The 57,176-nt window shown below is 72.9% G+C and carries 48 protein-coding genes (2 of these 48 running past the window's edge); 18 read left to right on the top strand and 30 right to left on the bottom strand.

Annotated features, from left to right (window positions below; genetic code table 11):
• From IEZ20_RS16740 to IEZ20_RS16725, 4 genes are all read left to right on the top strand, one after another.
• Positions 1-1,340, top strand: the 3' portion of a protein-coding gene (locus tag IEZ20_RS16740) for a hypothetical protein (RefSeq protein ID WP_189299181.1). 202 nt of this gene lie to the left of the window's left edge; only the last 1,340 of its 1,542 coding nucleotides appear in the window; the start codon falls outside the window, past its left edge; it ends in the stop codon at positions 1,338-1,340.
• Positions 1,341-1,388: 48 nt separating this feature from the next.
• Positions 1,389-2,132, top strand: a complete 744-nt coding sequence (locus IEZ20_RS16735) for an NUDIX hydrolase (RefSeq protein ID WP_189299179.1) — start codon at positions 1,389-1,391, stop codon at positions 2,130-2,132.
• Between the two features lie 77 nt (positions 2,133-2,209).
• A complete protein-coding gene (locus IEZ20_RS16730; RefSeq protein WP_189299177.1) occupies positions 2,210-3,472 on the top strand; it encodes a VWA domain-containing protein in 1,263 nt (420 codons plus the stop codon).
• On the top strand, positions 3,472-4,272 hold the full coding sequence (locus IEZ20_RS16725) for a hypothetical protein (RefSeq protein WP_189299175.1): 801 nt from the start codon (positions 3,472-3,474) through the stop codon (positions 4,270-4,272). The genes IEZ20_RS16730 and IEZ20_RS16725 overlap by 1 nt, the downstream gene beginning before the upstream one ends.
• Before the next feature lie 161 nt (positions 4,273-4,433).
• Here IEZ20_RS16725 and IEZ20_RS16720 read toward each other — a convergent pair whose 3' ends face one another.
• The 5 genes from IEZ20_RS16720 to IEZ20_RS16700 form a co-directional block, all read right to left on the bottom strand.
• Positions 4,434-4,856 (bottom strand): acyl-CoA thioesterase, encoded by a 423-nt coding sequence (locus tag IEZ20_RS16720; RefSeq protein ID WP_189299173.1) that lies wholly within the window; start codon positions 4,854-4,856, stop codon positions 4,434-4,436.
• Positions 4,857-4,908: 52 nt separating this feature from the next.
• Entirely contained in the window at positions 4,909-5,529 is a 621-nt protein-coding gene (locus tag IEZ20_RS16715) for a hypothetical protein (protein WP_189299171.1), read from the bottom strand.
• Positions 5,530-5,687: 158 nt separating this feature from the next.
• Positions 5,688-6,290, bottom strand: coding sequence for a histidine phosphatase family protein (locus IEZ20_RS16710; RefSeq protein WP_189299169.1), 603 nt, complete (start codon positions 6,288-6,290; stop codon positions 5,688-5,690).
• Between the two features lie 159 nt (positions 6,291-6,449).
• On the bottom strand, positions 6,450-8,216 hold the full coding sequence (locus tag IEZ20_RS16705; RefSeq protein ID WP_229896100.1) for a trypsin-like serine peptidase: 1,767 nt from the start codon (positions 8,214-8,216) through the stop codon (positions 6,450-6,452).
• 255 nt (positions 8,217-8,471) lie between these two features.
• The gene (locus IEZ20_RS16700) at positions 8,472-9,680 is read right to left on the bottom strand and encodes a pyridoxal phosphate-dependent aminotransferase (protein ID WP_189299167.1); all 1,209 of its coding nucleotides are present in this window, start codon (positions 9,678-9,680) and stop codon (positions 8,472-8,474) included.
• Between the two features lie 81 nt (positions 9,681-9,761).
• Between IEZ20_RS16700 and IEZ20_RS16695 the strand changes: the two genes are divergently transcribed.
• Both IEZ20_RS16695 and IEZ20_RS16690 read left to right on the top strand, forming a co-directional pair.
• Positions 9,762-10,388 carry a winged helix-turn-helix transcriptional regulator gene (locus IEZ20_RS16695; RefSeq protein ID WP_189299165.1) on the top strand — a complete coding sequence of 209 codons (627 nt, stop codon included), beginning with the start codon at positions 9,762-9,764 and terminating at the stop codon, positions 10,386-10,388.
• 118 nt (positions 10,389-10,506) lie between these two features.
• On the top strand, positions 10,507-11,130 hold the full coding sequence (locus IEZ20_RS16690) for a 3'-5' exonuclease (protein ID WP_189299163.1): 624 nt from the start codon (positions 10,507-10,509) through the stop codon (positions 11,128-11,130).
• Between the two features lie 9 nt (positions 11,131-11,139).
• On the opposite strand, the gene IEZ20_RS16685 is transcribed toward IEZ20_RS16690, so the two are convergent.
• The 8 genes from IEZ20_RS16685 to IEZ20_RS16650 form a co-directional block, all read right to left on the bottom strand.
• A complete protein-coding gene (locus IEZ20_RS16685) occupies positions 11,140-12,507 on the bottom strand; it encodes a nucleobase:cation symporter-2 family protein (RefSeq protein ID WP_189299161.1) in 1,368 nt (455 codons plus the stop codon).
• 243 nt (positions 12,508-12,750) lie between these two features.
• Positions 12,751-14,136, bottom strand: a complete 1,386-nt coding sequence (locus IEZ20_RS16680; RefSeq protein WP_189299159.1) for an 8-oxoguanine deaminase — start codon at positions 14,134-14,136, stop codon at positions 12,751-12,753.
• 69 nt (positions 14,137-14,205) lie between these two features.
• Positions 14,206-15,618 (bottom strand): nucleobase:cation symporter-2 family protein, encoded by a 1,413-nt coding sequence (locus IEZ20_RS16675; protein WP_189299157.1) that lies wholly within the window; start codon positions 15,616-15,618, stop codon positions 14,206-14,208.
• A 64-nt stretch (positions 15,619-15,682) separates the two neighbouring features.
• On the bottom strand, positions 15,683-16,606 hold the full coding sequence (gene pucL, locus IEZ20_RS16670; RefSeq protein WP_189299155.1) for a factor-independent urate hydroxylase: 924 nt from the start codon (positions 16,604-16,606) through the stop codon (positions 15,683-15,685).
• A gap of 4 nt (positions 16,607-16,610) precedes the next feature.
• Positions 16,611-17,021 carry a hydroxyisourate hydrolase gene (gene uraH / locus IEZ20_RS16665; RefSeq protein WP_189299153.1) on the bottom strand — a complete coding sequence of 137 codons (411 nt, stop codon included), beginning with the start codon at positions 17,019-17,021 and terminating at the stop codon, positions 16,611-16,613.
• 4 nt (positions 17,022-17,025) lie between these two features.
• On the bottom strand, positions 17,026-17,538 hold the full coding sequence (gene uraD, locus IEZ20_RS16660) for a 2-oxo-4-hydroxy-4-carboxy-5-ureidoimidazoline decarboxylase (RefSeq protein WP_189299141.1): 513 nt from the start codon (positions 17,536-17,538) through the stop codon (positions 17,026-17,028).
• Positions 17,539-17,689: 151 nt separating this feature from the next.
• Complete coding sequence (locus IEZ20_RS16655; RefSeq protein WP_373303937.1) at positions 17,690-18,001, bottom strand: helix-turn-helix domain-containing protein; 312 nt, start codon at positions 17,999-18,001, stop codon at positions 17,690-17,692.
• Positions 18,002-18,048: 47 nt separating this feature from the next.
• Positions 18,049-18,312, bottom strand: coding sequence for a thiamine-binding protein (locus IEZ20_RS16650; protein WP_189299137.1), 264 nt, complete (start codon positions 18,310-18,312; stop codon positions 18,049-18,051).
• Positions 18,313-18,459: 147 nt separating this feature from the next.
• Here IEZ20_RS16650 and IEZ20_RS16645 point away from each other — a divergent pair, with 147 nt between their 5' ends.
• The 5 genes from IEZ20_RS16645 (at position 18,460) to IEZ20_RS16625 (ending at position 23,474) form a co-directional block, all read left to right on the top strand.
• Positions 18,460-19,299, top strand: coding sequence for a TIM barrel protein (locus IEZ20_RS16645; RefSeq protein WP_189299135.1), 840 nt, complete (start codon positions 18,460-18,462; stop codon positions 19,297-19,299).
• Positions 19,300-19,327: 28 nt separating this feature from the next.
• Positions 19,328-20,215, top strand: a complete 888-nt coding sequence (locus IEZ20_RS16640; RefSeq protein ID WP_189299133.1) for a 2-hydroxy-3-oxopropionate reductase — start codon at positions 19,328-19,330, stop codon at positions 20,213-20,215.
• A gap of 195 nt (positions 20,216-20,410) precedes the next feature.
• Positions 20,411-21,868, top strand: a complete 1,458-nt coding sequence (locus IEZ20_RS16635) for a catalase (protein WP_189299131.1) — start codon at positions 20,411-20,413, stop codon at positions 21,866-21,868.
• Positions 21,869-22,324: 456 nt separating this feature from the next.
• Positions 22,325-22,558 (top strand): hypothetical protein, encoded by a 234-nt coding sequence (locus tag IEZ20_RS16630; RefSeq protein ID WP_189299129.1) that lies wholly within the window; start codon positions 22,325-22,327, stop codon positions 22,556-22,558.
• 157 nt (positions 22,559-22,715) lie between these two features.
• Entirely contained in the window at positions 22,716-23,474 is a 759-nt protein-coding gene (locus IEZ20_RS16625) for a DUF2207 domain-containing protein (protein WP_189299127.1), read from the top strand.
• A 113-nt stretch (positions 23,475-23,587) separates the two neighbouring features.
• Here the strand turns inward: IEZ20_RS16625 and gcl are convergent, their stop codons facing one another.
• Positions 23,588-25,375 (bottom strand): glyoxylate carboligase, encoded by a 1,788-nt coding sequence (gene gcl / locus IEZ20_RS16620; RefSeq protein ID WP_189299125.1) that lies wholly within the window; start codon positions 25,373-25,375, stop codon positions 23,588-23,590.
• 222 nt (positions 25,376-25,597) lie between these two features.
• Between gcl and IEZ20_RS16615 the strand changes: the two genes are divergently transcribed.
• The gene (locus tag IEZ20_RS16615) at positions 25,598-26,362 is read left to right on the top strand and encodes a hypothetical protein (RefSeq protein ID WP_189299123.1); all 765 of its coding nucleotides are present in this window, start codon (positions 25,598-25,600) and stop codon (positions 26,360-26,362) included.
• A 180-nt stretch (positions 26,363-26,542) separates the two neighbouring features.
• Here IEZ20_RS16615 and IEZ20_RS16610 read toward each other — a convergent pair whose 3' ends face one another.
• Together IEZ20_RS16610 and IEZ20_RS16605 are read right to left on the bottom strand one after the other, a co-directional pair.
• On the bottom strand, positions 26,543-28,135 hold the full coding sequence (locus IEZ20_RS16610; RefSeq protein WP_189299121.1) for an AMP-binding protein: 1,593 nt from the start codon (positions 28,133-28,135) through the stop codon (positions 26,543-26,545).
• Positions 28,132-29,805, bottom strand: a complete 1,674-nt coding sequence (locus IEZ20_RS16605) for an AMP-binding protein (RefSeq protein WP_189299119.1) — start codon at positions 29,803-29,805, stop codon at positions 28,132-28,134. Before IEZ20_RS16605 ends, IEZ20_RS16610 begins: the two co-directional genes overlap by 4 nt.
• Before the next feature lie 236 nt (positions 29,806-30,041).
• Here IEZ20_RS16605 and IEZ20_RS16600 point away from each other — a divergent pair, with 236 nt between their 5' ends.
• The 3 genes from IEZ20_RS16600 (at position 30,042) to IEZ20_RS16590 (ending at position 34,886) form a co-directional block, all read left to right on the top strand.
• Positions 30,042-30,872 (top strand): response regulator transcription factor, encoded by an 831-nt coding sequence (locus tag IEZ20_RS16600; protein ID WP_189299117.1) that lies wholly within the window; start codon positions 30,042-30,044, stop codon positions 30,870-30,872.
• Between the two features lie 153 nt (positions 30,873-31,025).
• Positions 31,026-33,845 (top strand): ATP-binding protein, encoded by a 2,820-nt coding sequence (locus IEZ20_RS16595; RefSeq protein WP_189299115.1) that lies wholly within the window; start codon positions 31,026-31,028, stop codon positions 33,843-33,845.
• Between the two features lie 249 nt (positions 33,846-34,094).
• Complete coding sequence (locus tag IEZ20_RS16590) at positions 34,095-34,886, top strand: S1 family peptidase (protein WP_189299113.1); 792 nt, start codon at positions 34,095-34,097, stop codon at positions 34,884-34,886.
• Positions 34,887-34,966: 80 nt separating this feature from the next.
• On the opposite strand, the gene IEZ20_RS16585 is transcribed toward IEZ20_RS16590, so the two are convergent.
• The 7 genes from IEZ20_RS16585 to IEZ20_RS16555 all read right to left on the bottom strand — a co-directional run bounded on the left by IEZ20_RS16585 (position 34,967) and on the right by IEZ20_RS16555 (position 45,315).
• Positions 34,967-35,674, bottom strand: a complete 708-nt coding sequence (locus tag IEZ20_RS16585) for a DUF5701 family protein (protein ID WP_189299111.1) — start codon at positions 35,672-35,674, stop codon at positions 34,967-34,969.
• 137 nt (positions 35,675-35,811) lie between these two features.
• Positions 35,812-36,948, bottom strand: a complete 1,137-nt coding sequence (locus tag IEZ20_RS16580; protein ID WP_189299109.1) for a winged helix DNA-binding domain-containing protein — start codon at positions 36,946-36,948, stop codon at positions 35,812-35,814.
• 149 nt (positions 36,949-37,097) lie between these two features.
• Positions 37,098-38,420: an ABC transporter substrate-binding protein gene (locus tag IEZ20_RS16575; protein WP_189299107.1), complete on the bottom strand. Its 1,323-nt coding sequence runs from the start codon at positions 38,418-38,420 to the stop codon at positions 37,098-37,100.
• Positions 38,417-39,400, bottom strand: coding sequence for a GlnX family signal transduction membrane protein (locus tag IEZ20_RS16570; RefSeq protein WP_229896099.1), 984 nt, complete (start codon positions 39,398-39,400; stop codon positions 38,417-38,419). The genes IEZ20_RS16575 and IEZ20_RS16570 overlap by 4 nt, the downstream gene beginning before the upstream one ends.
• Positions 39,401-39,510: 110 nt before the next feature.
• Entirely contained in the window at positions 39,511-41,106 is a 1,596-nt protein-coding gene (locus IEZ20_RS16565; RefSeq protein WP_189299103.1) for a vWA domain-containing protein, read from the bottom strand.
• A gap of 80 nt (positions 41,107-41,186) precedes the next feature.
• Positions 41,187-43,448 carry a serine/threonine-protein kinase gene (locus IEZ20_RS16560; protein ID WP_189299101.1) on the bottom strand — a complete coding sequence of 754 codons (2,262 nt, stop codon included), beginning with the start codon at positions 43,446-43,448 and terminating at the stop codon, positions 41,187-41,189.
• Positions 43,449-43,650: 202 nt separating this feature from the next.
• Positions 43,651-45,315, bottom strand: a complete 1,665-nt coding sequence (locus IEZ20_RS16555; RefSeq protein WP_229896098.1) for a S1 family peptidase — start codon at positions 45,313-45,315, stop codon at positions 43,651-43,653.
• A gap of 160 nt (positions 45,316-45,475) precedes the next feature.
• On the opposite strand from IEZ20_RS16555, the gene IEZ20_RS16550 reads away from it, so the two are divergent.
• Positions 45,476-46,330, top strand: coding sequence for a polysaccharide deacetylase family protein (locus IEZ20_RS16550; RefSeq protein WP_373303934.1), 855 nt, complete (start codon positions 45,476-45,478; stop codon positions 46,328-46,330).
• A gap of 16 nt (positions 46,331-46,346) precedes the next feature.
• Here IEZ20_RS16550 and IEZ20_RS16545 read toward each other — a convergent pair whose 3' ends face one another.
• Positions 46,347-47,360: a DUF2278 family protein gene (locus tag IEZ20_RS16545; protein WP_189299097.1), complete on the bottom strand. Its 1,014-nt coding sequence runs from the start codon at positions 47,358-47,360 to the stop codon at positions 46,347-46,349.
• A gap of 194 nt (positions 47,361-47,554) precedes the next feature.
• On the opposite strand from IEZ20_RS16545, the gene IEZ20_RS16540 reads away from it, so the two are divergent.
• Positions 47,555-47,995 (top strand): SRPBCC family protein, encoded by a 441-nt coding sequence (locus IEZ20_RS16540; RefSeq protein WP_189299095.1) that lies wholly within the window; start codon positions 47,555-47,557, stop codon positions 47,993-47,995.
• 40 nt (positions 47,996-48,035) lie between these two features.
• Here IEZ20_RS16540 and IEZ20_RS16535 read toward each other — a convergent pair whose 3' ends face one another.
• The 6 genes from IEZ20_RS16535 to IEZ20_RS16510 all read right to left on the bottom strand — a co-directional run bounded on the left by IEZ20_RS16535 (position 48,036) and on the right by IEZ20_RS16510 (position 55,523).
• Positions 48,036-48,674 (bottom strand): LysE family translocator, encoded by a 639-nt coding sequence (locus IEZ20_RS16535; RefSeq protein ID WP_189299093.1) that lies wholly within the window; start codon positions 48,672-48,674, stop codon positions 48,036-48,038.
• A gap of 116 nt (positions 48,675-48,790) precedes the next feature.
• Positions 48,791-49,942, bottom strand: coding sequence for an XdhC family protein (locus IEZ20_RS16530; protein WP_189299091.1), 1,152 nt, complete (start codon positions 49,940-49,942; stop codon positions 48,791-48,793).
• A gap of 46 nt (positions 49,943-49,988) precedes the next feature.
• On the bottom strand, positions 49,989-51,446 hold the full coding sequence (locus IEZ20_RS16525; protein WP_189299089.1) for an NCS2 family permease: 1,458 nt from the start codon (positions 51,444-51,446) through the stop codon (positions 49,989-49,991).
• Positions 51,447-51,658: 212 nt separating this feature from the next.
• Positions 51,659-54,043, bottom strand: a complete 2,385-nt coding sequence (locus tag IEZ20_RS16520; protein ID WP_189299087.1) for a xanthine dehydrogenase family protein molybdopterin-binding subunit — start codon at positions 54,041-54,043, stop codon at positions 51,659-51,661.
• Positions 54,044-54,045: 2 nt separating this feature from the next.
• Positions 54,046-54,630 carry a (2Fe-2S)-binding protein gene (locus IEZ20_RS16515; RefSeq protein ID WP_189299084.1) on the bottom strand — a complete coding sequence of 195 codons (585 nt, stop codon included), beginning with the start codon at positions 54,628-54,630 and terminating at the stop codon, positions 54,046-54,048.
• Complete coding sequence (locus IEZ20_RS16510; protein ID WP_189299082.1) at positions 54,630-55,523, bottom strand: FAD binding domain-containing protein; 894 nt, start codon at positions 55,521-55,523, stop codon at positions 54,630-54,632. Before IEZ20_RS16510 ends, IEZ20_RS16515 begins: the two co-directional genes overlap by 1 nt.
• Before the next feature lie 346 nt (positions 55,524-55,869).
• On the opposite strand from IEZ20_RS16510, the gene IEZ20_RS16505 reads away from it, so the two are divergent.
• Positions 55,870-57,176 carry the 5' portion of a PucR family transcriptional regulator gene (locus IEZ20_RS16505; RefSeq protein WP_189299080.1) on the top strand. 367 nt of this gene lie beyond the right edge of the window, so 1,307 of the gene's 1,674 nt are visible here — the first part of the coding sequence; its start codon is at positions 55,870-55,872; its stop codon lies off the right edge, out of view.

Raw genomic sequence — 57,176 nt, 5'->3', positions numbered from 1 at the left:
TCATCAACGCCAGCCAAGTGGTGGTCAACCGCGCCTACTTCTACAACAACGACGCGATCAGCCGTGACCTCGCCGAGGAGGGGGAGGCCCGCGCGGCACACCGGAAGCTGCTCGCCTCGGGAGCGATCGTCCCCTTCCTGCTGCGCGAACGCCACCCGGCGGAGGAACCGCCCGGCCACCTCCACCTGCGGCGCGACGGGTTCACCGCCTGGCAGGAGACGCTGGCCGGGATGTCCGCGAGCGACCGGGTGCGCTGTGTGCGCATGTCCTGGGACGACTCCGCCGGCGACCAGGAGAACAGGGACCGCACCCGGGTACGCCTCTACCAGCCGTTCACCGAGAAGGTCCAGGGACTCACGGCCAAGGACATCGACATCCTCGCCGCGCAGGTCGGAGTGGCGCGCGAGGACACGGACCGGTTCGGCGAACGGCTCGGTGAGGTGGTCGCGTTCAGCAACGGCCTCAGCGTGCGCAGACAGCCGGTCGTGCGCAACACCCTCTACGAGGAGTTCGTGACCGTCCCGGGCACGAACGTGGCCGAGGGCAGATACGACCGCGGCAAGCCCTTCGCGGCGGAGATAAAGCAGCTCCTGGACCTCATATACAACGTCAACCTGGCCGACGCCCTGGGGCGTTACCCCCTGACCCCCGTCGGCAGCCTGCGCCGCGTGGTGCTGCAGGAGGCCCGCGAGGCCACGTCCGCCACCGTCGGTGTCGTGCAGGACCCGGAACAGCTGCTGACGTTCCTGCGGCAGCAGACCTTCGCCGTCGTGCAGGACCGTCTGACCCCCCAGGCGGTGAACGACCTGACGCTGCACGACATCTGGCGGCTGCGGCAGACCCCCGCCTGGAACGCCTACATCAAGGCCTTCGGGGCGCTGACCGCCGCACCGGAGACGTTCCACGACGGCGTCGGGCAGGTCTTCGACTCCTACGTCCGCCTCAACTCGGAGATCCTCCGGCTCGCGCGGGAGCGCCGGCAGGCCCGGCCGGCCCCCTGGCGCCCGGTGGTCGAGGTCGTCGTCACCGTGGGCGCGGCCGTGTTCACCGCCGTCAGCGGCAACGAGATCTGGCAGGTGGCCGGTACGGTCCTGCCGCTCACGGTGAGCGGCTCACTGACCGGCTCGGTGCAGTTGGTGCTGCGCAACCACATCGCCGGACGGCAGGAACAGAGGTTCGCCCGCGAGATCGCCTCCGTACGGCTGGCCAGTGAACGAGAATGGTCGCAGTTCCACGAGTTGGTGCGCCGTCTGCCCGGGTACCGGGACACGGCGGGCCGGGCTCCGACGGGCACGGCCTCGACGACCACCCAGGACAACGAGGACCTGCCCGACTACTGATCGACCGATGAGCCGGAGTGCACCTGTGCCCAGCCTGCCGAGGCCCCGATGAACCGTTACGAGGCACTGCGCCGGGAGGTCCCGGAGTGGTTCCGCGACGATCCGGAGGGCGTCCGGATCCTCACGGACCCGGCGCTGATCCGCGACGCGCGCCACCAGGCGGCCGCAGCCGGGCGACGCGGCCACGGCGGCCCGCTCGAAGCCCTGTGGGCACGGCTGCGGGCCGTGCTGCGGCCGGTCCCGACGGGTGTGGTGTCGGCCGGCCGCTACCTGTGGTACCTGCGCGACCCGGTGCGCTTCCCCGACGGCCGCCTGGGCCTGTACGACCGGATCCTGCCGCCCCCGGGCTCCTCCCCCGGCGTGGTCGTCCTGCCGTTGCTCGGTCCCGAGAGGAAGGTGGTGCTGATCGAGCACCACCGGCACGCCACCCGGAGCAGGCACTGGGAGGTGGTGCGCGGCTTCGGGGATCCGGGTGCCACGCCCACCGAGAACGTCACCCGGGAGCTGCGGGAGGAGATCGCGGCCACTCCGGAAACGGTGATCCCGCTGGGCGAGTTGCACCCCGACACCGGCCTGCTCGCCCACAAGGTCCTCCTCTACGCGGCGTGCGTGGACGGCATCGGCGCGGTGGAGCGGGGCGAGGCGATCGCCCGGGCGATCACGGTGACACCGGCCGAGGCGGAGGAGATGGTGGCCGACGGACGCATCACGGACGGCTTCACCGTCGCCGCGCTGTACCGGGCCCGCCTGGCAGGCGTGTTCGGGACCGCGGCGCCTGGCGACGGCACGTGAGGGACCGGTCCCGGCGCCCCGGCCGGCGGGAGGCGGTCGTTTTGGAGGACGGCCCGTCCGGTCAATAGGATCCGGCGATGATCAGAAGACAACGGCTGGCGGCGGGCGTGTGCGCTCTGCTCGCCGCCCTGACGGCCGGGATCGCGTTCCCCGCCGGAGCGGTCGCCGACGAGACGGAGCAGGCCGCTCCGAAGGTCGAACTGGTGCTGGACGTCAGCGGTTCCATGCGCACCCGCGACATAGACGGCGGCACCCGGATGGCCGCGGCGAAGCAGGCGTTCAACGAGGTGCTGGACGCGACTCCGGAGGAGGTCCAGCTCGGTATCCGCACACTGGGCGCCAACTACCGCGGCAACGACCGCAAGGAGGGCTGCAAGGACACCGAACAGCTCTACCCGGTCGGCCCGCTGAACCGGACCGACGCGAAGACGGCCGTGGCCACACTGGCGCCGACCGGCTGGACCCCGATCGGGCCCGCGCTGCTGAAGGCGGCGGACGACCTGAACGGCGGTGACGGCACCCGCCGCATCGTCCTGATCAGTGACGGCGAGGACACCTGCCAGCCGCTCGACCCGTGCGAGGTGGCCCGGGAGATAGCGGCCAAGGGCATAGGGCTGACCATCGACACCCTCGGCCTGGTGCCGGACGCCAAGACCCGCGACCAGCTCAGCTGCATCGCGGACGCGACCGGCGGCACCTACACCGACGTACGACACAAGGAAGAACTGTCCGACCGGGTCGGCCAGTTGGTCGAGCGGGCGGCCGATCCGGTGGTGACACCGGTGGCCACCGAGGGCGCGGACCGCTGCGAGAAGGCACCGGCGCTGAAGTCCGGGCTGTACACCGACCGCGCGGAGTTCGGGCAGCAGCGCTGGTACAAGGTGGACGTCGAGCCCGGCCAGGAGCTGCGCGCCTCGGTGAGCGTCGCGGACGACCGCGCCGTCCGGCCGGACTACGGTGTGCTGCTGCGGGCGGTGACCGTGCACGGCCGGGAGATCGTGCGCGGTGAGGCCGCCGGCACCGGCCGTACCGACGTCGTCTCCACCGGTCTGCGCTATCCCAGGCCGGACAGCGACGACGACTCGGCGCCCGCGGAGACGGTGTGCCTCCAGGTCACCAGCTCCTTCTCGGCCGCCGCCGGCGTCAAGACCAGCCCCGGCCTGCCGCTGGAGCTGACCGTCGACGTCGTGGACGGGCCGTCGGGCCACCACGACGTGGCCGCCTTCGGTCTCGGCCGCGGCTGGTGGCTGCTCGGTCTGCTGGTGCTGGTCGGCTTCCTCGCCGGTCTGCTGTGGGGCTGGCTGTCGCGCTGGCGGGTCGCCGTCTGGAGGACGAACTGATGCGGATCACACGAGCGCTGGGCGCCGCGCTGCTGACGCTGGGGCTGGCCGCCGGGCCGGCCGCCGCCGACTCCTCGCCCTCCCCGAGCGCCTCCGCCGACGGCGACGCGCCCACCCAGGCGGGCACCTCCTTCCGTACGGCGACCGAGATCGACCAGGGGCAGCAGGCCACCGCCTCCGGCTCCACCGGCGACTACCTGTACTGGTCGTTCCCCGCCGACACCGGGCAGCGGCCCACCGTCAAGGCGACGGTGAAGCTCCCCGGCACGCACGGCGCCGAGACCTGGCAGCTCGACGTGTACGACGGTCTGCGGCGACGCCAGGCCTGCCAGTACGGCGCCCAGACCCGCACCGCCGCGCAGGGCGCCGCCTCGGTCGAACTGGCCTGTGTGCTGCGCACGGTGCGCGGCTGGTCGGAGCCCTGGGCGAACGACCCGCTGCCGGGCACCTACTACGTCCGGCTGACGGTGGTGGACCTCGCCGCCGCCGACCTCGGGCAGCCGGTGAACGCCGAGGTGCGCGTCGACTCCAAGGACATCGGCGGCGCGGCGGCGGTCGACGGCTCCCTGGGCAAGCCGCTCGTCCCCGGCATCGCCGCGAAGCCGGAGACGTCCAAGGGCGGTTCCAAGGAGGCCGTGCTCTCCAGCTTCGGCCAGGACGACGGCTGGTCGTCCGGCTGGTGGTCCGACCGCTGGGTGTGGACCGGCATCGGCGGCATACTGGCCGCGCTCGCCGGCATCGGGGGGTACGCCCTGACGCGCGGCTCGGGACGGCCGTCGCGGGTGCCGCCGGGCGCCTGAGCGACGGCGAGGGCCCCTGAGCGGGCCGGCACCGGGCCGGAAGCACGACGGGGCCCGGCCGGGGAGGTTTCCCCGGCCGGGCCCCGCGCCGTACCGGCCTCTCCCGGCCGGGCACAGGCGCGGATGCGCCGAGCGTGCGCCGTGCTCCGGCTCCCGGCGGTCTACAGTCCGAACAGGCCGACGTCCGTCGCCAGTTCCTTGAACACCTCCCGCGGGTCGGCTATCAGCTTGCGCTGTTCGAGGTCGAGCAGGCCGCCCACCGCGGTGACCTCGGCGGCGAGCGTGCCGTCGGTCTTGCGGATCTCCTGCCGGATCCGGAAGGTCTTGCCGTCGCCCCACTCGAACGCGCAGGTCACATCGGTCTCGTCGCCGGCGAGCAGTTCCCGCAGGTAGCGGATGTTCGTCTCCAGCGCCACCGGGCCCACACCCCGGCCCACGAGCCGGGCCTGGCTGATCCCGGCCGCCTGGAGGAGGGACCAGCGGGCGTGCTCGGCGTAGTTGAGGTAGACCGCCTGGTTGAGATGGCCCTGGGTGTCGGTCTCGTAGCCGCGGACGGTCACCCGGACGGAAAACGGTTCGGCCACTGCTTGCCCTCCTCGTGTACGGATCTCCGGTCGTCCGATCTTGGCACGCCGTTCACACCCGGCGCGGGGAGGCGAGCAGATACCGGGCTCTCGTCCGCGGCTCGGTGTACTCGCCCGCCTGCCAGCCGGCCCGCTCCAGCGTGGCCGCGCAGGCCGCCAGGGTCCGCGCGTCCGGCGCGTACACCGCGACCGCCTCCGGCTGCGGGGTGGCCCTGACCCGGTAGCCGTCCGCGTCCGAGCCCGCCGGAGGGTGCCCGGCCGCCTCCAGCGCCAGCGCCGCGGCCCGCACGAGATGCGTCCGCTCCCATCCGCAGGGCCGGTCCACGGCGCCGTCGGGGTTCGTCATCCGGCGCAGCTCCAGCAGCCCCTGCCAGGCACTGTGCACCTCGCGCCGGCGGGCCGGACCGGACGCGGGCGGCTCCTCCTCACCGCCGACACGGGCCGCGAACACCCCCGTGTCCGGGGCGGTCCGCGCGGGCGCCTCGGGCACCGCCTCCCGTATCCGATGGCCCGCCGGAGTGAGGAAGTGGTCGTGCGGCGGCCGCGGGTGCCGGAAGGCCAACCCCCGCTTCACCAGTGCGGCGAGCTGGGCCTCCGTACCGCGCAGCCGGCCGGTGACCGGGTCGGCGTCCTCGATCACCCGCCGCTGCGCGGCGGTCGGCGGTCGGATCACGGGATGCTCCTTCCGGCACCGTTGCCCCACGGGGCCGCCGGGACAGCGGCCCATGCGCAGAGTACGGCCCGGGTCTGACAACGCCCGCGGCGCGCGGCGGTGGGCGTGACGGGGACGGGGCGCGTGACGGCGGGCGGCGGGGGTGGCGCCCGGGTGCGTCACCCCTGCGGGGGCCGGATGTTCCAGCCCGCCACCACCGGGCGTCCGTGCTCCGTGCCGAGGCGGCACAGCGCGCCCGTCGCCAGTTGGAAGAGGGCCCCGTGCTCGGGCGCGAGGCCCAGGCGGCGGGCGGTGAGGACGCGGAGGAAGTGGCCGTGGGCGATCAGCACGACGGCGCCCTCGGTGTTGGCGAGCGCGGCGTCGGCCCTGGCCAGCATCCGGTCGGCGCGCTCCCCGACCTGTTCCGGGGTCTCGCCCGGGTGGTCCGGCGGGCCGGGTGCGACGCCGTCCGTGAAGAGGAACCAGCCGGGCCGGGTCCGCTGGATCTCCGGGGTGGTCACGCCCTCGTACCCGCCGTAGTCCCACTCGCGCAGGTCGGCGTCGACCCGGGCGTCCGGGATCCCGATGAGCTGGGCGGTCTCCCGGGCCCGCTGGAGGGGGCTGACGAAGGCCGCGCCGATCCGGTGGGAGCGGACCAGCGGCACCAGCCGGCGCGCCTCCTCCCGGCCGTGCTCGGTGAGGGGCACGTCGGTGCAGCCGGTGTGCCGCCCGGACCGCGACCACTCGGTCTCACCGTGCCGGACGAGGAAGAGGTCACCCATGACGGCACGGTGGCACAGCCCCGCCCCCGCCCGCAGGACGGACTGCGCCATCCGGCCTCGCCGCGGCGGCCGTGGCCGGTCGGCCGGTGCGGAGGTGTGCGAGACCTCCTCGGCGGCGGGCCCGCCCCACCACCAGGAGCCCGGAGGGGGCAGCCGCGGTCAGGTGCCGGGGTGGACCAGGGTGTGTTCGGTGCCGAGGGACGTGGTGCCGGTGTCGGCGTAGAGCGTGGTCTCCCCGTCGGACCAGCGCACGACCAGGTCGTCGCCGGCGCGGCCGTGGCGGAAGTCGCCGGCGGTGAGCACCTGCGCGTGCGTCCACAGCCCGTTCGGGCCGCGCATCCGGGACCTGGTGCCGAGCCCGGCGGCCGAGGTGCCGGCGTACGTGTCGAGGGTGCCGTCCGCCCAGCGCACCAGCAGGTCCCCGCCGGCCGTGCCGTCGAAGTCGCCGCCGGTGAGCAGGGCGGCCTTGGTCCAGGTGCCGTTCGCCGCGAGGATCCGTGTGCCGGAGCCGAAGCCGCCGGTCCCGATCCCGGCGTAGAGGGTGAGCGAGCCGTCGGTCCGGCGCACCAGCAGGCCGGTGCGGCCGCCGTCTCCGAACGCTCCGGCGGTGAACTGGACGGCGTTCTTCCATGCGGAGCCGGGCGCCGCCATCCGGACCTCCCGGCCCAGGCCGGAGGGGCCGGGCTCCGGGTAGAGGGTGACCTCGCCGTCGGACCAGCGGACCAGCAGCCCGGACCGGTCGCCGGTGAAGGTGCCGCCGGCCACGGTCCGGGCGTGGGTCCAGGTGGAGTTGGCCTGCCGCAGCCGCTTCTCGGCGCCGAATCCGCCCTTGCCGTCGCCCGGGTGCAGGGTGACCCCGCCGTCGGACCAGACCACGAGCAGATCACCGTGCCGGTCGCCCGTGTAGTCGCCGGAGGCCATGAGCGCGGCCCCCCGCCAGCGTGCCGCGCCGCCGGGCAGGGTGCCCTTCAGGCCCGGGTACGGGGGCAGGTCGGCGGGCGGGGCCTGGTCGGCGACGGCGTCGGCGAGGAGGTTCGCGGCGTCGGCGCCGAACGCGGTGCCGTAGCTGATGTAGTCGACGTTGGCGTCGTTGCCGCCGCCGTTGTAGCCGCCGAGGTTGCCGATGACGTGTCCGGTGCGGGCGTCGTCCTTGTAGTCGGTGATCCAGGGGCTGCCGGAGACGCCGCCGTAGTAGCCGCCGCAGGTCATCGCCAGCTGCCGGTAGCCGCGCAGTTGCCTGGTCGGCACCGTGCACTTGACGGCGCGTCCGGCGCTGTTGTGCCGGTAGGAGGGGTAGCCGGTGACGGTGACGTTCCGGAGGTTGTAGCCGGCCGGGCGGGTGAAGGTGAGTCCTCCGCCGACCGCGTCCTGGAGGGACGTGCCCCACTGGTTGGCCGAGACCCGGGCGAAGGCGGTGTCCAGGTCGGACGCGGCCTTCTTGGTGGTGGTCGAGCCGCGGTCGGGCACGTAGCGGGGGTCGATGAAGACCCGCTGGATGTGGAAGATGCCGTACGGCTGCCGGTCCGGTGCGGCGCCCTTCACGAACTTGGGGACGAAGACGTAGTCGCCCTTCATGTTCAGCGCGCAGTGGGCCGCGGTGAGCACGATGTTGCGGGCCTTGGTGTCGATCACACTGCCGGTGCAGTGCCAGGTGGTGCCGCCCGGCCCGTCGGAGCCGAAGAACGTCCCCACCAGACGGGTTCCCCCGAACAGGGTGCCCTTCGGCCGGGCCGCCGCCGCGGCCGACGCGCCCGGCGCCGCCGGGGTCTGCCGTGCCGCGTCCAGCGGGCGTGCGCCGGCCATGCGCTGCGCGGTCCAGAACCGCGCGGCCTGGCGTGCCTCCTGCCCGGCGGCGGGCCCGGGCGGCGCGGGCTCCGCGGCCCCCGCGGCCGGGACGGAGACGCCGAACAGCGCCGCGCAGAGCACGGCGACGGCAGGACGGCGTCCCGCGGGCGCAGGACGTCTCGCGGGCGTGCCGCTGCTTCCGGGCGTACGGCGTGGTCCGTACGAGAACACTGCTGATCCCCCTGATCTGTATGGTCTGCCGGAACCGGACCAGGGGGCGGGCGGTGTGCGGCGCTGGTCGGGCGCGCAGACCACGGTGGCCGGGCCCGTTCCGCGCGCGGCCCCCGGTCGGCAACGGGGGTGATCTTCGCACGAATGCGCGAAACGGGCCAGGCGCTACTGCCGGTACCCGCTGAGGAACCTGCCGATCCGGCCGATCGCCGCCTCCAGGTCGTCCGCGTGCGGCAGGGTCAGGATGCGGAAGTGGTCGGGGGTGGGCCAGTTGAAGCCGGTGCCCTGGACCACCTGGATCTTCTCGCGCAGCAGCAGGTCCAGGACGAACTTCTCGTCGTCGTGGATCGGGTGCACCTTGGGGTCGATGCGCGGGAACGCGTACAGCGCGCCCTTGGGTTTGACGCAGGTCACGCCGGGGATCTCGTTGAGCTTCTCCCAGGCGACGTTCCGCTGCTCGTGCAGCCGGCCGCCGGGCAGGGTGAGGTCGCGGATGGACTGGCGCCCGCCGAGCGCGGCCTGGATGGCGTACTGGGCGGGCGCGTTGGCGCACAGCCGCATCGAGGCCAGCATGGTGAGGCCCTCCAGGTAGTCCCTGGCGTGCTGCTTCGGGCCGGTGACCACCAGCCAGCCGGAGCGGAAGCCCGCCACCCGGTAGGTCTTGGACAGGCCGCAGAAGGTGAGGACGACCAGGTCGGGGGCGAGCGCGGCAGCCGAGTGGTGGACGGCGTCGTCGTAGAGGATCTGGTCGTAGATCTCGTCGGCGAAGACCATCAGGCCGTGCCGGCGGGCCAGGTCGAGGATGCCCTCGACGACCTCCTTCGGATAGACCGCGCCGGTGGGGTTGTTGGGGTTGATGATGACCACGGCCTTGGTGCGGTCGGTGATCTTCGACGCCATGTCGGCGAGGTCCGGGGTCCAGTCGGCCTGCTCGTCGCACAGGTAGTGGACGGCCTTGCCGCCGGCCAGCGTGGTGACGGCCGTCCAGAGGGGGAAGTCCGGTGCCGGGATGAGGATCTCGTCGCCGTCCTCGACCAGCGCCTGTACGGCCATGGAGACCAGCTCCGAGACGCCGTTGCCCAGGAAGACGTCGTCCACGGTGACGTCGAGGCCGAGGTTCTGGTAGCGCTGGGCGACCGCACGGCGGGCGGAGAGGACGCCGCGGGAGTCCGTGTAGCCGTGCGCCTGCGGCAGCATCCGGATCATGTCCTGGAGGATCTCCTCCGGGGCCTCGAACCCGAAGGCCGCGGGATTGCCGGTGTTCAGGCGCAGCACGCTGTGCCCCGCCTCCTCCAGCGCGTTCGCGTGCTCGATCACCGGGCCGCGGATCTCGTAGCACACCTCGCTGAGCTTGTTGGACTGCCGGAACTCCATGCGCCCCTCCGGAAACTCGTGTTGCTTGGTTTTACCAAGTGTGAGCTTGGAAAGTCCAACAACGCGTCTACACTGCGTCGCATGCCACCTCGCCGAAGCTACGACCAGTACTGCTCCGCAGCCCGCGCGCTCGACCTCGTCGGCGACCGCTGGACCCTGCTGATCGTCCGTGAGCTGCTCGCCGGCCCGCGCCGCTACACGGACCTGCACGCGGACCTGCCCGGCGTCAGCACGGACGTACTCGCCTCACGGCTGAAGGACATGGAACGGGACGGCCTCACCACCAGGCGCCGGCTCCCCCCGCCGGGCGCGGCGTACGTCTACGAACTCACCGCGCGCGGCCGCGGGCTGCTCCCGGTCCTCCAGGCGCTGGGCACCTGGGGCGAGGGGGAGCTGGGCGAGCGCCGCCCCACGGACGCCGTCCGCGCCCACTGGTTCGCCCTGCCGCTGCTGCGGGCGCTGGACGGGGAGGGAGTCGTGGAAGTCGCCCTGGAGGAAGGCGTCTTCCACCTCCACGTGGGCACCGGGGACGGCCCGGTCTACGGCGACGGCCCGGCCCCCGGCGAGGCGGACGCCCGGCTGGTGATGGACGCGGCGACCTGCGAGGCCATCGCCCGCGGCGAGACCCGCCTGCCGGACGCGGTACGGGCCGGACGGGTGACGGTGACCGGCGACGGCACCCTGGCGAAGGCACTGCGCGAGGCGTGACCCCCGCCTGCGCGGCCTCCGCCTAGGGGGACTCCGCCGCGGCCGTCGCCGTGCCGGGCGGGCCGGCGACGCCGGAATGCGCGTGCGGGTGCGCAGTGACGGTGGGATGCTGCCCGTCATGTCCGCTCGTCGTGTCAAGCCCAGTCTGTACATCTCCGTCGACATCGAGGCCGACGGCCCGATTCCCGGACCGTACTCGATGCTCAGCCTCGGGGCCGCGGTCGCCGGGGTGCAGGACGGTGCCGGCTTCACGGCCGCCGACCCCGAGGAGCGGACCTTCTACCGTGAACTGCGGCCGATCAGCCAGGAGTTCGTAGCGGAGGCGCTGGCGGTGAGCGGGCTGGACCGGGACCGGCTGATCGCCGAGGGCGCCGAACCGGACGTCGCTCTCGCGGAGTTCGCCGCGTGGGTGCGGGAGGTGAGCGCGGGGGCGCAGCCGGTGATGTGCGGCTACCCGGCGTCGTACGACTGGACGTTCCTGTACTGGTACCTGATCCGCTTCACCGGCTCCAGCCCCTTCGGACACTCCGGCTGCCTGGACATGAAGACGCTGTACGCGACGAAGGCCCGGCTTCCGCTGCGGGCGGTGGCCAAGGGCACCATGCCGCGCGAACTGCTGTCCCGGCGCCGGCACACACACCACGCTCTGGACGACGCGATCGAGCAGGCCGAGCTGTTCGCCCGCCTCATGCGATGGCCGGGGGTGACGGTTCCCCGTCTCCCCCGGCCGGTCAAGTCCTGACCGTCGGCCTCAGTGCGCGGCGGCGATCTCCTCCCCCGCCTCCATCGGATGGGTGACGTCCTGCGCCTCGCGGCCCCTGCCGAGGTGGTTGAAGAGGAGGTTGAGCACCACGGCGGTGACGCAGCCCGTGGAGATGCCCGAGTCCAGGACGATCTTCGCGGTCTCGGGGAACGCGTGGTAGAACTCCGGCGCGGTGATCGGGATGATGCCGACCGCGAGGGACACGGCGACGATCAGGACGTTGTTGTCCTTGTCGAGGCCGGCCCGGACCAGCGTCTGGATGCCGCTCGCGGCGACCGAGCCGAACAGGACGACACCGGCGCCGCCGAGGACCGGACGGGGTACGACGGCGATGAGCGAGGCCGCCATCGGGCACAGGCCCATCAGGACCAGGAAGCCGCCTCCGGTCGCGACGACATAGCGGCTGCGGATCCTCGTCATCGCGACCAGGCCGATGTTCTGGGCGAAGGCGCTGCACATGAAGCCGTTGAACAGCGGGCTGATCGCCGAGCCCAGGGTGTCGGCGCGCAGGCCGGCCGCGATGGTCCTCTCGTCCGCGGGACGCTCCACGATCTCGCCGAGCGCCAGCATGTCGGCGGTCGACTCGGTCATCGACACCACCATCACCACGCACAGGGAGAGGATCGCGGCGAGCTGGAACTGGGGGGCGCCGAAGTGGAACGGGGCCGGGAAGCCCACGATGTCGGCCTCGCCGACGGGGCTGAAGTCCGTGACGCCGAACGGTATCGCGATGAGCGTGCCCGCGATCAGGCCGAACAGGACGGCGATCTGCTTGACGAAGCCGCGGGTGAAGCGGCGCAGCAGCAGGACGATCAGCAGGGTGATGCCGGCGAGGGTGAGGTAGGTGGTCGAACCGTAGTCGTCCGCCCGGGGGTCGGGGCCCTGCGCCCAGCCGAACGCGACCGGGAGGAGGGAGACGCCGATCAGGGTGATGACCGAGCCGGTGACGACGGGCGGGAAGAAGCGGACCGCCTTGCAGAAGACCGGGGCGGCGAGGAAGCCGAGGAGGCCGGCGACGATGACCGCGCCGAAGATGACCGGCAGGGCATCGGACTTGTCCTCGGTGGAGGCGACGATCGCGGTCATGGGGGCGACACCGGCGAAGGTGACGCCGTTGACGAAGGGCAGGCGTGCGCCGATCTTCCAGAAGCCGAGCGTCTGGAGGAAGGTGGCGAGGCCCGCGGTGAACAGGCAGGCACCGGTGAGGAAGGTCAGGTCGGTCGCGCTGAGGCCGATGGCCGCGCCGACGATCAGGGGTGGGGCGACGACTCCTGCGTACATGGCGGCCACGTGCTGCAGGCCGCTGGTCGCCATTTTCAGGGCGGGGAGTTTCTCGTCTACGGGATGGGCGGCCACGGCGGGTCCTCCGGACGGGTAACACGTCGTCATCGACGTGGGTTTCAGGGAGGTGGTGCGTGTGGTCGTGCGGGACCGTCGGGGGGTGGCGGCTGAGCGGTTGAGCGGACGGTGTGGGGGTGACCGGCTCCGGGGCGCGTGCGTCCACACGCGTCCCGGAGACGGCGTGCCGTGGATCCCGCTCGGATCCACGGTCCCGGCCGGGAGCCGTCCCTCCCGGCCGGAGTCTGTGGGGGCCCGGGGTCAGGCCTGCGCGGCGATCCTGGCCAGGCGCTGGGCCTCCGCGCGGGTGGAGACGGCGACGGCGTCCTCGTCGACGGTGAGCAGGCGGCCGTTCTCCACGATCTGCCGGCCGTTGACGAAGGACGCGGTGACCGGGGCCGCCGCGCCGAAGACCAGCGCGGTCACCGGGTCGGCGATGGAGGCGTGGGCGAGGGTGTCCATCCTCCACAGCACCAGGTCGGCGAGCTTGCCGGGCTCCAGCGAGCCGATCTGCTCCGCCCGGCCGAGGACCTGGGCGCCGCCGTGGGTGCCGAGCCGCAGCGCCTGACGGGCGTTGAGGGCGGCCTCTCGGTGCGCGCCGAGCCGGTTGATCAGCAGGGCGTTGCGCAGCTCGGTGTGGAGTTCACCGGACTCGTTGGAGGCGGTGCCGTCGACGCCGAGACCGACCGGGACGCCCGCCTTGAGCATGTCGGGGACCCGGGCGATACCGGCCGCGAGGCGGGCGTTGGACGACGGGCAGTGCGCGACGCCGGTCTTCGTGCGGCCGAACGCGGCGATGTCGGAGTCGGTCATGTGGACGCAGTGCGCCATCCACACGTCCTCACCGAGCCAGCCGGTGGACTCGAAGTAGTCGGTCGGGCCCATGCCGAACAGCTCGTGGCAGAACTTCTCCTCCTCCACCGTCTCCGAGCCGTGGGTGTGCAGCCGTACGCCGAGGCGGCGGGCCAGCTCGGCTCCCTGGCGCATGAGGTCGGTGGAGACGGAGAACGGCGAGCAGGGCGCGACGGCCACCTGGGTCATCGCGTCGAAGGAGGCGTCGTGGTGCTTGCGGACGGTCTCCTCGGTGGCGGTGAGGGCGCCCTCCAGCGTCTCGACGGCGAAGTCCGGGGGCAGGCCGCCGTCCTTCTCGCTGCGGTCCATCGAGCCGCGGGCCAGGGTGAAGCGCACGCCCGTCTCGGCGGCGGCCCGGATGATGGAGCCGGACAGGTCGCCGGAGCCGTGCGGGTAGACGTAGTGGTGGTCCATGGCGGTGGTGACGCCGCCGCGGGCCATCATCGCCAGGGACCCCTGCGCCGCGGCGTACGTCATCTGCTCGTCGATGCGCGCCCAGGTGGGGTAGAGCGCGACCAGCCAGTTGAACAGGTTGTGGTCGGTGGCCAGGCCCCGGGTGATCCACTGGTAGAAGTGGTGGTGGGTGTTGACCAGACCGGGCGTGGCCAGATGGCCGCTCGCGTCGATCCGGCGCACCACGTTCTCCAGGCCCTCGGGGGCCCTGCCCGCGCCGACCGACTCGATGCGGTTGCCGGCGAGGACGAGGTGTCCGGAGGCGTACTCCGTGTCGCCCGCGTCCACGGTGGCGATGGCACAGTTCTCGATGACGATGCGCTCGGCTGCCGATGGCGCCATGGTGCTTCCTTGTCTTTCAGTGGCGGCCCGTGAACGGGAGGGTGTCCACGGGGAGGGCACGGCAGGACCCTAGGAGGATTTGAGTGCCGGAGCCGGTTGACCGCTCCGGGTGCCGAGATGGTGGAAGAACAGGTTCAGCAGCACCGCGACGAGCGCGCCGGCGCTGATGCCGGAGCCGAGCACGGTCTGCGCCCAGGCCGGGAAGCCGGCGTAGAAGGTCGGCGCGGCCAGCGGGATGATGCCGGCACCGAGCGCCACGGCCACCAGGATGATGTTGGAGCTGTCGTCCAGGCCCGCCTCGGACAGCGTACGGATGCCGCTGACGGCGATGGAGCCGAAGAGGACGATGCCCGCGCCGCCGAGGACCGGCAGGGGGACCAGGGAGACGACCGCACCGAGGACCGGGAAGGCACCGAGGACGAGCAGGGTGCCGCCGGCGACGGCGACGACGTACCGGCTGCGCACCCGGGTGAGGGAGACGACGCCGACGTTCTGGGCGAAGGCGGAGGTGGGGAAGCCGCCGAAGACGGGGCCCAGCAGGGTGGCGATGCCGTCGGTGCGCAGCCCGCGGGTGATGGTCCCGGCGTCGGCGCGGCGGTCGCAGATCTCGCCGAGGGCGAGCATGCCGGCGCTGGACTCGGTCATCAGCACCAGCATCACGATGCACAGGGAGAGGATGGCCGCGGGCTGGAACTCGGGGGTGCCGAAGGCGAACGGGGTGGGCAGCGCGGCGACGGGCGCGGACTTCAGGCCGCTGAAGTCGGCCATGCCGAAGGGGATCGCGGCGAGGGTGCCGACGAGCAGTCCGAACAGCAGGGCGATCTGTTGGACGAAGCCCTTGCCGAAACGCTGGATCAGCAGGATGACGGCGAGGGTGAACCCGGCGAGCGCGAGGTGCCGCATGGCGCCGAAGTCGGCGGCGGTCTTGTCGCCGCCCTGTGCCCAGCCGACCGGGACGGGCATCAGGGTGACGCCGATCAGAGTGATGACGACGCCGGTGACCAGGGGCGGGAAGAAGCGCAGCAGGCGACCGAAGAACGGGCCGAGGGCCAGGCAGAAGGCGCCGGCGACCATCACCGCGCCGTAGATGGCGGGGAGTTGGTGGCCGTGGCCGTGGGTCTCGGCGATCGCGAGGATCGGGGCGATGCCGGCGGAGGAGGCGGCGTTGACGAAGGGCAGCCGGTTGCCGACGAGGCCGCGCACGCCGATGGTCTGGAGGAGGGTCGCGACGCCGGCGATGAGCAGGCTCGCGGCGATGAGCCGGGTGCGGGCCGCGATGTCGAGTCCGCAGGCCTGGCCGATGATGAGCGGAGGAGTGACGACGCCCGCGTACATCGCGGCGATGTGCTGGAGCGCGGCGGGGACGAGCCGCGAGAGGTGGAGCTTCTCGTCCACCGGGTGCACGGACGTGACGGCGTCCTCGGTGTGCTCCGGCGGGGTGGAACAGGGGGCTGTGTCGGGCCCCTTCGCAGGCTGTGCCATGTTGTTCCCTCCGGTGTCGCGGGCCCCCGGCCCGGGTGGCGGGGCCGGGGGCGCGCGTCCCGCGTCAGAGGTTGGTCATGTCGACCGGGATACGGGGCTCACAGCCGTCCCGCAGGATGGTGGCCTCGATGAGGCCGTAGGGACGGTCGGCGGCGAAGTAGACCTCGTTGTCGTTCTTGAGACCGAACGGCTCCAGGTCCACCAGGAAGTGGTGCTTGTTCGGCAGCGAGAAGCGGACCTCGTCGATCTCGCTGCGGTTGTTGATGATGCGCGAGCCCATCTGGTACAGCGTCTGCTGCAGGGAGAGGGAGTACGTCTCGGCGAAGGCCTGGAGCATGTGCTTCCTGACCTGCTCGTAGGACTTCTCCCAGTGGGGCATCCTCTGCTCGTCGTCGGTCCAGTTGAACCGCCAGCGGCCGGAGACCTGGGTGGCCAGGATGCGGTCGTACGCCTCCTGGAGGGTGGTGTACTTGTCCTTGACGTAGCCCCAGAACTCGGAGTTGGTCGAGTTCATCACGACCAGGTCCTTCAGGCCGGAGACGACCTCCCACTTCTCACCGTCGTAGGTGATCTGGGTGAGGCGGGTCTCCTGGCCCTTGCGGACGAAGGAGTGCTTGACCTCGTCGGCGCCGATGAACTTGCTGTTGGCGTCGGAGGTCTCGATCCGCTCCCAGGCGTACTCCTCGATCCGGATGCGCGCCTGGTGGATGGGCTCCTGGCTGGTGACGAAGTGCCGGGCGAGGTGGATGCCGAACTGCTCGGCGGACTCGATGCCGTACTCCTTGGCGAACGCGAACACCGTGTTCTTGGTGGTGTCGGTCGGCAGGACGTTGGCGTTGGAGCCGGAGTAGTGGACCTCGTCCATGTCGCCGCTCAGCGCGACGGAGACGTTGAGGTCCTTGATGTGGTGGGTGGCGCCGTCCCGCGTGATCTTGACGACTCGGTTCTCGGCCTTGCCGTACTGGTTCTGTCCCAGGATGGTCGGCATGTAGCTAGCTCCCTCGGTAAACGGAGTAGCCGAACGGGTTGAGCAGCAGCGGTACGTGGTAGTGCTCGCCCGGTACGACGGCGAACGTGATCGCCACCTCCGGGAAGAACACGGACGACGCACCGCTGTCCCGGTTCGCGGGGGCGTCCTGCTGCGCATCGGCTTGCTTCTTCGCAGTTTTTCCTTCGAAGTACGGCTCGACGGCGAAGTCCAGCCGTACGTGGGTGGTCCCCTCCGGCAGCGCCGGCAGGTCCTTGCACCGGCCGTCGGCGTCGGTCGCGGAGCCGCCGAGCGCCCGCCAGTCCGCTTCTGCGCCGCCGCGGGCGGAGAGGTGGACGGCGACGCCCTCGGCGGGGCGGCCGATCGAGGTGTCCAGGATGTGCGTGGACACGGAGGCGGTGGTGCTGGTGCTCATGGTGTCAGGCGTCCTCTTCGACGAGTCGGGCCAGTCGGATGCGGTTGATCTTGCCCAGCTCGGTGCGGACGATCTCCCGCTCCTGCTCCGGCGAGTTCCCGATCCGCTCCTTGACCGCGTCCCGCATCTGCTCGCCGGTCCGGCCGGTGGCGCAGATGAGGAAGACATGGCCGAACTTCTCCTGGTAGGCCAGGTTGAGTTCGAGCATCTCGGCCTTGAGGTCCTCGGAGGCGCCGGCCATGCCGCGCTGTTCGCGGGCGGAGGTCGGGTCGCCGGGCTTGGGGCGCCCGATCGGCGGGTGCCCGGCCATCGCCTCCTGGAGGTCCGCCGTGGTCAGCTCGGCCATGGCGGCGTCGCTGGCGGTGTACAGGTCCTCCGGGGTGGCGTAGGGGCGGCCGGCGAGCAGCCGCCGGGCCCACTCGGTGGAGGCGCAACGCTCGTGGAGGGCGGCGAGTGCCGCGCTCTCCCCGAGATCGTTGAACCGGGCCAGGCCCGGGGGCGTGGAAGTCGACGTCACGGGAGCCTCCGTGGCCACGATGGGCCGTCGTGCTGAACGGGCTGCCGATAGCTAACGCCCTCGGAAACATCACGTCAACACTTTGTTGAAAATTCCGCGTAACAAGCCGGGGCGGGCCCGGACGGTACGGCTACCCCTGCTTCGTGCCCGGTCAGGAACCCTTCTCCCGGTTGAGGTAGTTGTAGACCGTGAAGCGGCTGACGCCGAGCGCGCTCGCCACGGTCTCCACCCCGTGCCGCACGGCGAACGCGCCGCGCGCCTCCAGGCTCCGCACGAGTTCCTGCTTGGCCTTGCGGTCCAGGTCGGCCAGCGGCCGGCCCTGCCTGCGCTCCATGGCGGCGAGGATGTGGTCGAGGGAGTCGGCGAGCTGGGGCAGGCGCACGGCGACGACGTCGACGCCCTCCCAGGCGAGGACGACGTCCTCGGGCCCGGCCTCGTCGGGCGGCAGCAGCTCCGCGCCCATCGCGTCGATCAGCGGCTTCACGGCCGCGATGAAGGGCTCGTCCCCGGTCACCTATCGCCCTCCCCGATCCCGTCGTCGATCACGTTGACCTGGAGCGAGACCCGCGTGGCACCGGCCTGAAGGGTCCTGCGCAGCAGCGCGCCCACCGCGTCGAGCACACGGTCGGCACCGCCCTCGGCCGTGTTGCCGAAGGGGCCGACGTCGACGGCGTCCAGCTCGGCCGCCTCGATGACCTCCCGAGCCACCAGGGCGTGCGCGGGCGCCTCGTCCAGGTCGAAGGGTTCGGTCGTGAACTCCACTCTCAATCGCACGCGCTCAACCTAACGCCCGGCGGGGCTTTTGGGGCGGCCGGTGGCGGACCCCCCTTGACAAGCGGCGACACACGACGGCAATCTTCCATTACGCAGAAACGAACTTCCGTCATACGGAATAACGACACGGAAGGGAGCGCGGCCCGAATGGGATTTGCAGACCAGCGCTTCAACGTCAACCTGTCGATCCTCTTCACGGAACTCCCGCTCCTGGAGCGCCCCGCGGCCGCCGCCGCGGCGGGCTTCTCCGCGGTCGAGCTGTGGTGGCCCTGGATCGACTCGCCCACCCCCGCCCAGTCCGAGCTGGACGCCCTCAAGAAGGCCATCGAGGACGCCGGAGTCCAGCTCACGGGCCTGAACTTCTACGCCGGGCGGCTGCCCGGTCCCGACCGCGGCGCCCTCTCGGTCCCCGGTGAGGAGTCGGAGCGGTTCCGCGCCAACATCGACGTCGCCGCGGACTTCGCGGCCTCCCTCGGCTGCACGGCGCTCAACGCGCTCTACGGCAACCGCGTCGACGGCGTGGACCCGGCCGAGCAGGACGCGCTCGCCCTGGAGAACCTGGCCCTCGCGGCCCGGGCGGCCGACCGGATCGGCGCGATCCTGCTGATCGAGGCCCTCAACCGGCCCGAGTCGCCGCTGTACCCGCTGGTGTCGGCGCCGGCCGCGATCGGGGTCGTCGACAAGGTGAACGCGGCGACGGGACTCGGCAACGCCAGGTTCCTCATGGACCTGTACCACCTGTCCATGAACGGCGAGGACCTGCCCTCGGTCATCGAGCGGTACGCGGCGAAGACGGGCCACGTCCAGATCGCCGACAACCCCGGCCGCGGCGCCCCCGGCACGGGCTCGCTCCCGCTGGAGGAGCTGCTCGACCAGCTCCGCAAGGCCGGTTACGACGGCTGGGTCGGCCTGGAGTACAAGCCCGGCGACCGCCCGAGCACCGAGGCCTTCGACTGGCTGCCCGCCGGGGCCCGCGCGGCCCGCTGATCATCCTGTACTGAGAAAGGCACCCCCGATGAGTCTTCCCAAGATCGCCTGGATCGGTCTCGGCATCATGGGCTCCCCCATGTCCGAGAACCTGATCAAGGCGGGTTACCAGGTCACCGGCTTCACGCTGGAGCGGGAGAAGCTGGACCGGCTGGCCGCCGCCGGCGGTACGGCCGCCGCCTCGATCGCCGAGGCCGTGCGGGACGCCGACGTGGTGATCACCATGGTCCCCGCCTCCCCGCAGGTCGAGGCCATCGCCTACGGCCCGGACGGCATCCTGGAGAACGCCAGGCAGGGCGCCCTGCTGATCGACATGTCCTCGATCACCCCGCAGACCTCCGTCGACCTGGCCAAGGCCGCCGAGGACAAGGGCATCCGGGTGCTGGACGCCCCGGTGTCCGGCGGTGAGGCCGGCGCGATCGAGGCCGTACTGTCGATCATGGTCGGCGGTGAGCAGGCCGACTTCGAGCAGGCCGAGCCGATCTTCGAGGCGCTCGGCAAGACCATCGTGCTGTGCGGTCCGCACGGCTCCGGCCAGACCGTGAAGGCCGCCAACCAGCTGATCGTCGCCGTGAACATCCAGGCGTGCGCCGAGGCCGTGGTCTTCCTGGAGAAGTCGGGCGTGGACCTGGCGGCCGCCCTGGACGTCCTCAACGGCGGTCTCGCGGGCTCCACCGTGCTGACCCGCAAGAAGGACAACTTCCTGAACCGCGACTTCAAGCCGGGCTTCCGCATCGACCTGCACCACAAGGACATGGGCATCGTCACCGACGCCGCCCGCAACGTCGGCGCCGCCCTGCCGGTCGGCGCCGTGGTCGCCCAGCTGGTCGCCTCGCTGCGCGCCCAGGGCGACGGCGGCCTGGACCACTCGGCCCTGCTGCGGGCGGTGGAGCGCCTCTCCGGCGCCCAGGTCTGACCGCCCTTCCCAGACTTCCGGGCCGCGGCGCCGCTGACACCTGTCCTGTCGCGCCCAGGCGGTGCCGCGGCCCGGAATCTCCTTCACCACATCGTTGATTTCCATTCAACAAACTGTTGACGCTCAGATCGCCCCACTTCTAGGCTCCACAAAGCGGAAACAGGTTTCCGCTGACACCCGCACGGAAGGTCCACGATGTCGCAGCGCGTGCTCACGACAGAGTCCGGCGCCCCTGTCGCCGACAACCAGAATTCCGCCTCCGCCGGCGTCGGCGGCCCGCTCCTGCTCCAGGACCAGCACCTCCTGGAGAAGCTCGCGCGCTTCAACCGCGAGCGGATCCCGGAGCGCGTGGTGCACGCCCGTGGCTCCGGCGCGTACGGCCACTTCGAGGTGACGGACGACGTCACCGGTTACACCCACGCCGCCTTCCTCGGCGAGATCGGCAAGCGCACCGAGGTCTTCCTGCGCTTCTCCACGGTCGCCGACTCCCTCGGCGGCGCCGACGCGGTCCGTGACCCGCGCGGCTTCGCGGTGAAGTTCTACACCGAGGAGGGCAACTACGACCTCGTCGGCAACAACACCCCGGTGTTCTTCATCAAGGACCCGATCAAGTTCCCCGACTTCATCCACTCGCAGAAGCGGGACCCGTTCACCGGCAAGCAGGAGCCGGACAACGTCTGGGACTTCTGGGCGCACTCCCCGGAGGCCACGCACCAGATCACCTGGCTGATGGGCGACCGCGGCATCCCGGCGTCGTACCGGCACATGAACGGCTACGGCTCCCACACCTACCAGTGGACGAACGACCAGGGCGAGGCCTTCTTCGTCAAGTACCACTTCAAGACGAACCAGGGCATCCGCTGCCTGTCCACCGAGCAGGCGCAGGAGCTGGCGGGCAAGGACCCCAACTCCCACCAGACGGACCTGCTCCAGGCCATCGAGCGGGGCGTCCACCCGTCCTGGACCCTCTACGTCCAGATCATGCCGGCGGCCGAGGCGGCCGAGTACCGCTTCAACCCGTTCGACCTGACCAAGGTCTGGCCGCACCGGGACTACCCGCTGCAGCGCGTGGGCCGCCTGGTCCTCGACCGCAACCCGGACAACGTGTTCGCCGAGGTCGAGCAGGCCGCGTTCTCCCCGAACAACTTCGTTCCCGGCATCGGCCCGTCCCCGGACAAGATGCTCCAGGGCCGCCTGTTCGCCTACGCCGACGCCCACCGCTACCGCCTCGGCGTCAACCACACCCAGCTGGCGGTCAACGCGCCGAAGGCGACGACCGCGCAGAACTACGGCCGCGACGGCTTCATGGCCGCCAACGCCCAGGGCCGCCACGCCAAGAACTACGAGCCGAACTCCTACGACGGCCCGGTGGAGACCGGCCGCCCGCTGTCGGCCCCGCTCGCGGTGAACGGCCACACGGGCACCCACGAGGCCCCGCTCCACACCAAGGACGACGACTTCTTCCAGGCCGGCGAGCTGTACCGGCTGATGTCGCAGGAGGAGAAGTCCCGACTGGTCGCGAACATCGCCGGCGGCCTCTCTCAGGTCTCCCGCGACGACGTGATCGAGAAGAACCTGGCCCACTTCCACGCCGCCGACCCGGAGTACGGCAAGCGCGTGGAGGAGGCGGTCCGCACCCTGCGCGAGGACTGAGCACCGGGAACGCAAGCAGCGTGCGGGATCTGACGGGAGGTCATGTTCCCGCACGCGGCCCGCGCAGTACGCCCGGCGGCCCGGATGAGGGGTGGCCGCGGGGCGGAGGGCGCGGGCAGGGCGAGGACCGCGGTGGGGGTCCCCCCGTTCCAGCGAAGTCGAGAACAGGGGGCCTGCGAGCCAGTGCGGTGGTGAAGGACCGAGTCCCCTTCTCGACCAGAGGGAAGGGCACCCGGCTCCGTCGCAGCCGCCGCGGTCCCACCCAGCCCCTTCCCTGGGGCCCGCCCACCCCGTCCGGCGGCGCGAACGACCTGTCGCGCCCAGCCTCGCGCCGTCGGACGGCAACCACACGGTGCCGAGAGCGCCCCCTGCTCCAGGGGGCGCTCTCGCGTGTTCCGACCGGACACGGACCCTGCCCGGCGTGCGCTCGCACCGCTTCCGCAGCAGGCTGAAGGCATGGCGAATCCGACTCACTTTCCGCACATCGTGGTGCATGCCCCGGCCCTGGACGGCTCCCGGCGGGTGACCGAGGGGGACGTGACGCTGGGGATCGCCTCGCACCTGGACGACGTCGTGGAGATCCTGCGACTGGCCGACCTGGACCGGATCGAGGTGGAGGAGACCGACCTGATCGAATGGCAGGGCGGCGGCCCGGACGACTGGCCGGGGCTGTCGGAGCACGAGCTGTGACGGCGGCGCGTACGGCAGCGGTCGTAGGACGGGTGCGCAACCCTCAAATCAACCTCTGAAGAGAGCGGCGGAGGCTTCAACCACCCCTGCGCCAGGGCACATTACGGCACAGGGGCCCGTCGGCACGGGGGCGGCGGGCCCCGCTCGGGGGTGTCTCGTGGGCCGTACGACATCGATTCCGGCGGCTGGGCCGGATCCGTGCGCGGTCGCGCTGCTGCGCGGGGGCGACCGTGCCGCCATCACGGTCGCCGTCCTCGCACTGCACCTGCGCGGCGCGGTCGAGGCGGGCCGGCCGGGCACGCTGCGCAGGGCCGGGACGGGCGGCGCCGACGCCTGCCGGCACCCGCTGGAGAAGGCCGTCCGGACCGGCCTCTACCGCCCCGCCGGAGCGCGGGAGCTGCCCGGCCGCGCGGTGGTGCGACGGGCCCTGGCCCGGATGCGGGCCGGACTCGCGGCGGACGGACTGCTGCGGGTGCTGCCGCCGCGCCGCAGCCGCACCGCCCGCCGTCTGCTGGCGGAGCTGCGCGAGCGCCGTCCGCTGCCGGAAGGCCCTGACGGGCTGCCGGAGGAGCAGGTGCTGCTCGCGGTGGCGCTGTACGGCGAGCGGGCCCTGCGCGTGCTCGTACCGCGGTTCGCCCGCGAGGCCGGGCTGACGGGCCGGGGCGCGCTCGCGGACGAGGGCCGCTTCCCGTTCGGCCGGGGCACCGGCCCGCGCCACCTCGCCGGCGACGAGGATCTGTACGGCGACCTGGGCGGCTGGGACGGCGACGACCGGGGCGGCGGCACGCACGGCGGACATGGGCACGGCGGGCACGACCACGGCGGTTATGGGCACGGCGGCTACGGGCACGGCGGCTACGGTCATGGCGGGCACGACTACGGGGGCGGGGGCGGCGGAGGCGGCGGCTTCGACTGAGCGCCCCGCCGGGCGCCCCGCCGAGACCGCCCGCCGAGCGCGGCGAAGGGGCGGCCCGTCTCCCCTGGACGGGCCGCCCCTCGTGTGTGCCGGACGTGTCAGGCCTTCAGCGGTCAGACCTTCAGCGGCTTGATCGACGTCGGCGCGTGGCCGGGCTCGGTGGCCAGGTCCTCGAACTCGCTGATGTCGCTGATGTCCATGGTGCGGCTCATCGAGATGTTGGTGATCCGCTCCAGGATCGCCTCTACGACGACCGGCACCCGGTACTCCGCGGCCAGCTTCTTAGCCTGCTCGAAGGCCGCGCCCAGCTGGTCCGGCTCGGTGACCCGGATCGCCTTGCAGCCGAGGCCCTCGGCGACCTTGACGTGGTCCACGCCGTAGACGCCGATCTCGGGCGCGTTGACGTTCTCGAACTCCAGGTTCACCTGGAAGTTGATGTCCAGGCCGATCTGCGCCTGCCGGATGAGGCCCAGGTAGGCGTTGTTCACCAGCACGTGGACGTAGGGGATCCTGTGCTGGGCGGCGACCGCCAGCTCCTCGATCAGGAACTGGAAGTCGTAGTCACCGGAGAGCGCGACGACCGGGGCGTCCGGGTCGGCCTTGGCGACGCCGATCGCGGCCGGAATGGTCCAGCCGAGCGGGCCGGCCTGACCGCAGTTGATCCAGTGGCGCGGCTTGTAGACGTGCAGCATCTGCGCGCCGGCGATCTGGGAGAGGCCGATCGTGGTGACGTACCGGGTGTCCGGGCCGAAGGCCTTGTTCATCTCCTCGTACACGCGCTGCGGCTTCATGGGCACGTTGTCGAAGTGCGTACGGCGCAGGAGGGTCGCCTTGCGCTCCTGCGTCGACGCGACCCAGTCGGAGCGGTCGGGGAGCCTGCCGGCGGCCTTCAGCTCCTTGGCGACCTCGACGAACAGCTCCAGCGCGGCCTTGGCGTCGGAGACGACCCCGTAGTCCGGCGGGAAGATCTTGCCGATCTGGGTGGGCTCGATGTCGACGTGGACGAACTTGCGCTCGCCCCGGTAGACGTCGAGCTTGTAACCGGTGTGGCGGTTGGCCCAGCGGTTGCCGATGCCGAGGACGGCGTCCGACTCCAGGAAGTTGGCGTTGCCGTACCGGTGCGAGGTCTGGACGCCGACCATGCCGGCGTTCAGCTCGTGGTCGTCGGGGAGCGCGCCCCAGCCCATCAGGGTCGGGACGACCGGGGTCTGGGTCAGCTCGGCGAACTCCACCAGCAGGTCGCAGGTGTCGGCGCCGATGACGCCGCCGCCGGCGACGATGACCGGGCGCTCGGCGGCGAGCAGGAAGGAGATCGCCTTCTCGATCTGCGCGCGGGTCGCGGCCGGCTTGTAGACCGGGAGCGGCTCGTAGGTCTCCGGGTCGAACTCGATCTCGGTGAGCTGCACGTCGATCGGCAGGTCGATCAGGACCGGGCCGGGGCGGCCGGAGCGCATCAGGTGGAACGCCTGCTGGAAGACGCCGGGCACCTGCGCGGCCTCCAGGACGGTGACCGCCATCTTCGTGACCGGCGCCGCGATCGAGGCGATGTCGACGGCCTGGAAGTCCTCCTTGTGGATGACGTGCGTGGGCGCCTGGCCGGTGATGCACAGGATCGGGACGGAGTCGCCGATGGCGGAGTACAGGCCGGTGATCATGTCGGTGCCGGCCGGACCCGAGGTGCCGATGCAGACACCGATGTTGCCCGGCTTGGTCCGGGTGTAGCCCTCGGCCATGTGCGAGGCACCCTCGACGTGGCGGGCGAGGGTGTGGTTGACGCCGCCACCTTCTTTGAGTGCCTTGTAGAACGGGTTGATCGCCGCGCCCGGCACACCGAAGGCGTCGGTGACGCCCTCGCGCTTGAGGATCTCAACTGCCGCGCGGGCAGCGGTCATACGAGCCATCGAGTACTCCTGCTTCGGCTGTCGGATGCGTACTCCCGTCGCGCCCCGCGGTGAGCACCAACATCTTCCGCATAGCGGAAATTGACTTCTACTATCTGGAAGCAATGTAGGTGGGAGGGGCAAGGTCGTCAAGAGTGGTCCGGACAGCGGAAAGCGCCGGACAGGAGCGGCCGGAGAGGAGCACCATGGGCGCGACGCCTACGCGACGCCTGGGGGTGGGCCATGCCCGAGAGCGTTCCGGTGCGCTGTCCGGTCTGCCGGCGCACGCACCTCTACACCGCGCCGGTGTACCCGTGCGCGTGCGGGGCGCCGACCGCGCCGCGGCTGGATCCGGCGGCCGAGCCGGCCGTGGCGCCGCACCGCGCCTGGGACGACGAGTGGCTCACCGTGCCGTGCGCCGCCTGCGGGCGCGGCAACCACTGGCCCCGCCCCGAACTGGGCTGCCCGTGCGGCACGGTCCTGCGCGTCCCGGTGGCCGAGGACCCGACGGCACCGGAGCCGGGCCCGGCCGGCACCGACCGCACCGACCACTCCGACGGCACCGACGGCGCCCGTGAGCCCGAACGGCAGCACCCGCCCTTCCAGCCCCACGCCATCCGCACGGCCCGCGACGCCGTCACGACCGCCGCGCTCTACCTGCGCTGGCTCGGCTACGGGGACATCCGCCGCGCCGACCAGCGGCCCCCGAACGGCATCGGGCTCGCCGCCCGCGGACTGCTCGCCCAGGTGGACCCGACCGTGCGGCCGGCCGGGCCGAGGGACGTGGAGTGCCTGTGGCTGACGGCCATGACCGAGTCCGCGCAGTGCGTGTACTTCTCCCTCGCCGGCTACACCAGCGCCGCCCGCACCGGCGCGGACGCCCTCGGCATCCCGCTGTTCGTGCTCGACCTCGCGGGCGCCCCGCAGCCGGTGAACGACCCCGCCGACGCCCTGCACACCACGGGCGCGCCGAAGCCGGCACCCAGGACCCGGGACGGGCGCACCTGACCGGGGCGCGGGACGAGTACGCCTGACCGGGGCCCGGTACGCATACGCCTGACCGGGGCGCGGGACAGGCCGCCCGTGCCCTCGCGCCCGCCCGACGAGTCCCGGGCCGGGTACGCCGCCGACAGCGCGCTCGGCCCGGGACCGCCGTAAACATTCAGCGCATGCTCGCTCCCCGCCGTTTCACACCCCGTACTTCTCCCGCAGTTCCACCTTGCGGACCTTCCCGGACACCGTCATCGGGAAGGAGTCGAGAATGCGGAGCCGGCTCGGGACCTTGTAGTGGGCGAGCCGGCCCGCGCAGAACTCCCGCAGCTCCTCCAGGCTGAGCGGGTCCGCCGGGTCGCCCGGGATGACACAGGCCAGGACCTCCTCGCCGTACCGCTCGTCCGGCACCCCGACGACCTGGACGTCCCGGATCTTCGGGTGGGCGTGGAGGAACTCCTCGATCTCGCGCGGGTAGATGTTCTCGCCGCCCCGGATGATCATGTCCTTGATCCGGCCGACGATCTCGACGTACCCGTCCTCGCGCATCACCGCCAGGTCCCCGGTGTGCATCCAGCGGCCCGCGTCGATCGCCTCGGCCGTCCTGTCCGGCTCGTTCCAGTAGCCGAGCATCACGCTGTAGCCGCGGGTGCACAACTCGCCCGCCGTGCCGCGCGGCCGGGTGACCCCGGTCGCCGGGTCGACGACCTTGACCTCCAGGTGGGGCAGGACTCGGCCGACCGTGGCAGTGCGGTGCTCCAGGTCGTCGTCGATCCGGGTCTGCAGGGACACCGGCGACGTCTCCGTCATGCCGTAGCAGATGGCCACCTCCTCCATGTGCATCTCGGCCACCACCCGCTTCATCACCTCCACCGGGCACGGCGAGCCCGCCATGATGCCGGTGCGCAGGGAGGACAGGTCGTAGGCGGCGAAGTCCGGGAGGTTCAGCTCCGCGATGAACATGGTCGGGACGCCGTACAGGGACGTGCACCGCTCCCGCTGCACCGCCTCCAGCGTGGCCTTCGGGTCGAAGGAGGGTGCCGGGATGACCATGCAGGCGCCGTGCGAGGTGGCCGCCAGGTTTCCCATGACCATGCCGAAGCAGTGGTAGAAGGGCACCGGGATGCAGACCCGGTCCTGCTCGCTGTAGGCGACCAGCTCCCCCACGAAGTAACCGTTGTTGAGGATGTTGTGGTGGGAGAGCGTGGCACCCTTCGGGAAGCCGGTGGTGCCGGAGGTGTACTGGATGTTGACCGGGTCGTCGCAGGACAGCTCCGGGTACGGCACCCCGGGCCTCGCCCGGCCGAGCAGCGCCTCCCAGCTCGGGTCGCCGAAGTACACGATCTCGCGCAGCTCCGGGCAGCGGCCCCGCACCTCCTCGGCCATGGCCCGGTAGTCGCTCGTCCGGTGGCGCAGGGAGGCGAACAGCAGGCAGACACCGGCCTGGCCCAGGACGTACTCGACCTCGTGGGTGCGGTACGCCGGGTTGATGTTGACCATGATCGCGCCGATGCGGGCCGTGGCGTACTGGACCAGGACCCACTCCGGGCAGTTGACCGCCCAGATGCCCACCCGGTCGCCCTTGGCGACCCCGCTCGCAACCAGGGCCCGCGCCAGTTCGTCGACGGCCGCCCCGAACTCGGCGTACGTCCAGCGCCGTCCGGACGGTACGTCGACCAGGGCCTCCCGCTCCGGCCAGGCCGCCACCGCCCGGTCCAGGCTGGCGCCGATGGTGTCGCCGAGCAGGGCGGTCGCGCTCGTCCCGTGCGTGTACGACAGCGGTGCGGTCACCGGAAGTCCTCCTCGCGGTACTCGTTCTGCGAGCCGGCCGCCGTGGCCTCGCGCAGCTCGATCCGGCGGATCTTGCCGGAGACGGTCTTGGGCAGCGCGCCGAACTCCAGCCGGCGGATGCGCTTGTACGGGGCGAGCACCTCGCGGGAGTGCTCGAAGACGGCCTTCGCGGTGTCGGGTCCGGGCTGCCAGCCCTCGGCGAGGACGACGTACGCCTTGGGTACGGAGAGCCGCAGCTCGTCCGGGGCGGGCACGACGGCCGCCTCGGCCACTGCCTCGTGCTCCAGCAGCGCGCTCTCCAGCTCGAACGGACTCACCTTGTAGTCCGAGGACTTGAACACATCGTCACTTCGCCCGATATAGGTGAGATACCCCTCCTCGTCCCTGGTGGCGATGTCCCCGGTGCGGTAGTAACCGCCCGCCATGGCCTCCGCGGTGCGGTCGGGCTCGCCGTGGTAGCCGGCCATCAGGCCGACCGGGCGGTCGGCGAGATCGAGTGCGATCTCGCCCTCGGCGGCGCCGGGCGCGCCGGAGACCGGGTCGAGGAGTTCCACCCGGAAACCGGGGCTGGGGCGGCCCATGGAGCCGGTCTTCAGCGGCTGGCCGGGGCTGTTGGAGACCTGCACGGCGGTCTCGGTCTGTCCGAAGCCGTCCCGGACGGTCACCCCCCAGGCCCGCCGGACCTGTTCGATGACCTCCGGGTTGAGCGGCTCGCCGGCCGCCACGATCTCGCGGGGCGGGGTGCGCAGCTGACCCAGGTCGGCCTGGATGAGCATCCGCCACACGGTCGGCGGCGCGCAGAACGTGGTCACGCCCGCCCGGTCCATCTCGGCCATCAGCCGGACCGCGTCGAAGCGGGTGTAGTTGAAGACGAAGACGGTCGCCTCCGCGTTCCACGGCGCGAACAGGTTGGACCAGGCGTGCTTGGCCCAGCCGGGCGAGGAGATGTTCAGGTGGACGTCGCCGGGCTTGAGGCCGATCCAGTACATGGTGGCCAGGTGCCCGACCGGGTACGAGGTGTGGGTGTGCTCGACCAGCTTGGGGCGGGCGGTCGTACCGGAGGTGAAGTAGAGCATCAGGGGGTCGTCGGCCAGGGTCGGGCCGTCGGGAAGGAACTCGGCGGGGGCCGTGTACGCGTCCTCGTACGGCTCCCAGCCCTCCTCCGGCAGACCGCCGACCGAGATCCGGGTGTAGGCGCCGGGCACGTCGGCGAACTTCGCCGTGTCCTCGGCGCGCGCGATCACGTGCTTCACCCGGCCGCGCTCCACGCGGTCGCGCAGGTCGGCCGGGCCGAGCAGCACCGTGGCCGGGATGACCACCGCGCGCAGCTTCATCGCGGCCAGCGCGGTCTCCCACAGCTCGGCCTGGTTGCCGAGCATGACGAGGACGCGGTCCTCCGCCGCGACCCCGCGCTCGCGCAGCCACCGGGCGAGACGGTTCGACCGTTCGGCCAGCTCGGCGAAGGACAGCCGGGTCTCGGTGCCGTCCTCCTCGACGATGTGCAGCGCGGTGCGGTCGTTGCCGTCGGCGATCACGTCGAACCAGTCCAGCGCCCAGTTGAAGTGGCCGGGGCGGGGCCAGCGGAACCCCTCGTAGGCCGTGGCGTAGTCCTCGCGGTGCTCCAGCAGGAAGTCCCGGGCCCTGCGGAACGACTCGGTCGCCGTGGTCATCACACACTCCTCGCTCTGTGGGGCGTTCGCCTCCGGGCGCTCCCGGCCGGTGCCGGGCCCGCGACCGTGCTCGGCCCTTCCGGCCTCCGCGCGCTCACACTCCCGGCACCGGCGCGCCCCGCGGTTCACTCCCGCTCTTCCGGACCATTGCCGGGCGGCTCTCTGGCATCGTCTAATCCGTGATGCAGGTCTCACTACCCCCGAACGGGGGTGTGGGCGGCCGAAGGGGCGTGTTCGTGACGGCAGACGCGGTGGGGGCGGTGGAGATCGGTGGCGCGCTGGCCCGGCTGCGGCGGGCGACGGGGCTTCCCGTCGCCTTCGGCGGCCTGGTGGAGTCCGGCCGGCCGCAGATCCGGATCAGCGAGCTGAGCGGCACGACGACGGCCGCGCTGCGCTCGCTCGCGGTGACCTCCGGCAGCGGGCTCGGCGGCAAGGCGGTGGCGCTGGCCCGGCCGTGCGCGGTGACCGACTACTCCAGCTCCCGGCAGATCAGCCACGAGTACGACGTACCGGTGGCCGCCGAGGGCATCCGCGCGGTGCTCGCGGTGCCGGTGGTGGTACGGCGCCGGGTGCGCGGGGTGCTGTACGGCGCGCTGCGCTCGGCCCAGCCGCTCGGCGACCGCACGCTGGGCGCCGCGGTGGCGGCGGCACGGGACGTGGAACAGGCGCTGGTGGTGCGGGACGAGGCCCGGGGGCTGCTGGCCGCGGCCCGGCCGGAGCCGGCCGGCACCGAACAGGGCGGAGCGTGGGAACAGGTGCGCGAGGCGCACGCGGCGCTGCGGGCGCTGGCGCCGCGGATCGCCGACCCGCAGCTGCGGGCCGAACTGCTGGCCGCGTGCGGTCTGCTGACCGCGCCGCCACGAGCCGGGGGCGTGACCCTGGCGCCACGTGAGCTGGACGTGCTGTCCTGGGTTGCGGCGGGGGCCACCAACGCGACGGTGGCCGAGCGGCTGGGGCTGCGCCCGGAGACGGTGAAGGGCTATCTGCGTTCGGCGATGCGGAAGCTCGGCGCGCACACACGAGGGGAGGCGGTGACCGCGGCCCGCAGGGCGGGACTGCTGCCGTAGCGCGAAGGCGGTAAGGAAACCTGCCCATTCATCCGGTGTCGCTTTGAATTTCCCTCTGCTTGCCCGTTTGTTATTTCCCTCACCACGGCTTCCGTCCGAATTTCAAGGATCGTTGCCTAGAATTTGGCCCGGACACGACACACGAGGGGAGCGGTGACCGTGCGACGGGACTTCCAGGAGCCTGCCAGGTGCCGCCCCGACCTGGTCATCGGCCGCGAGGAGCTGTTCGCCGGCGCCCGCGGGCAACTCGCCTCGGGGGGCAGTGTGCTGCTCCACGGCCCCGCCGGAATAGGGAAATCCACGGCCCTGCGGGCATTGGCCGAGGAATACGGCGCCACCGCGCGCACGGTCTTGCGCTGCTCGGCCACCGAGTCCGAATCCCACCTTCCGTTCCTCGCCCTCGCCGACCTCCTCGGCCTGGTCCTCGACGAGGTCTCCCCCCGGCTGCCCGCCGCCCAGCGCACCGCCCTGGAGTCGGCGCTCACCGGCCGCGGCGAGTCCAGCCTCCAGCGCGACGGCCTCGCCCTGCGCCTCGCCGTGCTCTCCGCGCTGCGCGCCCTCGCCGCCCACGGCCCGGTCCTGGTCGTCGCCGACGACCTGCAGTGGCTGGACCCGGCCAGCGCCGAACTCCTCGGCTTCGCCGCCCGCCGCCTGGAGGGCACCCCGGTGCAACTGCTGTGCGCGGTGCGCACGGAGGGGCAGGAGAGCCAGGAGTACGACCGTCATCTGCGTGCCTGCCCGCCGGGCACCCTCGCGGTCCGGCTGGGCCCGCTCTCCCGCACCCAGGTCGCCCAGCTGCTCGACCACCGCGGCCACGGCGGCCTGCCCCGCTCCACGGTCCGCGAGATCCACCGCACCAGCGGCGGCAACCCGCTGTTCGCGCTGGAGCTGGGCCGCGCCCTCGCCGACAGCCCCACCCCGCCCCGCCCCGGCGAGCCGCTGCCCGTGCCGACCTCGCTGCGCGCCCTCGTCCTCAGCCGGCTCGACATGCTCTCGGTGGAGGCCCGCCGCACCCTGCTGGTGGCCAGCGCCGGCGCCCGCCCCACCCTCGCTCTGCTGCACGCGGCCGGCCGGGAGAACGCCGAGGCCGAGTGCGCCCAGGCCGCCGAACTCGGGCTGCTGGCCACCGAGCCCGACGCGCCCGCCGTACGGTTCGCGCACCCGCTGATCTCCGCCGCGCTGTACGCGGAGGCCCCCGCGCACGAACGGCGGGCCGCGCACGCGGCGCTGTCCACCGCCGCCTCCGACCCGATAGAGCGGGCCAGGCACCTGGCCCTGGCCACCACCGGCACCGACCCGGAGGTCGCCGCCCGGCTCGCCGAGGCCGCCGCCCTCGCCCGGGACCGCGGGGCGCCCTCGGTCGCCGCCCAGCTGGGCCTGCTCGCCGCCCGGCACACCCCCGCCGACGGCACCCCGAGCCCGGAGGAGCGCCGGCTGACGGCCGCCGAGGACGCCATCACCGCCGGCGAGGTCGACCTGGCCCGGGACATCGCCCGGGAGGTGCTCACCCGGGCGACCGTGCCCGCCGACCGGGTGCGGGCCTGGATCGTCGTCATCGACACCGCCGGCCACACCATGGCCGAGGTCGACGCCGTCTTCCCGCAGGCCCTCGCCGACGCCGGCGACGATCCCCGGCTGCTCGCCCTCGTCCACTACCAGCTGGCCTGGCGGGCGCTGATCGTGGAGGGCGACTTCACCGAGGCCCGGGAGGCCGCCGCGCACGCCGCCGAACTCGCCGCGCGCGGCCAGGACCGGCGCACCGAACTGCTCGCCCTCGCCTTCCAGGCGCAGACCGAGACCCTGATGGGCCATCCGGAGGCGCCCCGCACCATCAAACGGGCCCTCAGGGAACCCCAGGACCCCCGGGTCGCCTGGCACCACAACGGCGCGGGCAGCGCCCGGTTCCGCTGGCTGGTCATGGGCGACCAGCTGGCCGAGGCACGGGCCACCGTCACCGCGCTGCTGCGCGAGGTCCGGCGGCGCGGCTCGGTGGAGAGCGAGGTGCACTTCCTGCGCGGCCTCGCCGAGACCGAACTGCGCGCCGGGCACTGCGGGCGCGCCCTCGACCTGGCCCGCGACAGCCTGCGGCTGGCCCGGGACTCGGGCATAGGCGAGACGGCCTCGGCGATGCTCACCTCCCTCGCGGAGGCCTCCGGCGGCGATGTCGACCGGGCGCTGGCGCTCGCCCGGGAGGCGGTGGACCACGCCGAGGAGGACGGCGACCAGATGTACCTGTCCCGGGCGCTGGGCGCCCTCGGGTACGCCCAGCTGGTGGCCGGGGACCCGGCGGGCACCGTGCGCTCGCTGCGCCGGGTGCGCAGCCTGGAACTGGGGCTCGGCATCACCGACCCGGCCCGGGGTCGCTGGCAGGGCGACCTCGCCGAGGCACTGGTCCGGATCGGTGAACCCGCCGAGGCGCAGGACGTCATCGACGTCAGCCGGGAGCACGCGCTGCGGCTCGGCCGGGAGAGCGTCCTCGCCGTGCTGGACCGGTCCGAGGCGCTGGTGCGGGCCGCCCAGGGCGACCTGGAGGCCGCGCTCGCCCAGCTGACGTCGGCTCAGGACCGGCTCGGCAAGCTCGGCTACGGCCTGGAGGAGGCGCGGGCCGCTTTCGCGCTGGCCCGGCTGCGCGGCGGTGTCCCCGGGCCCGCGGCCTACGACGAGGCCGCCCGGATGTTCCGGCGCTGCCGGGCGGTGCCCTGGCTGCGCCGGGTGGAGGAATCCCGCACCACCCCCGAGCCGCCACCGGCACCGGCCGCGCCCGACGCGCCGGCCGCCCTGACCGTGCTGGCCGCGATGGAGCGTCAGGTCGCCGCGCTCGTCATGGAGGGCGCCACCAACCGGGAGATCGCGGCCCGGCTGTTCATCAGCGTGAAGACGGTGGAGGCGACCCTGACCCGGGTCTACCGCAAGCTGGGGATCCGATCGCGGGTCGACATCGTCCGATTGGCGGCAGGTCGCCGCGCGCCCTGAAGAGCGCTCTTGTTAACTGAACCGGACCGAGGGTTTTCCCTCACCCAACCCCCTAGGGGGTTCCCTCATTGGGAGCCGAGGGTTCCGGGTCCTAGCGTAGAGGGCGTGCCGCTCGCCCGGGCATACGGGGGGTCGGTCCCTCCCCCGAGCTCTCGACTTCGCTCGACCAGGGGGGACCCCCGCCCACCGTGCAACCCCCCACGACACCCGCGCGACCCCCCACCGGTGCAACCCCCACTGAGGAGACTCATGTTCGGGCTCACACGTGCCAGAAAGACCGCCGCGACCCTGGTGGCCACCGCCGCCGCCGCGGCGACCGCGCTGCTCGCCTCCCCCACGGCGAGCGCCGCACCCCAGCCCATCGTCGGCGGTACGACCACCACGACGACCGCGTACCCGTTCATGATGCAGATCACGGACGCGTCCGGGAACCAGTTCTGCGGCGGCACCCTGGTGTCCGCCACGAAGGTGGTGACGGCCGCGCACTGCATGGTCGGCGAGACCACCGGCAGTGTCCGGGTGGTCGGCGGCCGGACGTACCTGAACGGCACCAACGGCACGGTGAGCCGGGTCAGCAGGATCTGGGTCAACCCTTCGTACACGGACGCCACCAACGGCGACGACGTGGCCGTACTGACCCTCTCGACGTCGATGCCGTACACCGCGGCGAAGTACGTCTCCTCCTCCCAGACGAGCGTGTACGCGGCCGGCACCACGGCCCGCATCCTCGGCTGGGGCACCACCTCGGAGAACGGCAGCTCCTCCAACCAGCTGCGGACCGCGACCGTACCGATCGTGTCCGACTCCAGCTGTCGTTCCTCCTACGGTTCGGACTTCGTCCAGTCCGACATGGTATGCGCCGGATACACCTCCGGCGGCGTAGACACCTGCCAGGGCGACAGCGGCGGTCCCCTGCTCATCGGGGGCGTCCTGGCAGGGATCACTTCCTGGGGCGAGGGGTGCGCGGAGGCCGGTTACCCGGGTGTCTACACCCGGCTGACCACCTTCTCGAACCTGGTGACCGCGCAGGTCAACTCGTGACCCGGAAGATTTCCCGAGTATCCCTCGGGTGACCGCCAGGGGGCGGTTGCGAGCCACCACGAGCGGCCCGCAACCGCCCCCTATCCACGTGGCCGGCCCTGATCCGGCTGCACCGTCCGGCGGTCGGTCGCGGAGGCGAAGCCCAGCCAGGTGTGCCGGTTGCCGGCCCAGCACCAGCCGACCTTGGGGGCGTTGCGGCGCTCGCGGCCGTCGCGCCCGGTGCCGTTGCTGATCCAGAGCGCCGGGGTTCGGGCGTCCAGGCGCCCGTCGGCCTTGCGCAGCCGGGAGCCGATCGTCATGAAGCAGTGGTTGCGCTCCAGGACGGCCGGCTGCTGGAGCACCCAGTGGATGCCCTCGGTGAGCAGCAGCGGGGTGCGGGCCTCGGCGGTGAGGGCGGGCAGCGCCTCGTCCGGGCTCCAGTCGGCCATCCGGTCACCCCGGTCGACTCCGGTGAGCAGGTAGAGCGGGGTGTCGGGCAGCGCGACCGTGTCCAGCGGGGCGAAGTGGTCGACGTCGGCCATGTCGGTGACCACGAAGCCGGCCTTGTCCTCACGGCGGAGCAGCGGCGCGAGAGCGGAGGCCGGCGCCCGGTCCGGGTGAACGGCGAGCAGGACCCCGCCATCCGCGGGGGCCTCGGCGCTCGCGGCGAGGGCGCGCAGCTCGGCGGCGGACAGCCCGGCGATCCGGTGCACCCCCAGCTCGATCAGCCGCTCGGCCTGGGCACTCGGGGACGGGAGAACGGGGAGGGCGGGGAGGGTGGTGGCGGGTGCGGACGTCGTGTCGGGCACGATGCTCCCAGGGTCGCTGACAGGGTGACCCAGGGGGAACGGCACGGCCCCGCCGGAACGTTCCCGTCCGCATACGCCCGCGCCACCGGGGGCCTCCCACCGCCGTACGACGCCCCTCACGGCCGTACGACTCCCCCTCACGACCCTGCGACCTCCCCGAACCGGATGTCGTACGCGGCACCCGGATGCATCACCGCGAGCATGCGCTCCCCTTCCGCGGTGACCTCCTCCCGCTGAGCCCTGGTCAGCTGCTCGAAGGTCTCGATGACGAGGCTGTCGCCGTCGAGCTTCCACAGCCCGGCCAGGAAGCCGTCCACGAGCAGGGTGCGGTAGGCCTGGTTGCCGCGCCAGTGACGGCCGCGGTGGGCGGGCGGTACGACCCGGGTGCGGTCGGCGTGGGAGAGCAGGAGGTTGTCGAACTCGGGCAGGAAGCGGGGCGGTGCCGGGGTGGCCGGGTCGGGGCGCGGGGCGTCGGGCAGGTCGAAGAGTTCGACTCCGTTCGGGTCGCGGAAGGTCAGCAGCCCGGGGCGCAGGCGTTCGAAGGCGGGCTTGAGGCGGGTGAGCCCGGCCCAGGTCTGCATGTCGCGCACGGACGCGGGGCCGAAGGCGGCGAGGTAGCGCAGGACCACGGCGTCCGGCGCGGGGGCGGGCTCGGCGGGCCGGCCCAGCCAGTGCTCGACGGTGGTGAGGGCGACCTGGCCGCTCTCCTCCCACAGCCCGCGCGGGGTGACCTGGACGAGCGGGAGCCGGCAGCGGGCGGCGACGGCGAGGGCCCGCGGGTCGGCGTCCGGCCACTGCGCGCCGAGCGCCTCCCGCAGCTGGGCCATGGTCCGCGGCTCGGCCTCCACGAGGTCCCGGGCGACGGCCGCGAGCCGGTCCAGGTCGACACCGGCCAGCCCAGCGCGGAAGTTCCCCAGCTCCCGGTCGCGGGCCGGCTGGACGAAGGGCCGCAGCGTGAGGCAGTCGTCGGCGGTGTGGGTGTGGATCGTGGACCGCAGGGTGACGAGCCGGGCCGCCTCCCGGCCGGCCATGAGCGCCGACAACCGCTCCGGCGCGAACCCGTCCAGCCGGGCGGCGAGGGCGTAGTACGGGGGCCTGGTGTTCTGCGCCTGGAGCCCCAGGAGATGACGCACCGCGTCCGCCGCCGACCGCTGGGAACGGTCCAGCAGGAGCTGCCGGGCGAGGGTGGCGCGGTTGAGGGCACGTTCCCCCGTCACCGGGGCGCTGTCCGCACCGCTCCCGCTGCTGCTCCGCTTCCCGCTGCTCTTGGTCATGACCGCACGCTAACGTCCGCCGTCACCGGATCGGCCGCGGCGGTACCGGAGTTGCGGCGCGCGGCGGCCACCCGCGGCCCGGCCGCCGAGGCGGCCGGGCGCAGGGGCGGGCGCTCACGCTGCCCTGGACGCGGGGCTGAGCCCCTCGGTCAGTCCGGCGTGCGGGCGCACACCGACGGCAGCCAGGTCAGGCCCGAGGTGCGGCTGAGGGTGTCCAGGGAACGCAGCAGCGCCTCCAAGTGGTCGCGGTCGGCGAGGAATTCGATGGTCGCCTCGGCGAACGCGTCGCGCACCGCGGGCGGCATCGCGTCGGAGGCGTCGAAGCAGTGCACCTCGTTCTTGTCGCGGAGGGTGCGGGCCAGCGGGACGCGCCAGTCCGCGTCGGGGCCGCCGGAGCCGGGCTGGACGTCGGCGTGCACGGAGAAGCCGGACGTCTCGGCGCCCCAGGCGCGTTGGGCGTCGGCGGAGGCCAGATAGCGGATCAGCTTCCTGGCCTCCGGGGTGGTGTGCAGCAGGGCGACCAGGTCGGCGGAGACCTCCCAGGCGCGGTTGGCGGGGGCCCCGACGAGCAGCGGGGCGGAGGGTGACCAGCGGCCGCGGGCCTGTCGCCAGGCGTTCTGGCCGCGGATGAAGGAGGCCTGGTGCTCCAGGGTGCAGCCCCGGGGTTCCGTGGTGACCAGCCGCGACACCGCGCCGAAGGGGGTTGTCAGGGCCCGCCGGACGAGAGCGGGGTCGCCGCCGGCGCCGACCAGGTCGCGCCAGGTCTTCCAGGCGTCCTTCACCTGCTTCGACTGCCAGGACAGATCGCCGCGCGCCCACTGCTCGTAGAGCTTCGGGCCGTACCGCTGGAGCAGGATGTCCTCGATCCAGTCGGTGCCGGGCCAGCCGCTGGTGGCGCCGGAGCCCATGCCGACGCACCACTGGGCCGGCTCGTGCGCCGCCTGTCCGCGCTGCTGCTCACCGACGTCGCCCGGGTACCAGACGATGCTCTTCAGGTCGGTCTTGAGCGGGAACCAGTACACGTGCCCGTCCGCCAGCGGCTTGGCCCAGGAGTCGCCGAAATCCCCTGTGTCCACGAGGTCCTCGAGCGGCAGGAGGTACTTCTGGCGGGCGTACTCGGCGAGTTCACCGGGTCCGGTGAGCACCACCACGTCGGGCGGGGTGCCGGCCTCGACGTCGGCGCCGAGCACCTGGCTCTCGGCGTTGCTGCCCTGGTAGTCGACGTGGATGTGGTACTTCCGCTCGAACGGCTCGATGACCGCCTTCCGGAAGTTCGTCTCGTCGTCCTGGGTCCAGTTGGCCAGCAGGGTGACGGTCGGTTCCTGTCCGAGGGCGCGTACCCCCACCACCACGGCCGCCGCCAGGACGGCCAGGCAGCTCGCCACCACCGTGACCGTGCGGACCAGGCGGCGGGAGGGACGGCGCCGGGTGCCGGGGGCGGCCGTCGCCGGACCGCCGGGGTGCGCGCTCACCGGGGCCTGAACCGGTAGTCGTCGATGTGCCGCCGCAGGCCCGTCTCGGCCAGTGCCATCAGCAGGATGCCTCCTATCAGGATCCACACCGCCGCCGCCGCGCGGAAGCCGGTGTGCGCCAGGTACGAGGCGGTGTGCCGCCCCGCCTCGGGGATGAGCGGCCCGGCCAGGTGGCGGTCGAGCAGGTGCCGGGTGTCCGTCATGCCCTGCTGGGTCCACACGGTGAACAGCACGGCGGTGACGACTCCGCCCGTCGACAGGGCGAGGGCCGCGATGAGCTGGCGGTTGTAGCGGCGCCGGAAGCGGTGCCGGAGGAAGAGCTGGGTCTCCAGCAGCGCCGCGCCGAGGGCGAGGGTCAGCAGCAGGGTGACGCTCCAGGCGAGCCACAGCAGTGGGCCGAACGAGGTCTGCCGGTGCACGGTGGCGCGCTGCTGCCCTCGCAGATCCTTCAGTCGCCCCTGTATCCCGGATTTCTCCTCGGTCAGGATGCTGGTGGCGTAGCTGAGGTAGGCCTCGCGCAGGACGCTGCCGTCGGGCTGCAGCTGGGACTGCTGGACCTTGACGGCGTAGACGGTGATCAGCCCGGCGATGGTCTGCAGGGTCTGGCGGCCCGCCGGCCCGCCGAGGTCGTCCTCCGCCGCGGCGGCCGACAGGCTCTGCGCGGCGACCGAGATCTGCTTCTGGAAGTCGCTGGTCGGGGCCTGCGCACCGGCGTCCCGCTGGGCCTCCCCGAGCGCGTACAGGGCGGTGTCGAGGGACAGCACGGCCGGGGCGCTGGAGGTGCGCAGCGGGTCGGCGTCGCCGTGCACGCCCTGGTACGACACGAACAGGGAGAGCGTGAGCAGGGCCGACAGGGCCAGCAGCAGGCGGTGGCGGACCGTGAGGTCGCGGGCGGTCGTACTGCCGCCGTCCGCCGGGCGCGGACCGGCGCCCGGGAGCCGGGCGAGCAGGCGTGCGGGAAGGCGGGGTGCCCGGGGCACGCGGCGATCGGCCGGGCGCGCCCGCGGGCGCGGTACGGAAGAGGAGGGGGCGGTGGGCGTGCCGGCGCCTGAAGGGCTTTCCGGTCCGGGGGTCGTCCCTCTGTCGGTGCTCATGCGGGCGCCCCCCTCAGCAGCCGGCCGCACCTGCCCCCGCAGTAGACCGACTCGGCCGGGCCGAGCCACTGGCAGACCGGGCACTCCACGAGCCCGTCGGGGCGGACGGGGACGGCGGGGCCGAGTGGGGCGGCGGCAGCGGGCTCGGCGGGCCGGCCGTCGGGGGGCCGCGCGGCGGCGTGTGCCGCGTCCGGGCCGGCCGCCCGCGGGGCGGGTGTCCGAGGTGTGGCCGCCGGCGGTTCCGGTGGGGTGGTCAGGGCGCTGGAGAGGATCAGGTGCTGCCAGTCGACGTCCTTCAGGCCGGTCCGGACCCGGCCGGTGCCCGGTGCCGCCTCGATCAGCTGCAGGGCGCCGAGCAGTTGGGTGTCGCCCAGTTCTTCGGCCAGCGCGAGGGCCCGGGCGAGTTCCCGGTCCGCCGTGTCCCGGCCGTCGTCCCCGCGCAGCCAGGCCCGGTAGGCGCCGGCGACGGCGGCGCTCGCCTGCTGGTACAGCTCGTGCCGGCGGACCCCGGGGTACTCCCGGGAGGCGTCGCGGGGGTTGTCGGTCCAGTGCACCAGGACGGGCTGCGGCGCCGGCAGCCGTACCGGCCGGCCGTAGTCGGGTACGACGACCTCGACGGCGGCCAGCTGGAGGTCTTCGCCGGTCTCACGGCCGGTGGGGTCGGCGGTCAGGACGACCTGGAAGTGCCGTACCTCGTCGCCCCAGGCGCGGGTGACGTACTCCACGCCGCGACCGCCGGAGGCGGCCGGGACGGGGGGCAGCTCCTGTTCGTTCGGCACCACCTGTTTGACCTCGCGGATCACCGTGCCGGGGGTGGGGGTGATCCGGACACGCAGTTCGGGTACCGCCGTGCCGAGCAGTCCGGCCACCAACTCCTCGTACGCGGCCGTCAGTTCGGATTCGGCGCGGACGGCGCGGGCGCGGCCGTGCAGCCGTCGGGTGATGCGCAGCAGCAGATCGGCGTCCCAGTCGTCGCCGATGCCCCAGGCGTCGCAGACGAACCGGCCCTCGCAGGCGTCGAGGGCGGTGTCCAGGGCCATGGCGGCCCGGTGGTCGTGCTCGTTGCGCCCGTCGGTGAGGAGCAGGACGTGTTTGACGGGGGCGGGCTGGTCCCTGAGCAGCCGCCGGGCGAGGTCGAGCCAGGTACCGATGGCGGTGCCGCCGTCCGCGTCCAGGATCCGCACGGCGCGTTCGGCGGCCTCGCGTTCGGCGGGACCGGCGACGGCGAGCACCGCGCTGCCGGGGCCGGGGTGGACCAGGGTGGCGTCGAAGTGCCCGGAGAGCACGGCGAACGCGGTGCCGTCGGGCAGCATCCGGACCGCGGCGACGGTGGCGTCCTTGGCGGCGTGCAGTTTCGCGGCGGGGTGCAGCATGGAGCGCGAGGTGTCGATGATCAGCACTTCGGCGAGCGCGGGCCCGGTGCCGGGCGCGGGCGCGCCGGTGCGGGCCGGGCGGTCCGGGCTCCTGACCCCGATCTCCAGGATGGCGTGCATCTCCCGGTCGGGAGGCCGCACGGCCGTGTCCGGCGCGACGGCGAGTTCCTTCTGCTGGCCGACCGCGAGCGTCACCTCGGTCTCCTCGGCCACGGTCATCGGTGCCTCTTCCCTGGGTGGTCGGAAGGTGGTCAGGAAGTAGTCGGAAGGCACCAGAAGGTGCCAGAAAGTGCCGGAAGTCAGAAGGTGGTCATCGGCCGGACCGCGTGGGCCAGGTCGAGGAGCCGCCCGTGTTCCCCGGCGGTGGTGGCCTGGGCGGCCAGCTGCCGGAAGGACTGCTCCAGCCGGATGCGCAGGCCGTCCTCGTCCCCGGAGCCGAGGAGGTCCCCGGCGGGGAAGTCCGGCCCCCAGCCCTGGGCGGGCCGGCTGTGCAGGGCGTTCTCGCGGACCTCGGCGATCAGCCGGGCCCGGGACTCGCCGCTCGGGGCACCGCCGTCCAGGCGCAGGTCGGGCAGCCGCCGGGCCGCGTCCCTGAGGCCGGCCGGGGTGGGCGGGTCGCCGTGCAGGATGCCGGCGCGGATGCGTACGGCGGCGATGCGGGCGGCGTCGTGGTGCCGGGAGGTGGCGGGGACCTCGTCGAGGACGTGGACGGCGGCGTCCCGGTCGCCGCCGGCCAGGTGGCCGCGGGCCAGGCCGAACGCGGCGGCGGTGTGCGCGGAGTCCCGTTTCCAGACGGCCTCGTAGTACCGCATGGCCCGGACCGGGCGCCGGCCTCCGGACCGGTCGGTGCCGGTGTGCTCGGCGCAGTAGCCGAGAGCGAGCTTGGGCACGTACTCGCCGGGCAGGGCCCCGTAGACGGCGTCGAAGCGCGCGTCGGCCAGGGCCACCTCGCCCCTGCTGAGGTGCAGGACGCCGCGGTGCCAGGCGATGCGCCAGTCGTGGGCGGCGCGTTCGCCGAGCAGCGTCTCCGCCTCGGTGAGCCACTTGTCGGCCGCCTGCTCCTCGCCCTTCCTGAGGTAGGCGCGGCACAGCCACAGTGCGGTCTCGGGGGTGCCGAGGCGGGATTCGCGGGGCCACTGCCGGGCGACCCGGTCGGGGGCGTCGGGCGGGAAGGAGTCCAGCAGCAGGGCGGCGCCGTCGTCGGGGTCGGGGACCGGCTCGGGCAGGGCGCCGGCCACCTCGGCGGCGGGCGGCGGGGAGACGTCCAGTCCGGTGGGCCGCTCGCCGGAGCGGCCGGTCCAGTGGTCCAGGGCGGGTATGGCGCCGAGGCCGGCGTCGAGGCGGGCTCCGGAGGCACGGAACCGGGTGGAGCTCTCCGGCAGCTGCTCGCCGAACTGCAGGGAGCGGAACTCGCGGAGCACCTCCCAGAGCTGGCGGGACATCTCGGCGGCGGAGCGGAACCGGGCGCCGGGTGCCTCGTGGGTGGCGCGGGCGATGAGGCGGTGGAAGGAGTCGGGAGCGAGGCCGCGGGCGGGCTCGGCGCGCCGGGCCAGGGCCTGGAGAGTCATGCCGACGGTGTAGAGGTCGGTGTCGATGTGCCAGCCGCGCCGGTCGATCTCCTCCTTGGGCGGCGCGAAGGTGTCCGTGTAGATGTAGGTGGAGGTGCGGTCGCCGATGGCGCGGACGGCGCCGAGGTCGACGACCTTGATCGTCCGGCCGAAGTGGATGACGTTGGCGGGCTTCATGTCGCAGTAGAGCAGGCCTCGTTCGTGCATGTACTCCAGGGCGCCGAGGATCTTGCAGCCGTAGGTGAGGACGTGGTCGAGCCGGGGGCGGCCGTGGAAGATCCGTTCGACCTCGTCGTCGTCGATGAGCTGCTGGAGCGAGCGCCCGCCGATGTAGTCCATGACCAGGTAGCCGGTGGGTGAGCCGTCGAGGGCCGGGTGTTCGGCGTAGGTGACGATGCGGACGATGTCGGGGTGGTGCAGGTCGGTGAGGGAGCGGCGCTCCTCGATGGCGGCGCGGCGGGCGAGGGAGTCGTGCACGTCGATCTGGCCCTTGAGGACCACCCGATGGCCGTCGGCGCGGGTGTCCGCGGCCAGGTAGACCCAGCCGAGGCCGCCGTGGGCGAGGCAGCCGAGCACCTTGTAGTGGCCGGCGACGACGACGTCCTTGGCGAGCTGGGGCCGGAGGTCGTAGGGCCTGCCGCAGCGGGGGCAGTGGCCGGTGGGGTGGCCGGCCTGGCCGCCGTAGCCGACGCCGATGGTCATGGTGCAGCCGTCGGCGCCGCAGCGGCGGCCCCCGGTGGGCGGCTGGGGGTTGTCGATGAGCACCTTGCCGGGTTCGGGGATCTCGGGCAGGACGACCAGTCCGTGCTGGTCGAGTCCGCCGATCCCGGCGACGGCGTGCACGGCGGCCGGGCCGGCGGGCTCCTCGGCGGTGCCGGCCGGGGGCCGGGCCGGCGGTGCGGTGCGCGGCTCGGCGTGCCGGTGGCCGCAGGTGTCGCAGTAGCCGGTGCCCATGATGCGGCCCGCACAGCCGGGCCGGACGCACGAGGTCACGAGACACGCTCCTCTCCGAGCCGTACGCACGAGATCACGCGGCCCTCCTCTCCGGCGGACCGCGCCCATGAGGTCAGGGGGCGCCCTGGAGGCCGCGCACATGAGGCCGCGAAACGCGCCGGAGGCCGCGCATATGAGGTCACGGGGCACCCCGGAGGCCGCGCACACGAGGTCACGGGGCGCCCCCGGTTCGTGAGCGAGGTCATGAGGCGCCCTCCTCCCCGGGTGCGGTGGTGGAGCAGAAGCCGACGAAGCACTCGACCGCCGCCTCGGCCTGCTCGATGTCACAGGGGGTCTGCCGCAGCACCGACACGGCGTGTTCGTAGAGCCGGTACGCCGCCACGACCCGGTCGCCGTGCGCGGCGGCCCGCTGCCGGCACAGCGGCCACTCGGCGCCGACGCGACCGAGGAGTTCCTCGCGGCGGCGCAGCCGGGTGTCGAGCAGGCCGATGGCCTCCTCCAGGCGCCGCCGCCGGCGGCCGACAGCGCCCTCGAAGGTGAACAGCAGGTCCGCGCGCCCGGGTTCGCGTTCCCGGTCGGGGCTGTGCGCGATCCAGGCGCGCAGCATCTGGCTGCGCCGCACGCCGGCCTCGGCCTGGTCGAGCAGCGGACGGGTGCCGGGCGCGGGCAGCACACGGTCCCGGCGCAGGTCGAGCGCGGGCCCCAGCTCCTCGGTGATCCGGTCGAGTTCGGCGTGCAGACGGGCCCAGCGGTCGCGCAGCGGATGGTGGACGAGGGTCTCGCCGGCCCGGGTGGCGCGCTCGCCCGGGTGGCGGAACGCGAGCAGCAGGCGGGCGCGGTGCCGGGCGAGCCGGCCCAGCAGGGCGAGCAGGGCGTCGGGGTCGGCGGCCTGGTCGACGGCGACCAGGACGGCGGCGAGCGGCACGCGCAGGGCGTCGAGCCGTTCGGGCCGTGGGTCGTCACGGATGCCGAGGCGTTCGGCGATCTTGTCCATGACCTCCGCGGCGGTCAGCCCCTTGACGTCGAGGGCGAGATCGTGGGCGCCGACCGGGGGCACGGTCTCCGGCGGGTCGTGGCTGACGGCGATGGTGTTGCGGTGGGTGCGCAGTTCGCGGTCGGCGAGGGTGATGGCCCGCTGGAGGGTCCAGGCGCGGTCGCCACGGTCGGGGACGACGGTGACGAGCACCGGCCAGCCCTCGCCGCGGAACCAGGAGGCGAGTTCGGTGGCGAACGGTACGTCGAGCCGGCCGGCGGCGACGGTGCCGGTGCGCAGCCGCGGGTCGACGGCCTCGGCGCCGTCGGTCCACGCGGCGACCTGCGGCAGATGGCTGACGATCGTCTCGGCGGGGCTCATGTAGCTGAACGCGGAGCCCGGCCCCTCGTCCACGCTGAGGACGATGCCGATGACCTGGTCGGTGGTGTCGTCGACGACGCCGCCGCCGCTGAAGCCGGGGGCGGCGAGTTCGCCGGGGGTGAGCGGGCGCAGCTGCACCTGGCTGTCCCGGCCGCGGGCGGCGACCAGGGTGGCGCCGTGCCAGCGCCCCCCTTCGTCGCCGTCCGGGAAGCCGTACATGCTGACGGGTCCGTGCGGGGCGGCGAGCCGGTGGAGCCGGGTGACGTGCTCGGCGGGCAGCGGTGCGGACAGGCGCAGCAGGGCGAGGTCGCCGCTGCGGTCTCCGAAGGCGTCCTCGCGCTGGGGCACGTGTTCGTCGGGACTGACGGTGGCGGTCACGGCGGCCAGGCCGGGGACGCCGACCAGGCGGACGGTGTAGCGGTGGCCGGGGCTGACGACGTGGCCGGCGGTGAGGACCCGTTCGGGGGCGAGCAGCACGCCCGCGCCGAGGACGCACCCGTCCGGTGTCTCGATGCGGGCGATCCAGGACGGTGTGCGTAAGCGTGATGCCACGACTCGCTCCCCCGTGCGCGTCATGGTCCCGAGGTTACTCCCCGTACCCGTCCGGTACTACTGGTGTGCACGAGGTCGCTGCGGAGGGCCTGGTGCGGGGGCCCGCGGGAGGCGAGGGGACTCGAACACATGGACTATACACGCGGTGTATAGTCCCGGCATGCCTCTTTCGACCGACACGATCCCGACGCCGACCGACGCGACCCGCACCAGCCGCCCGGGCCGGGCGACCAGGAAGATGCGCGGAGCGGGCCGGAGGTTGCGTGGCTGGGCGCTCGCGTCCGCAGCGGCCTGCCTGGCGTTCACGCTGACCGGCTGCGCCGAGGTCGACACGACCGCACCGAGCACCGCCCGCGCCGAGGCGGCGAAGGGGGCGCACGGGGCGCCGGCCCGGTTCGGCACCGTCGACTGCCGCGAGGCCAAGTGCATCGCGCTCACCTTCGACGCGGGGCCCAGCGAGAACTCGGCGCGGCTGCTCGACATCCTGAAGGAGAAGAAGGTCCCGGCGACCTTCTTCCTGCTCGGCAAGCGGCACATCGAGAAGTACCCGGAGCTGGTCAAGCGGATGGCGAGGGAGGGCCACGAGGTCGCGAGCCACACCTGGGACCACAAGATCCTCACCCGCATATCCGACGCGCAGATACGCGAGGAGCTGAAGCGGCCCAACGACGCGATCGAACGGCTCACCGGGCGCAAGCCGACGCTGATGCGCCCGCCGCAGGGCCGTACGGACGCCGACGTGCACGAGATCTGCAAGGAGCTGGGGCTGGCGGAGGTGCTGTGGAGCGTGACCGCCAAGGACTACACCACCAACGACTCGGCGCTCATCACCAAGCGCGTCCTCGACCAGTCGTCCCGGGACGGGATCATCCTGCTGCACGACATCTATCCCGGGACCGTGCCGGCCGTGCCCGGCATCATCGACGCGCTGAAGGCGCGCGGCTACGTGTTCGTGACGGTCCCCCAGCTCCTGGCACCCGGGAAGGCGGAGCCCGGGAAGGTGTACCGCCCGTAGCCCCCCGCGGGGCTGCTCAGAACACCACCGTCCAGCCCGCGTCGGCGGCCTGTCCGGCGGTGTAGGAGACGCCGTGGACCTTCAGTCCGGCCGCGTCGAGCAGCGAGATCTCACCGCCCTGGTTGCCGAGGGCGGCATCGGCGGTGAGCGGGACGGCGAGGCAGCCGCCGGGCGCGAGCGGGCCCGCGGCCGGGACCGGCGAGCCCGGGCCGGTGCGGCCGACGATCCGCCAGCCGGTCAGGTCGACGGGCTCCGGGGAGGCGTTGAGGAGGGTGACGGTCTCCGCCTCGGGGGCGGCTCCTCTCGGGTTGACCAGCGCCGCGACGATCCGCACGGGCTGCAGGCCGGGGGCGGGCCGGCTGCCGTCGACGTCCTCCAGGGCGTGTCCGGTGGTGTCGTCGGTGTGCCAGGACTGGCTCTGGAAGGCCAGGAAGATGCCGACCCAGCGGGACTGCCCGGGGAAGCGCAGCAGCAGGGCGCCGTCCTGCCAGACGCCGTCGTCGCCCCGGAACCGGTGGCTGTTGCCCTGGTTCATGTGGACGTCGTGCACGCCGTTGCCGGGCAGGAATCCGAACACCTTGTCCTTGACGGACGGTTCGGGGCCGAAGCGGGAGCCGAAGAGGTACAGCCGCGCCTCCGGGTCGGCCACCGCGCGCTTGACGTAGTGGTCGAGGAGGTCGGCGAGGTCGTTGTCGGGGCCTTCGGCGTCCGCCGGGAGCGAGCGCATGCCGGCCGGGTCGAAGAGGTTGCCGCGCACGAAGTCGAGGTTCGGGCCGCCGGGGCCGGGCGGCAGCGTGTTCCACCCCCCGGGGAGGCCCTCCAGGCGGGCGGTCAGCGGGTGGCGGAAGTCGTCGGCGACCAGGTAGAGCAGCTCGGAGGGGTGCTCCTGCGACAGCACGTTGACCGCCGCGCGGTAGTGGGTGCCCCGGTCGTCGGTGAGATGGATCTGGTAGTGCGGTGTGTTCCTCGCGCCCTCGCGCCGGATGTCGACGGCGCGGGCGATCAGAACGCCGTAGTCCTTCAGCGGCATGACGATCAACTCCCCCGTGGGACGGGCTGGTTGCCCGGCACATGGCAGGAAGGGTAGAAGCGGGAACCGTGTCGCGCCGCCCCGGCGCACCGACTGTTTCAGGATACGTCCCCTCACGGACACCTGCTACGCGGACCGGGTGACACGGCGGACGAACGCGCAGGTGGAGGGCGCGGGTTGCCTACGATCGTGCCGTGCCCACCTTCTCCCTCGAACGTACGACCCCGCTCCCGCCCGACGTCGCGTGGCGCCGGCTCACGGACTGGCCCCGCCACGCCGGCGCGGTCCCGCTGACCCGGATCAGCGTGCTCACGCCCGGCCCGACCCGGGAGGGCACCCGCTTCGTGGCCCGCACGGGCTTCGGCCCGCTCGCCTTCGACGACGTCATGGAGGTGACGGTCTGGCGGCCCCCGACCGCCGGCGAGGGCGGCCTGTGCCGCCTGGAGAAACGCGGCCGGGTCGTCCTCGGCTGGGCGGAGATCGAGGTCCGCCCGGGCCCCGGCGGCCGCACCCGCGTCCTGTGGCGCGAGCACCTGCGTCCCCGCCTGCTGCCCCCCGCCCTCGACGGCGCCCTGGAAGCGGCGTCCCGCCATCTGTTCGGCCGCGCGGTGAACCGACTGCTGAGCGGGGCGTGAGGGGGCCGCGGCCGACCCGGCCCGCCCTTCGGCCCCGGGGTCAGTCCTTGCGGCCCGTCAGCGCGACCGTGACACCCAGGCCGATCATCGTCAGACCGCCCGCGCCGCCGACCGCCGACAGACGCCGGGGTGAGCGGGCGAACCAGTCGCGGGCGGCGGAGGCGGCGAGGCCCCACGCCCCGTCGGAGACCACCGCGACGGCGTTGAAGACGAGGCCGAGCAGCAGCATCTGGGCCGGGACGTGTCCCTGCTCCCGGTCCACGAACTGCGGCAGTACGGCGGCGAAGAACACCATCGTCTTGGGGTTGGCCACGCCGACCGCGAACCCCTCCCCGAGCGTGCGCAGGCCGCCGCGCGCCGGGCCGGACTCCGCGACCGCGGCCCGCAGCGAGCCCCGCTGCCGCCATGCCCTGACGCCGAGGTACACCAGGTACGCGGCGCCCGCGAGCTTCAGGGCGGTGAAGACGAGGACCGAGCGCTCGACGACCGAGCCGATGCCGAGCGCCACGGCCACGACGAGCACGTACGCGCCGAGCGTGTTGCCGACGACGGTGGTCAGCGCGGCCCGGCGGCCGTGGGCCAGGGCCCGCCCGACCACGAACAGCACGCTGGGGCCGGGCACCACGATGAGCAGGAAGGACAGGGCGGAGAAGGCCGCCAGCCGGTCGGGGGACACCATGCCGTCATGCAACAGAGAGCCGGCGGCGCCGGGCAAACCGTTTTCCCGGCCACGGCCCGCGCTCGCGGCCACGGCCCGATCTCCCGGCCGCGCCCTGCTCCCCGCCCCCGGCCCTCTCAGGCCACCGAGCCGATCCGCCTCGTCGACGGTGCCGTCGTGTCGTGGTGGATGGGGGTGTGCGCGCCGGTCAGTGGGACTCCGCTGCCGCCGCGGCGGCCCGCGACGATCTCCGCCGCGATGGACAGGGCCGTCTCCTCAGGGGTGCGGGCGCCGAGGTCCAGGCCGATCGGGGAACGCAGGCGGGCCAGCTCCAGTTCGGTGACGCCGACCGCGCGGAGCCGCTCGTTGCGGTCCAGGTGGGTGCGGCGGGAGCCCATCGCGCCGACGTAGGCGACCGGCAGCCGCAGCGCCAGCTTCAGCAGCGGTACGTCGAACTTGGCGTCGTGGGTGAGGACGCACAGGACGGTCCGGCCGTCGACCTCGGTGCGCTCCAGGTACTCGTGGGGCCACTCGACCACGATCTCGTCGGCCTCGGGGAAGCGGGCCCGCGTGGCGAAGACCGGGCGGGCGTCGCACACGGTCACGTGGTAGCCGAGGAACCTGCCGATCCGGACCAGCGCCGACGCGAAGTCGATCGCGCCGAAGACGATCATCCGGGGTGCGGGCACGGAGGACTCCACCAGGACGGTGAGCGGGGCGCCGCAGCGCGAGCCCTGCTCGCCGATCTCCAGCGTGCCGGTGCGGCCCGCGTCCAGGAAGGCACCGGCCTCGGCCGCGACCGTGCGGTCCAGCTCGGGGTGGGCGCCGAAGCCGCCGTCGTACGAGCCGTCGGGACGGACCAGCAGGGCCCGGCCGCGCAGCTCGGCGGGGCCCTCGGCGATCCGCGCGACCGCCGCCGGCTCCCCATGGGCGGCGGCGGTCAGCGCGGCCGCGAACACCGGCCGGGCGGGACCGTCCGCCCGGACCGGGGTGACGAGGATGTCGATGACGCCGCCACAGGTCAGGCCGACGGCGAAGGCATCCTCGTCGCTGTAGCCGAAGCGCTCCAGGACGGTCTCGCCGTCCTCCAGCGCCTGCCGGCACAGCTCGTACACGGCGCCCTCCACGCACCCGCCGGAGACCGAGCCGATCGCCGTGCCGTCGGCGTCCACCGCGAGGGCGGCGCCGGGCTGGCGCGGGGCGCTGCCGCCGACAGCCACCACGGTGGCGACGGCGAAGTCACGGCCCTGCTCGACCCACCGGTTCAGCTCCTCGGCGATGTCCAGCATCTGTCGGTCTCCTTAAGCGGGTTGGAGGGATCGGGCGGGCGAGCGGCTAGTGGACGCCCAGCCAGGTCTCGATCGGATGGAGGGAGAAGTAGACCAGGAAGACGACCGTCAGTCCCCACATGAAGGCGCCGATCTCGCGGGCCTTGCCCTGGGCCGTCTTGATGGCGACGTAGGAGACGACGCCCGCGGCGACACCGGTGGTGATGGTGTACGTGAACGGCATCAGGACGACGGTCAGGAAGACCGGGATGGCGGTCGCGCGGTCGGCCCAGTCCACGTGCCGGGCGTTCATCAGCATCATCGCGCCGATGACGACCAGGGCGGCGGAGGCGACCTCCTGCGGGACGATCGCGGTGACCGGGGTGAAGAACAGGCAGGCCGCGAAGAACAGGCCGGTGACGACGGAGGCGAGGCCGGTGCGGGCGCCTTCGCCGACGCCGGTCGCCGACTCGATGAACACGGTCTGGCCGGAGCCGCCCGCCACGCCGCCGATCGCGCCGCCGGCGCCGTCGATGAACAGCGCCTTGGACAGGCCGGGCATGCGGCCCTTGTCGTCGGCGAGGTCGGCCTCGGTGCCGACGCCGATGATGGTGGCCATCGCGTCGAAGAAGCCGGCGAGCACGAGGGTGAAGACGATCATGCCGATCGTCATCGCGCCGACCTTGCCCCAGCCGCCGAACTCGACGTGGCCGAAGAGCGAGAAGTCGGGCATCGAGACCGCGCCGCCGTGCAGCTCGGGGGCGCCGTTGGCCCACTGACCGGCGCCGATGACACCGAGCCCGTTGAGGACGGCGGCGACGACGGTGCCCGAGACGATGCCGATGAGGATGGCGCCGGGGATGTTCCGGGCCTGCAGCATGAAGATCAGCAGCAGGGTGCCGGCGAAGAGCAGCACCGGCCAGCCGGCCAGCTCGCCGGCGGGGCCGAGGCTGAGCGGGGTGGCCTTGCCCTGGTGCACGAAGCCGGCCTTGTAGAAGCCGATCAGGGCGATGAACAGGCCGATGCCCATGGTGATCCCGTGCTTGAGCGCGAGCGGGATCGCGTTCATGATCATCTCACGCAGGCCGGTGACGACCAGCAGCATGATGACCACGCCGTACATCACGCACATGCCCATGGCCTGCGGCCAGGTCATGTGGGGGGCGACCTGCGAGGACAGGACGCCGGAGACGGAGAGGCCGGCGGCGAGGGCGAGCGGCACCTTGCCGACGAAACCCATCAGCAGCGTGGTGAAGGCCGCCGCGAACGCGGTCGCGGTGATCAGCGCCTTCTGGCCGAGCGTGTCCCCCGCCGCGTCCTTGCCGGACAGGATGAGGGGGTTGAGCAGGAGGATGTACGCCATCGCCATGAAGGTGGTGATGCCGCCGCGCACCTCACGCGCGACCGTGGATCCTCTTCTGGATATGTGGAAGTACCGGTCGAGCCAGGACCGTCCGGCCGGGACGCGGCTGCCTTCGCCGGCGTCCTCCGCTGCGGTCCTGGGCTCCACTGACTGCTGGGTCATGGTGCCATCTCCCAAGGTTCAAAGGGGCACCCGTACGACTTCCCTGTGGGGTACGGGATTTGGGGAATGGACGACCCGGGGGACGGCCCGAGACGAACGTATTTCCTGGTACTTCAAGGACCGCGAGCGGAGCGGAACTCAAAGAGGGGGTCCTCCGGGCGGCGCGTGGAGTGTGTGACGTTCCCTGCGCCGCCCGGAGAGCTGTGGGGGTGTTACGCGGTGCCGGTGAGGTGCTCGGGCCGTACGGGAGTGCGGTTGAGCTCCAGCCCGGTCGCGTTCCGGATCGCCGCGAGGACGGCCGGGGTGGACGACAGGGTCGGCGCCTCGCCGATGCCGCGCAGCCCGTACGGGGCGTGCTCGTCGGCGAGTTCGAGCACGTCGACCGGGATGGTCGGCGTGTCGAGGATGGTGGGGATCAGGTAGTCCGTGAAGGAGGGGTTCCGGACCTTCGCCGTCTTGGGGTCGACGATGATCTCCTCCATCACGGCCACGCCCAGGCCCTGGGTGGTGCCGCCCTGGATCTGGCCGATGACGGAGAGGGGGTTGAGCGCCTTGCCGACGTCCTGGGCGCAGGCCAGTTCGATGACCTTGACCAGGCCGAGTTCGGTGTCGACCTCGACCACCGCGCGGTGGGCGGCGAAGGAGTACTGGACGTGTCCGTTGCCCTGGCCGGTGCGCAGGTCGAAGGCCTCGGTCGGCCGGTGCCGCCACTCCTCCTCGACCTCCACGGCCTCGCCCTCGAGGACGTCGGCCAGGTCGGCGAGGACCTCGCCGCCGTCGGTGACGACCTTGCCGCCCTCCAGCAGGAGTTCGGCGGTCGCCCAGGCCGGGTGGTAGGAGCCGAACTTGCGCCGGCCGATCTCCAGGACCTTCTCGCGGACCAGCTCGCAGGCGTTCTTCACGGCGCCGCCGGTGACGTACGTCTGCCGGGAGGCCGAAGTGGAGCCGGCGGAACCGACCTGGGTGTCGGCCGGGTGGATGGTGACCTGGGTGACGCCCAGCTCGGTGCGGGCGATCTGGGCGTGGACGGTGACACCGCCCTGGCCGACCTCCGCCATCGCGGTGTGCACGGTGGCCACGGGCTCGCCGCCCACGACCTCCATGCGCACCTTCGCGGTGGAGTAGTCGTCGAAGCCCTCGGAGAAGCCGACGTTCTTGATGCCGACCGCGTAGCCGACACCGCGTACGACGCCCTCGCCGTGCGTGGTGTTGGACAGACCGCCGGGCAGCTGCCGTACGTCGGCGCCCTCGCTGGACTCCCACTGGCGCTCGGGCGGCAGCGGCATCGCCTTGACGCGGCGCAGGAGTTCGGCGACGGGGGCGGGCGAGTCGACGGGCTGGCCCGTCGGCATGATCGTGCCCTGCTCCATCGCGTTCAGCTGCCGGAACTCCACCGGGTCCATGCCCAGCTTCTTCGCCAGCTTGTCCATCTGCGCCTCGTAGGCGAAGCACGCCTGGACCGCGCCGAAGCCGCGCATGGCGCCGCAGGGCGGGTTGTTGGTGTAGAGGGCGATGGCCTCGATGTCGACGTCGTCGACGACGTACGGGCCGACGCTCAGCGAGGAGGCGTTGCCGACGACCGCCGGGGAGGCGGAGGCGTAGGCGCCGCCGTCCAGGACGATCCGGCACTTCATGTGCGTGAGCTTGCCGTCCTTGGTGGCGCCGTGCTCGTAGTACAGCTTGGCCGGGTGCCGGTGGACGTGCCCGAAGAAGGACTCGAACCGGTTGTAGACGATCTTCACCGGCTTGCCGGTGCGCAGCGCCAGCAGGCAGGCGTGGATCTGCATCGACAGGTCCTCGCGGCCGCCGAACGCGCCGCCGACGCCGGCCAGCGTCATGCGCACCTTCTCCTCGGGCAGACCGAGGACGGGCGCGATCTGGCGCAGGTCGGAGTGGAGCCACTGGGTGGCGATGTAGAGGTGGACGCCGCCGTCCTCCTCGGGGACGGCGAGGCCGGACTCGGGGCCGAGGAAGGCCTGGTCCTGCATGCCGAAGGTGTACTCGCCCCTGACGATGACGTCCGCGCGCCGTGCGGCCTCGTCCGCGTTGCCGCGGACGATCGGCTGGCGGTGGACGATGTTGGGGTGCGGGACGTGCCCGGAGTGGTGGTCGTCGCGGCCCTCGTGGACGAGGATCGCGTCCGGCGCGAGCGCCGACTTCTCGTCGGTGACGACCGGAAGCTCCCGGTAGTCGACCTTGATCTTGGCGGCGGCGCGGCGGGCCGTCTCCGGGTGGTCGGCGGCGACGATCGCGACGGGCTCGCCGTGGTGGCGTACCTTGCCGTGCGCGAGGACCGGGGTGTCCTGGATCTCCAGGCCGTAGTTCTTCACCTCGGTGGGCAGGTCGTCGTACGTCATGACGGCGTACACGCCCGGCAGGGCGAGGGCCTCGGAGGTGTCGATCGACACGATCTCGGCGTGGGCGACGGTGGAGCGCAGGATCTGTCCCCACAGCATGTCCTCGTGCCACATGTCGGACGAGTACGCGAACTCGCCGGTGACCTTGAGGGTGCCGTCCGGGCGGAGCGTGGACTCGCCGATGCCGCCCTTGGTGCGGTAGCCCTGCGTGATCTTCGTAGGAGCGCCGTTGGCCGGCATGGTCAGACCCCCTCGGACTGGCGGGCGGCCGCCAGGCGGACCGCGTCCATGATCTTCTCGTAGCCCGTGCAGCGGCACAGGTTGCCCGACAGCGCCTCGCGGATGTCGGCGTCGGTCGGGTTCGGGTTGCGCTCCAGCAGCTCGTCGGAGGCGACGAGCAGGCCCGGGGTGCAGAAGCCGCACTGGACGGCGCCGGCGTCGATGAACGCCTGCTGGACGGGGCTCAGTCCGGTGCCCTCGCCGGTCTGCGAGTCGGTGCCCTTGGCCTGCCAGCCCTTGGCCTCGTCCAGGCTCGTGCCACCGCAGGCGCCGGTGGCGCAGCCGCCCTCGGCGCGCTGCTTGGCGAAGTCCGCCAGCCCCTCGACGGTCACGACGTCCCGGCCCTCGGCCTGACCGGCCGCGACCAGGCAGGAGCAGACGGGCACGCCGTCCAGGCGCACGGTGCAGGAGCCGCACTCGCCCTGCTCGCAGGCGTTCTTGGAGCCCGGCAGGCCGAGGCGCTCGCGCAGGACGTACAGCAGGGACTCGCCCTCCCAGACGTCGTCGGCCTCCTGCGGGCGTCCGTTGACGGTGAAGTTGACGCGCATCACGCAGCTCCCTCGGTGGTGCGGCGGGCGCCGCGGTACGACTCCCAGGTCCAGGTCAGGGTCCGGCGGGCCATGACGCCCACCGCGTGCCGGCGGTAGCCGGCGGTGCCCCGGACGTCGTCGATCGGGTTGCAGGCGGCCGAGCACAGCTCCGCGAACTGCTTGGCGACCGACGGGGTGATGATCTTTCCGTTGTCCCAGAAGCCGCCCTCCTCCAGGGCCGCGTTCAGGAACTCCTCGGCGGTCCTGGCCCGCACGGGGGTGGGGGCGGCCGAGCCGATGCCGGTGCGCACGGTCCGGGTCCCGGGGTGCAGGGCGAGCCCGAAGGCGCACACGGCGATGACCATGGCGTTGCGGGTGCCGACCTTCGAGTACTGCTGCGGACCGTCGGCCTTCTTGACGTGCACGGCGCGGATCAGCTCGTCGGGCTGGAGCGCGTTGCGCTTGACGCCCGTGTAGAACGCGTCGATCGGGATGAGGCGGGTGCCGCGGGCCGCCGACGCCACCTCGACCTCGGCGCCGGCCGCGAGGAGTGCGGGGTGGGCGTCACCGGCCGGCGAGGCCGTGCCCAGGTTGCCGCCGACGCCGCCCCGGTTGCGGATCTGCGGGGAGGCGACCGTGTGCGAGGCGAGCGCGAGGCCCGGCAGCTCGGCACGGAGATTCTCCATGATCTTGGTGTACGGGACGGAGGCACCCAGCCGTACGGTGTCCTCGCCGACCTCCCACTCGTAGAGGTCGCCGATGCGGTTGAGGTCGAGGAGGTACTCGGGCCGGCGGTGGTCGAAGTTGATCTCGACCATCACATCGGTGCCACCCGCAATCGGCACAGCGGTGGGGTGCTCGGCCTTCGCGGCGAGCGCCTCCTCCCAGCTGGCGGGGCGAAGGAAGTCCATGACCGGCTCTCTTCTTCTTCGTCTCGTGAGTCGTACAGATTGAGCCAATCCGTGTGCGGCGGGCCCGGCTCGTTCATGTGCTGTTAACGCGGAGTGGACTCAGTACACCGCCCGGTGCTCCAGCGGGGTCAGTCACCGAAACCATGAAGGAGTTCGCTGGCCAGGGGGAGCATCTTGTAGATTCGTATGAACGGAGGTCATCGGTAACCTCTCCGTTTTCCTGGGGAAACGCAGGTAACGGCACGCCGGGCCCGGTTTCCGGCCGGTCCGGCCCTTCACCGGGGCCCCTCCCGGCCCCCCTCCAAGATCCATCGTAGGTTTCGAGACAAAGAACGGCGGCGACGAGATGCGGCTGCGCGCACTGCTGGACACCGATGCGCTGGGCCTGCGGCTGCTCGGCGGCGAGGACGAGCTGGACCGCTCGGTACGCGGGGTCATGACCACCGACCTGCGCGACCCGAGCCGCTACCTCTCCGGCGGCGAGCTGGTGCTGACCGGCCTGGCCTGGCGCCGGGACGCCGCCGACTCCGAGCCTTTCGTGCGCATCCTGGTGCAGGCCGGGGTGGCGGCCCTCGCGGCCGGCGAGGCAGAGCTGGGCGATGTGCCGGACGACCTGGTGCTGGCCTGCGCCAAGCACCGGCTGCCGCTGTTCGCTGTGCACGAGTCGGTGGCGTTCGCGACGATCACCGAGCATGTCGTCCGGCAGGTCTCCGGGGAGCGCGCCGGCGACCTGGCGGCCGTCGTGGACCGGCACCGGCGGATGATGACCTCCGGCCCGGCGGGCGGCGGCCCGGACGTGGTCCTGGACCTGCTCGGCACCGACCTGGACCTGCGCGCCTGGGTGCTCTCCCCCACCGGCCGGCTGATCGCCGGCTCCAAGGAGGCGGGACCGGCGCTGCCCGCGGAGACCTGCGCGAAGCTCGCCGCCGAGCACCTGGCGGCCACCCGCACCGGCCGCCGCGGCCCGTACCGGGTCCAGCTGCACGGCAGCACGTACTCCCTGTTCCCGATCCGCTCCTCCGGCCGCTCCCCGCAGGCCGCCCGCGATGTGCGCGAGACGGTCCTGTCGGACTGGCTGCTGGCCGTCGAGGCGGACGCGGGCGACTGGCCCGGGGAGCGCCTGGACCTGCTGCAGGGCGTCACCCAGCTGATCGCCGTCGAGCGGGACCGTCGGGACGCGGCCCGCACGGTCCGGCGCCGGCTGGCCCAGGAGGTGCTGGAGCTGGTGCAGTCGGGCGCCGCGCCCGCCGAGATCGCCGCCCGGCTGCGGGTGGCGGCACCGGTGCTGCTGCCCGGGCTCGGGGCGGCCCCGCACTGGCAGGTCGTGGTGGCCCGCGTGGAGTGGGAGGGGGACCAGGTCGACGGCGGCCCGGTCGCCCAGTCCCTGCTGGAGGAGGTGCTGGTCGACCCGCAGGCGACCGGCCCGGAGCCGTCGGACCGGATCGCCGTCGCGCACTCCGGCGGCGAGGCGATCGCCCTGGTGCCGCTGCCCGCGGTGGCCGCCGAGCACGACGGCTCGGAGACCGGGCTGCTCGCCGACGCGCTGCTGCAGTCGGTCCGGGAGCCGCTGTCGGCGGGCCTGGACGACGACGGCCGGCTCACCCTCGGGGTCAGCGCGGCCGTGCACTCGGCGGAGGGCCTGCGCGGAGCCCT

This window comes from Streptomyces cinerochromogenes (assembly GCF_014648635.1).
GTDB lineage: Bacteria > Actinomycetota > Actinomycetes > Streptomycetales > Streptomycetaceae > Streptomyces > Streptomyces cinerochromogenes.
This window is presented reverse-complemented; position numbering and strand designations above follow the sequence as displayed.

Coding starts and splice junctions, on each gene's coding strand:
- IEZ20_RS16565 (WP_189299103.1), bottom strand. CDS start 41,106: ATGACCGTGGCCGAGGAGACCGAGGTGACGCTCGCGGTCGGCCAGCAG.
- IEZ20_RS16605 (WP_189299119.1), bottom strand. CDS start 29,805: ATGACCACGGCGACCGAGTCGTTCCGCAGGGCCCGGGACTTCCTGCTG.
- pucL (WP_189299155.1), bottom strand. CDS start 16,606: ATGCCGACCATCCTGGGACAGAACCAGTACGGCAAGGCCGAGAACCGA.
- gcl (WP_189299125.1), bottom strand. CDS start 25,375: ATGGCTCGTATGACCGCTGCCCGCGCGGCAGTTGAGATCCTCAAGCGC.
- IEZ20_RS16520 (WP_189299087.1), bottom strand. CDS start 54,043: ATGCCGGCCAACGGCGCTCCTACGAAGATCACGCAGGGCTACCGCACC.
- IEZ20_RS16700 (WP_189299167.1), bottom strand. CDS start 9,680: ATGGAGTTCCGGCAGTCCAACAAGCTCAGCGAGGTGTGCTACGAGATC.
- IEZ20_RS16710 (WP_189299169.1), bottom strand. CDS start 6,290: ATGGGTGACCTCTTCCTCGTCCGGCACGGTGAGACCGAGTGGTCGCGG.
- IEZ20_RS16735 (WP_189299179.1), top strand. CDS start 1,389: ATGAACCGTTACGAGGCACTGCGCCGGGAGGTCCCGGAGTGGTTCCGC.
- IEZ20_RS16680 (WP_189299159.1), bottom strand. CDS start 14,136: ATGGCGCCATCGGCAGCCGAGCGCATCGTCATCGAGAACTGTGCCATC.
- IEZ20_RS16515 (WP_189299084.1), bottom strand. CDS start 54,630: ATGCGCGTCAACTTCACCGTCAACGGACGCCCGCAGGAGGCCGACGAC.
- IEZ20_RS16580 (WP_189299109.1), bottom strand. CDS start 36,948: ATGACCAAGAGCAGCGGGAAGCGGAGCAGCAGCGGGAGCGGTGCGGAC.
- IEZ20_RS16525 (WP_189299089.1), bottom strand. CDS start 51,446: ATGACCCAGCAGTCAGTGGAGCCCAGGACCGCAGCGGAGGACGCCGGC.
- IEZ20_RS16630 (WP_189299129.1), top strand. CDS start 22,325: ATGGCGAATCCGACTCACTTTCCGCACATCGTGGTGCATGCCCCGGCC.
- IEZ20_RS16725 (WP_189299175.1), top strand. CDS start 3,472: ATGCGGATCACACGAGCGCTGGGCGCCGCGCTGCTGACGCTGGGGCTG.
- IEZ20_RS16645 (WP_189299135.1), top strand. CDS start 18,460: ATGGGATTTGCAGACCAGCGCTTCAACGTCAACCTGTCGATCCTCTTC.
- IEZ20_RS16535 (WP_189299093.1), bottom strand. CDS start 48,674: ATGGTGTCCCCCGACCGGCTGGCGGCCTTCTCCGCCCTGTCCTTCCTG.
- IEZ20_RS16640 (WP_189299133.1), top strand. CDS start 19,328: ATGAGTCTTCCCAAGATCGCCTGGATCGGTCTCGGCATCATGGGCTCC.
- IEZ20_RS16545 (WP_189299097.1), bottom strand. CDS start 47,360: ATGCCGCTGAAGGACTACGGCGTTCTGATCGCCCGCGCCGTCGACATC.
- IEZ20_RS16730 (WP_189299177.1), top strand. CDS start 2,210: ATGATCAGAAGACAACGGCTGGCGGCGGGCGTGTGCGCTCTGCTCGCC.
- IEZ20_RS16510 (WP_189299082.1), bottom strand. CDS start 55,523: ATGGACTTCCTTCGCCCCGCCAGCTGGGAGGAGGCGCTCGCCGCGAAG.
- IEZ20_RS16635 (WP_189299131.1), top strand. CDS start 20,411: ATGTCGCAGCGCGTGCTCACGACAGAGTCCGGCGCCCCTGTCGCCGAC.
- IEZ20_RS16530 (WP_189299091.1), bottom strand. CDS start 49,942: ATGCTGGACATCGCCGAGGAGCTGAACCGGTGGGTCGAGCAGGGCCGT.
- IEZ20_RS16550 (WP_373303934.1), top strand. CDS start 45,476: ATGCCTCTTTCGACCGACACGATCCCGACGCCGACCGACGCGACCCGC.
- IEZ20_RS16655 (WP_373303937.1), bottom strand. CDS start 18,001: ATGGGCGCGGAGCTGCTGCCGCCCGACGAGGCCGGGCCCGAGGACGTC.
- IEZ20_RS16590 (WP_189299113.1), top strand. CDS start 34,095: ATGTTCGGGCTCACACGTGCCAGAAAGACCGCCGCGACCCTGGTGGCC.
- IEZ20_RS16675 (WP_189299157.1), bottom strand. CDS start 15,618: ATGGCACAGCCTGCGAAGGGGCCCGACACAGCCCCCTGTTCCACCCCG.
- IEZ20_RS16695 (WP_189299165.1), top strand. CDS start 9,762: ATGCCACCTCGCCGAAGCTACGACCAGTACTGCTCCGCAGCCCGCGCG.
- IEZ20_RS16690 (WP_189299163.1), top strand. CDS start 10,507: ATGTCCGCTCGTCGTGTCAAGCCCAGTCTGTACATCTCCGTCGACATC.
- uraH (WP_189299153.1), bottom strand. CDS start 17,021: ATGAGCACCAGCACCACCGCCTCCGTGTCCACGCACATCCTGGACACC.
- IEZ20_RS16615 (WP_189299123.1), top strand. CDS start 25,598: ATGCCCGAGAGCGTTCCGGTGCGCTGTCCGGTCTGCCGGCGCACGCAC.